This is a genomic window from Azospirillum sp. FG154 (assembly GCF_057809575.1).
Genome location: NZ_JBMDKF010000010.1, coordinates 1 through 56726, shown reverse-complemented (window position 1 = coordinate 56726; position 56726 = coordinate 1). Strand labels below are relative to the sequence as shown.

Below are 56726 nucleotides of genomic sequence, written 5' to 3'. Positions count from 1 at the left end.
GGCGCGGTGGTGCCGATCCAGGCGATCAGCAAGCTGGCCAACACCGAACGCATCGCCATCCTGGTCGACAAGAATCCCAGCATGCTGGCGGCGTCCTTCGACCTGACGCCCGAGACGATCCCGGAGGTCACGGCGCGCATCAAGATGGGCCAGACCTCCAACGTCGTCGTTCTGGTCAAGGCGGACGGCAAATTCTACGCCGCATCCAAGGAAATCAAGGTGACGCTCGGCGGCTGCGGCGGCTGAACGAACCGGAAAAGGAGCATCAGCATGGGCAGCCCGATGAAGATCCGCGCCTCCGTCAAGGATGGCGTCACCGAGATCAAGGTCCTGATGGGCCATGAGATGGAAACCGGCCAGCGCAAGGACGCCAACGGCGCGGTCATCCCCGCCTGGTTCATCAACGAAGTGACCGCCAAGCTCGACGGCAAGACGGTGATGCAAGCGCAATGGGGGCCGTCGATCTCCAAGAATCCCTACCTCGCCTTCAAGGTGAAGGGCGGCAAGGCGGGCGACAAGGTGTCGATCACCTGGGTGGACAACAAGGGCGACACCCGCACCGACGAAGCCGCCGTGACCTGACGGAGTCTCGAACCGGAGGCGGGGGCGCGTCCGGCAGGCAAGAACAAGGACGGGAGGGAACAGGGATGGACCGCGCAAGCGTTGGAATCATGGCGTTCCTTGTGGCGTCGGCGGCGGCCGTGACGGTGGCCTACGCCCAGAAGGACAGGGCGCAGGACAGCATCGACGCCTATCGCGAGGCCTTGCAGGACGGCAACCCCGCCGAACTGTACGAAGCCAGCGGGGAAGAGCTGTGGAAGACGCCCGCCGGGCCAAAGGCGGCGTCGCTGGAGCGCTGCGACCTTGGCCTCGGCCCCGGCGTGGTCAAGGGGGCCTACGCCCAGCTTCCCCGCCATTTCGCGGACACCGACCGGGTTCAGGATCTGGAATCGCGCCTGCTGACCTGCATGCAGACCCTCCAGGGCAAGGATCCCAAGCCTTATATTGAAGCGTCCTTCACCGCCCCGCCGAAGGAGGAGATGAACGCGCTGGCCGCCTACATCTCCGGCCAATCCAAGGACGCGCCCATCGTGGTGACGCTCGCGCATCCCAAGGAACAGGCGATGTACGAGCTGGGCAAGCGGATGTTCAATTATCAGGGCGGCCCGTATGATTTCGCCTGCGCCACCTGCCATGGCCAGGAGGGCGCGCGCATCCGTCTTCAGGAACTGCCCTACATCCCCGGCGCCAAAGGGGCGGCGGCGGGGTGGGGCGGTTGGCCAGCCTACCGCGTCAGCGCCGGACAGATGTGGTCGATGCAATGGCGGCTGAACGACTGCTTCCGCCAGCAGCGTTTCCCCGAACCCGTCTACACCTCCGACGCGACCATCGCGCTGTCGATGTACATGGCGGCCACCGCCAAGGGGGCGACGATGAAGACGCCCGGAATCAAGCGCTGAGAGGGAGGCCGCCATGAAACATTTCGCGCTGCTCGCCGCCGCCCTGCTGGCGCTGGCTGGCCCGGCCCTGTCCCAAACGACGGGTTGGGGGCCGGGGGCCGACGACGCCGCCTTTTCCCGCATGCTGGCCGCCAGCTTCAAGGGCAAGGGCGTCGCCACGATCGACCGTTTGACCCAGGACGAGACGCAAGCCTTTTGCTCCAACCCCGAGGTCGCCGCCAGCCCCGCCGCCGCCGCCCAGCGCCAGCGGATCGAGGCCGCCAACATGGCGACGGTCAAATGGCCGTCCGATGGCCAATGGCTGGGCGACTGGAAACAGGGGGAGGCGCTGGCCCAGAGCGGGCGCGGCAACACCTGGTCCGACAAGCCGGACACCCCCAACGGCGGCAATTGCTACAACTGCCACCAGATCAGCCCGACCGAGATTTCCTATGGCACCATCGGCCCCAGCCTGACCCAGTACGGAACGCTGCGCGGGCAGGGGGAGGAGACGCTGAAGGCGGCCTGGGCCAAGATCTACAACGCCAAGGCCAGCAACGCCTGCTCCAACATGCCGCGCGCCGGTCACATGGGGATTCTGGGCGAGACGCAGATCAAGCATCTGATGGCTTTGCTGTTCGATCCCAAATCACCCGTCAACGCGCCGTCGGGGCCGACCCAATGAACCGCCGCGAGTTCCTCAACGTCTTGGCCGCCGCCAACGCCGCCGGTCTGCTGCTGCCCGCCGGGTTGGCGCGCGCCCAAACGGCGGCTGAGGCCGTCTACGACGCGCCAGCCTTCGGCAACGTCTCGCTGCTGCACATCACCGACTGCCACGCCCAGCTCAAACCGATTCATTTCCGGGAGCCGAGCGTCAATCTCGGGATCGCGGGCATGGCCGGACGGGCGCCGCATCTGGTGGGAACCTCGCTGCTGGAGCATTTCCACATCGCCCCCGGCAGCCGCGCGGCGCACGCCTTCGCCTTCCTTGATTTCGAGCGGCTGGCCGGTTTGTACGGCAAGGTCGGCGGCTTCGCCCATCTGGCGACGCTGGTCAAGCGGGTGCGGGCCAACCGTCCGGGCGCGCTGCTGCTGGACGGCGGCGACACCTGGCAGGGGTCGGGCACCGCGCTGTGGACGCAGGGACAGGACATGGTGGAGGCCGCCAAGCTGCTGGGCGTCGACGTCATGACCCTGCATTGGGAATGCACCTACGGCCAGGACCGGGTGCGCGAGGTCGCGGAAAAGGACTTCGCCGGTCACATCGAGATCGTCGCCCAGAACATCAAGAGCGCCGATTTCGGCGACGACGTGTTCAAGCCCTACACGATGCGCGCGGTGAACGGGGTCAAGGTGGCGGTGATCGGCCAAGCCTTCCCCTACACGCCGATCGCCAACCCGCGCTACATGGTGGCCGACTGGACCTTTGGCATCCGCGAAGAGGACATGCAAAAGACGGTTGACGCCGCCCGCGCCGCCGGGGCGGCGGTGGTCGTCGTGCTGTCGCACAACGGCATGGACGTGGATCTGAAGATGGCCTCGCGGGTCAGCGGCGTTGACGCGATCCTGGGCGGCCACACCCATGACGGCATGCCGGCGCCCAGCGTCGTCGCCAACCCCGGCGGCAAGACGCTGGTCACAAACGCCGGGTCCAACGGCAAGTTCCTTGGCGTGCTCGATCTGGAGGTCAGCGGCGGACGGGTCGCCGATTTCCGCTACCGCTTGATGCCGGTCTTCGCCGACCTGCTGCCCGCCGACCCGGAGATGGACGCGCTCATCACCCGCGTGCGCGCGCCCTACGAGGCGACATTGGGCGAGGTTTTGGCGGTGACGGACGCCACGCTGTACCGGCGCGGCAACTTCAACGGCAGCTTCGACCAGGTGATCCTCGACGCGCTGATGGCGGAGAAGGACGCGGAGATCGCTTTTTCGCCGGGTTTCCGCTGGGGAACGAGCCTGCTGCCCGGTCAACCAATCACCATGGAATCCCTGCTGGACCAGACCGCCATCACCTACCCCTATGTGACGCTCAGCAGCCTGTCCGGCGCGCAGATCAAGACGGTGCTGGAGGATGTCTGCGACAACCTGTTCAACCCCGACCCCTATTACCAGCAGGGCGGCGACATGGTGCGCGTCGGCGGCCTGTCCTACGCCTGCGATCCCACGGCGGCGGCGGGGCAACGCATTCAGGACATGACGCTGAACGGCAAAGCGCTGGAAGCGTCGAAAACCTACAAGGTCGCGGGCTGGGCGCCCGTCGCCGAAGAGGCCAAGACGGTGGGCGGCGAACCGATTTGGGATCTGGTCGCCCGCAACCTGCGCGCCCGCAAGATCATCGCGCCGCCCCGTCTCAATCTGCCGACGTTGAAGGGGGTGGACGGCAACCCCGGCCTTGCCGCCTGACGCGCGTCATCGCCAAACGCAGCCCCGAAAAACGCCGCCTGAACCAATGGAAAGACCGCCGCCATGAGCATCCGCCGCCGCCTCATCCCCCTGCTGTTGCCCGCGCTGTTGCTGTTCGGCGTGGCGGCGTCGGTCCCGGCGCTGGCCCAGGACAAGGTGGTCTACCACATCGATAACGCGGCGGAGCAGGGAACCAAAGCCCTGCGCAACATCCGCAACCATTTGGACGTCGCGCCGAAGACCGAGATCCACGTCGTCACCCACGCCGAAGGGGTGGATCTGTTGATGGAAGGCGCGCGCGACCAGAAGAACAACATCGATTACGGCCCGTTGATCTCCGACCTCAAGGGGCGCGGCGTCCGTTTCGAGGTGTGCGAGATCACCATGAAGCGGCGCAACCTGACCAAGGACCAGTTCGTGATGGAGGCGGAATTCACCCTGTCCGGCGTGGTCCGCATCACCGAACTGCAAACGCGCGAACATTACGCCTACATCAAACCCTGAAAAGGCTGACGCCATGGGCTTCGCCATCACCATCGACGGCCTGATGGAAGCGTTGGGCGAAGACCGCTTTCTGGCGCTGGGCGGTCTGTTGATCGGCGCGCTGTTCGGGGTTTTCGCCCAACGCTCCGGCTTTTGCCTGCGCGCCTCGACGTTGGAGGTCGCGCATGGTCGGCTGGGCGAACGGCTGGCGGTGTGGCTGCTCGCCTTCTCCACCGCCTTGATCGCCACGCAGGGGTTGATTCTGCTTGGCCTGTTCGACACCGGCGCCGTCCGCCAGCTCAACAACCCCGGCAGCCTGTCGGGCGCGGTGATCGGCGGCCTGATGTTCGGCTGCGGCATGACGTTGACCCGCGCCTGCGCCAGCCGCATGCTGGTTCTCGCGGCCACCGGCAATTTGCGGGCGCTGCTGTCGGGGCTGGTGTTCGCGGTGATGGCGCAAGCGGCGTTGCGCGGCGTCCTGTCGCCAGCGCGCGAGGCGGTCAATGGTTGGTGGACGGTCAGCGGCGCGCGGCGTGACCTGTTGGCGTTGGCGGGCGTCGGGCATGACGGGGCGTTGCTGTTCGCGTTGGTCTGGCTGGCCGCCGGCGCCGTGATCGCCCGGCGCAACCGCCTGTCGGGTTGGTTCTGGCTGGGGGCGGTGGGCGTCGGGCTGACCGTCGCCGCCGCGTGGTGGTTCACCTGGCGCAGCGCCGCCGCCGCCTTCGACCCTGTGCCGATCCATTCCCTGAGCTTCACCGCGCCGTCCGCCGATTTCCTGATGCTGGTGCTGTCGCCGCCGGGCGCGCGTTGGGGGTTCGACGCCGGGCTGATCCCCGGCGTGGCGCTGGGCGCCTTCCTGGCCGGGCTGGTCGGGCGCGGGCTGAAGCTGGAGGGCTTCAACGACGGCTCCACCATGCGGCGCCACATCATCGGCGGTTGCCTGATGGGGTTCGGCAGCGTCCTGGCGGGCGGTTGCGCGATTGGCGCGGGCGTGTCCGGGGCCTCGATCTTCGTGCTGACCGCGTGGCTCGTGCTGTGGTCGATGTGGATCGGCGCCGTGCTGACCGACCGGGTGATCGACCGACCGGCGCGCGTCCGTTCCGTTCCTGCCCCCGCCACCCCGCCGGTCGCGGCGCGATGATTGTCCGGGAGACTCGCATGTTTCATCCGTCACGCCGCCGCTTGCTCGCCGGTGGAGCCGCTCTTCTGGCCGCTTTGCCGGGATCGGAGGCGGTCCGCGCCTTCGCCGCCGGGGTCGAGGCCTTCGTCAAGGGGCCGCCGGTGGCGGATCGGCCGTTGGTTCAGGTCAGCCCGCATGTCTGGATCATACAGGCGCCGGACGGCTTTCCGACGCCCGAAAACCAAGGGATGATGGCGAACATCACCTTCGTCATCGGGCGCGAGGGCGTGATCGTCGTTGATTCCGGCGCCTCGCTCCAGATCGGCGAGATGGCCATCCGCATGCTGCGCGCCGTTACGAAAAAGCCGGTGGTCGGCGTCGTCAACACGCATTACCACGGCGATCATTGGCTGGGGAACCACGCCTTCGCCGAGGCGTTCGGCGAGGATTTGCCGCGCTACGCCTTGCCCGCGACGCGCGCGGCGATTTTGGGGGTGGAAGGCGGCGCTTGGCGGAGCGCCATGGTGAAATGGACGGCCCAGGCCTCCGTCGGCACCCGGATCGTCGCCCCCAACCGCGACGCCGCCCATGGCGACGAGCTGTCGCTTGGCGACGTCCGGCTGCGGTTGCACCATTACGGGCGCGCCCACACGCCATCCGATCTGTCGGTCGCGGTGGTCGAGGATGGGGTCATGTGCGTCGGCGACGTGATGATGGACCGGCGCATCGCCAACATGGACGACGGCTCTTACCTTGGAACCTTCGAGACCATGGACCGGCTGCGCACCGACAGCGACACCCGCATCTGGCTGCCAGCCCATGGCGAACCCGGCCCCGGCGTGCCCGCTTGGCAGCGCGCCCTGTTTGAAGGCATTTATGAACCCTGCGCCGCCGCCGTGAAGGCCGGACGTTCCATCGAGGAGGCGAAGGCGGTGGCGCTCGCCGATCCGCGCGTCGCGTCCCGCGCCGCCGAGACCAAGGGGTGGGACAACAACATCGGCAAATACATCAGCCTCGCCTATCTGGAGGCTGAACAGGCCGATTTCTGAGGCGAACAGGCCTCCTTGCGGTTGGATTTTCCTCCGCTCCGCGTCAATTCCGCCGTCCGGAAGTCATCCGGAAGCCGTCCGCGCGACGGGTCGTCAGGCGTCGAAATCCGGCGCTTCGGCTTTCAGCATGCGCTTCAACGCCTCGAAATGAGCGGAACCATAGAGGCGCGCGTCCTGGTCGAACTGGACGCGGGTCCGCTTGGCCACATCCTCTGGGATCGCCCGCAGGGGACGCCCCGTGGACAGGGCGAGCAGATGAACCTGACAGGCGCGCTCCAGATAATAGAGGGCGTCAAAGGCCTCGGCGACCGACGGTCCGGTGACGATCACCCCATGGTTCGCCATGAACAGGATGCGCGCCTCCCCCATGGCGGCGGCCAGCCGGTCGCCTTCGCCCGCGTCCAGGGCCAGCCCGTTGTAATGATCGTCATAGGCGATCGCCCCGTAAAAACGCAGCGCGCTCTGATGCGACGGCTCCAACCGGCCGCCGTCGATCATGGTCAACGCCGTGGCGTGGGGCATGTGCGTGTGCAGCACCGCCACCGCGTCCGGTCGGTGGCGGTGCAGGCGGGAATGAATGTGGAAGGCGGTCGCTTCAACCTCCCCCGTTCCGTCGATCACGGCGCCGCCGTCGTCCAACAACAGAAGGTCGCCGGGGCGCATTTCCGCCCAATGGCGACCGAACGGGTTGATGAGGCAATGACCGCCGCCGCCCGGCGGCATGACGCTGAAATGATTGCAAATGCCCTCGCCAAACCCAAAACGGAACGCCCATCGCAGGGCTGCGGCCAGATCGACGCGGGCGTTCAACAGCGTGTCGGTTCGAGATTCGGCTGCTTGTGGGACCACGGACATCCTCCCCGGCGGTGTGACTCCCAAATCCATAGAGGTCGCACAAAGATGAAGTCAACAAAATATAGATTGCACACGATAGAAATCACAATATATAACTTACGACGTAAGTCTAATTTACGTCATACACCTTATAAATAGAGGTCATAATCCGGAACCATTGAATTGCGCTCTATTGTATTCTTTGTTTTCGTTGATGAATAAATTTTCAAATTCGCATGATTTAAATATTCGATCAACTGCAAGGGTCTTCAGGTGCGCCGACCATCCGTTTTGCTGAAAGTGCGTCACCGCATCGAATGGCGGCCTTGAAACCGGATGGACCGGCAGGGCGTCGGCGGTGCGGCAACCGCATTTCTGGGAGACATCGTGATGAATGCCGTGTCGGCGCAGCGCCCCGTCGAGGAAACCAACCTGGTTGCTCACGAACTGACCACCGAAACCTTGTTGCAACTCGCCAGCCGGGAAATCGGCGCGATTCATGTCCGGAATTTCTATCCCGAGGACATTTCGGCCCGCTTTTCTGAAAAGGCGATGAATCACCCGGCTCTGGGCCACTATCACAAGAAATACACCAGCAGCGTCGGCCGGGTGTACATGCCGCACATCGACACGAAATGGAAGGCGGAGGAGATCGACAAGTATCACAACGCCGCTCTCCCCTCGATCAACGACGTCCGCGCCATGTATTTTCCGCTTCTGTCGCCTGTGGATTATGTGCGGCTGCTGCTGCAAGAGCTGTGGCCGACGGGGGCCAACCTGCTGCGCCTGCATGGCCGCACTTGCTTCGTCGGCGCGTTCCGCGTCTTTCAGCCGACGACGTCGGAGTTCTACCCCCACAACGACCAGATCGACCAAGAAACCGACGCGCCCGAAATCGCCGCGTTCATCAATCAATTGGTCGCCAACATCTATTTGAAGGTTCCCGAGGTCGGCGGCGATCTTCAGCTTTGGCTGCGCGAGCCGACGGCGTCGGAAAAGCAGACCATCCTTGACGTCGAGGGCCTTGACCCCGCGTCGATTGAACCGCCGCGCGTCGTTCTGCATCCCGAGGTGGGCGACCTCATCATCTTCAGTTCGCGGATGCTGCACGGCGTCACCTCTTGCAAGGACACGCACCGCGTCGGCATGGCCGCCTTCATCGGTTGCCCGACGCCGGACAAGCCGCTCGCGTTCTGGAGCTGACCGCCACGGTCACGCCGCCTGCGCCCGGTCGGACGACCCCCGACGGCGCAGGCGGGTTCTCCCCCCTGCGATCCGGGCTGGCCTCCCAACCGCCCTGAATCCCGTGAAGCCGTCAGCGCGTCCCGCCCCTCTCCCACGCTGGGGATGGCGGGACGCGCGCCGCCGATCTCAAGAGGACTGGAATGCTGCTTGATCGAATCGGTCATTTCGCGCACGAAACGCCCGACCGCGTCGCGATTGTGGCGGGCGACGAACATGTCTCCTACCGTGATCTGTGGTTCCGCGCCGGTCTTTTGACCGAAGGCCTGCGCCGCAGCGGAATCGCTCGCGGCGACCTGGTGGCCGTGCATCTTCCCCGTTCGGCCAATCTGCTGATCGCCCTGGTCGGGGTGATGCGCTGCGGCGGCGCCTACACCGTCGTGGAGGAGGACGGCAACCCCGACGAACATCGGCGTCGGCTTGGCGCCATTGGGGCCGCCCAGGTGATCGCGAACGGCCCCACCGCGCGCCGACTGCGCGAGGCGGGGATCGCCGCCGTCGCCTTCGAGCCTCTGGAAAGCGGCCCCGCGACCGAGGCGGAGCGGTTGGAGCCGCTTGACCCATCCGATCCGGCCTATGTGCTGTTCACCTCCGGCTCGACCGGCGCGCCGAAGGGGGTGCTGGTCAACCATGGCAACATCGCCCATTACGCCACGTCGCTGATCGCGCGTCTGGAGATCGCCGACGCGCTGCGCTACGCCCATGTCAGCACGCTGGCCGCCGATCTTGGCAACACCTGCCTGTTTTTGTCCTTGTGGACCGGCGGAACGCTGCATCTGCTGGATTCGGATCTGCGCCGCGACCCGGCGGGGATGCTCGGCTATCTGGTCGATCATCAGATCGAATTTCTGAAAATCACGCCGTCGCACTGGAAGGCGATGTTCCAGCTTGCCGACCGCAAACGTCCGGCCCTGCGCTTTCTCGTGCTGGGCGGCGAATTGTTGACCATTCCCTTCGCCACGCACATCTGGCGGGCCGCCGTCACGCAAGTTCTCGTCAATCATTACGGCCCGACCGAAACGACGGTTGGCGTCACCTGCCACGTCATCCGCAGCGAACAGGATCTGTTGCGTCTGACCGCCGCGTCGGTTCCCATCGGCGCGCCCTTTGGCCAGACCCGCCTGTTGGCGCGCGACGAGGACGGCGCGTTTTGGGACCGCGACGTCGTGGGGGAGCTGTTCATCGGCGGCCCGTCTGTCGGCCCCGGTTATTTTCGCGACGCGGCGTCCACCGCCGCCAGCTTTGTGTCCGACGTCGAAGGGGACATGCGCTTTTACCGGACCGGCGATTTCGTGCGGATCGACGCGGCGGGAATTGTCGAGTTTCGTGGCCGGATCGACCGTCAAGTCAAGGTCAACGGCTACCGCGTGGAGCTTGAGCATGTGGAAACCGCGATGCGCGGCGTCGCGGGCATCGAGGAAGCCGCCGCTTATTTCCTGATCGTCGATGGTCGCGGGCAATTGATCGCGGCGGCGCGAACCGCCGATGGGCGGGTCGGAACGCTCGACTCGTTGAAACCGGCGCTCGCCGCCGTCATGCCCGCCCACATGATCCCATCCCGGCTGTTCGGCTTCGACGCCTTTCCGCTGAACGCCAACGGCAAGACCGACCGCAAGGCGCTTCAGCCGAAGGTGGAGGCGGCGTTGGCCGCGCTTTGCGGCGCTGACGGGGATGAGGAGGGCGACGGAAATCTCGACGATCCGCAGGACGCGGAATTGCGGGCGATCTGGCGCAAGCATCTGGGCCATGGACGCTTTGGCCGAACCGACAGCTTCTTTGACGTTGGCGGCGATTCCGTCAGCGCGATCCAAGTGATTTCGGATCTCCAGATCACAGGCCGCGCGATTTCCGCCGCCGCCTTTCTGGCGAACCCGACCTTGGCCGGGTTGGCCAACGCGCTCAGCGCCCCCGCCGCGTTGGACGAGCCGAACGCCCGACCCTCCCGCCAGGGCGGCGACCGTTTTTCCCCGGCGCAACGGGATTTCCTGTCGGCGGGCCTCACCGATCCAGATTATTGGAATCAGGCGATCTTGCTGGCGACCGACCGTCCGGCGCAGGCCGACCGGCTGAAACAGGCGCTGGCCCGGCTGGTGGAGATTCATCCGCTGCTGCGCACCGCCTACCGACGGGCCGACGATGGCGGCTGGAGCGCGCATCTGGCGACGATCACCGGCGACCGCATCCTGTCCCACTCCCGCATCGATCCCGGCATGGATGAGGCGGCGGAAATCAGCCGGGTGGCGCATGGGCTGCATCGCGCCATCGATTTGGCCAGCGGCGCGGTGTTTCGCGCCCATCTGTTTGAAGGGGAGCAAGGGCGAAGCCACCTGCTGCTGGTCTGCCATCATATGTCGATCGACGCGGTGTCGTGGCGCATTGTGCTGGACGATCTCGACCGCATCCACGCCGCGCTGGCGAACGGGCAAGAGCCGACGATTCCCCTTGGCCGTCACGGCTTCTGGGACTGGGTGGACCATATGGCGGAGTCGGTCGAGCAACTGCGCCCCGACCTGTCCGCCTGGGACGCGGTCGCCAAGAACAGGGCGGAGGAGGATCGGCCCGAAAATGTGGAGGGCGCCGCCCGCACGGTCTGGCTCGCCTTCACCCGCGCGGAAACCGCCCGCCTGCACGACGCCGCCGGGTCGCGGCTGCACGCCGCCCTGCTCGCGGCCTTCGCCCAAGCCTACGGCCCCCAAGCCCACAGCCCCCAAACTTACAGTCCAATGGCGGACGATGGAGCGGGGCGCGACGTCGATCACCTGACCGTCGATGTGGAAAGCCACGGTCGGCTGTCCTTCGACGAACGGCTCGACCCCTCGCGCATGGTTGGCTGGTTCACCTCGACCTTTCCGGTCTCGTTGCCGGTCCATCGGCGCGATCCGGCGGCCACGCGGCAGGCGGTGGAGGCGGTCTTCGCCAACACGCCGCATCTCGGCGTGGCCTATGGGCTGGCCGGGGCGGATCGATCGCGACGGTCGCGCGTCTGCTACAATTATCTGGGCGACTTCCGTTTCGCCGGGGAATCCCTGGGCCTGACGCCGTCCCGTTATGCGCCCGGACCGGCGCGCGGCGGAGCCAACAACCGCCTTTACGACCTGAAGCTGACCGCCCGCACGATCGATGGGCATCTGGTCGCCGACCTGTCTTTCTCGCCAACGCGCGAGAACGAGGGGGAGATGATCGCCCTGATGCGCGCCATCCGCCAAAACCTGCTGGCTCAGGTCGGGGTGGCGGACGAGCCGCCGGGCGCTGGGCGGCTTCTGGTCGAACCAGGGTCCAGCACCGGGCTGTTGACCTACGTGCCGACGGCGCTGGCGCTGGAGCCGCCCGTTCCGACGCGACGGACCTACCACGACATCCTTCTGACCGGCGCCACCGGCTTCGTTGGGTGCCATGTCCTGCACGCGCTGTTGGCGCGGACCGACGCGCGGATCCATTGCCTTGTGCGCGCCAGCGGCGGCGAGTCTCCGCGCCACCGTTTGGAAAGCGTCTATGACGGCTATTTCCCCGACGCGCCGCTCGCCGACCATCGCGACCGGGTGATTGTGCTGCAAGGAGACGTCAGCGCCCCGAGGCTTGGCCTGACGGAGACCGAGTTCGCGACGCTGGAAAGCGGGCTGGACGCCATTTACCATTTCGCCGCCGACACCCGCCTGTTCGGCGACGCCGCCCTGTTCGAGGCGCAAAACATCCGCCCGGTGCGCAGCTTGATCGCGCTCGCCAGCAGCGGACGGCCCAAGCATCTGCACTGTATGTCAACGTTGGCGGTGGCCGGCGTGAACGAAGGAGCGGAGCCGGTCACGTTCACCGAAGACGCGCTGGACATCGGACAGCGCTTCCAGAACGAATATGAGCGGACCAAATTCCAAGCCGAGCGGTTGGTCCGCTCCTTCATGCTCAAGGGCGGCGTCGGCTTTGTTTACCGATCCGGCAACGTGTCGGGCCATTCCCGCACCGGCGCGTTTCAGCGCAACCCCGGCGACAACCGTTTCGTTCAATTCCTGTCGGCGGTGGCGCGGCTGGGGGCCTTGCCGACGCGGGTGGACGAGCGCATCGCTCTCAGCCCGGTCGATGTCGTCGCCGCCGGAATCGTCGATGTGTCGCTCAACCCCGACCTGCCCGGCGGCGTCTTCCACGTCGACAGCGAGCATGAGATCGCCTACGCCGACATCTTCGCGGCGTTGCGCGGCTTGGGCTTCCCGTTGGAGCCGACCGACGCGCCGGACTTCGCCAGCCTGTTCGAGCGGGCGGCGCGGCATCGCGATCCCGCTTTGGCCATCGCCCTGTTTTGGGCGCGTCGTCAACCCCGGAACATCCGCTACGACCACCGCCGGACGCTTGACCGGCTGGCGCGCGCCAACATCCGATTCGATCCGCCGACCACCGATTGGTTGGTCCGTTTCCTGCGCCGTCTGGTCGCCGCGAACGCGCTGCCGCCCGTTCCCATCGGGCGCAAGGACGCCGCGTTCCGGCGCGAACACGCCGATTTGCGGGCCTGACCCGCCGTGCGGACAACATCCCTTTACGATTGCGAGAACGACATGGGACACAGCGAACACGCCGCCGCCAATCAGGCCGCCGCCAACCGCAAGGCCGCCAACCGGATTGGCGTCGTGACCGGGGCCACGTCCGGCATCGGGGCCGCCGTGACCCGTCGGCTGGTGGAGGACGGCGCCCGCGTCGTCGCCAATGGCCGCCGCCAGCCGAGACTGACCGTGCTGGAGGCCCTCTGGCCCGGCCCGCAACGTCCGGTGCTGGGGGTCGTCGGCGACGCGACCGACGCCGGACTGATCGACCGTTTGTTCGACGCGGCGCGCGGCGCCTGGGACCGACAGCCCGACCTGTTCGTGCTGTGCGCCGGTCACGGGTTGCCGGGAACCCTGCTGCGCTCCGACCCCGCGAAATGGGCGGAGTTGTTCGAGGTCAATTGCCTTGCCGCCCTGCGGCAGTTGCGCGCCTGCGCCGAGCGCTTCGTCGCCGCCGCGCAAGACGGCGAGCGTGAGGGCGGGCGGGAGGACGCGAGAGTCCGCGACATCGTGGTGATCGGATCGACCATTGGCCGACAGGTTTCGGCGTTCAACCCGGTCTACGGCGCCACCAAATTCGCCCTGCATTCCGTGGTGGAGGCTCTGCGACAGGAGATCTGCCAGCACGGCGTCCGCGTGACCTTGATCGAACCGGGATTCGTGAAATCGGAGTTCCAGGCGGTCGCCGGGTATGATCCCGACTGGTTTCGCGGGCTTGAGGCCGACCAGGGACCCTTTCTCGATCCGGCGGACGTCGCCGCCGCCATCGGCTTTGTGGTGGGGCAACCGGCCCATGTTCATCTGGACGACATCCGCATACGCCCCACGCGCCAGAAGGTTTGATGACCGAACGGACGACTTGACTCTCCCTTTGGCTGCGCCATCATCCTGGAAAAACAGTCACCGGATGCATATGCCGCCACTCAGCATCCAGAAAATCGTGGGCAATCGGCTGTGAAACCGCAGCCGTTGGAAATCATGGGGGATGTCCAAGATCATGCGTTGGTTCATTTTGGCCATTTTGTTCGTCGCGCGAACCTGCATGGCGCTGGAGTTTCAAATCCTGGGGGCGCTGATTCCCTACGCCAGAGCGGATCTCGGGGTCGATTACGCGGCGTTGGGGCAGTTGATGGGGCTGTTCATGCTGCCGGGCATCCTGTTGGCGCTGCCCGCCGGGGTGCTCGCCAGCCGCTTTGGGCTGAAAGGGTTGGCGGTGTTCAGCCTGCTGTTGCTGGCGGCTGGCAGCCTTGTCTTTTCGCTCAGCCACGATCACACGACCGCCATGATCGGCCGCTTGGTCGGCGGGGCGGGCAACGCCTTGTTGAGCGTTCTGGTGTCCGCCATGGTGGCCGAATGGTTTCGCGACAAGGAGCTGTCCACCGCGCTGGCCATCGTCTTCATCAGTTGGCAATTCGGGCTGGCGACCGCCCTGGCCCTGTTCCCGGCCATCGCCGAAGCGGCGTCCTGGCGTTGGTCCTTCCACCTGACCACCTTCATCTGTCTGGTGGTCGCCATGCTGGTGGCGATGACCTATCGCTCCCCCGTCGGCGCCTTGGCGCCCCGCCGGGAGATGCCGAACCTGCGGCGGATCCTGCAACGTCAGAGCATCCTTCCCACCATCGCCGGGGTGATCTGGGCCTCTTACAACGTCGGGCAGGTCATTTTCCTGACCTACGCGCCCGGCCTGCTGGTTTCGACCGGGGGGCTGTCGACCGGCGAGGCGTCGCGCACCGTCAGCGTCGCCATGTGGGTCGCCATGCTCAGCATGCCGCTGGGCGGCATCGTCACGGATCGGAGCGGACGGCCGATGCTGCCGGTCATCGTCGGTTCGTTGGGGGCTGCGGCTTCGGGGTTGGCCTTCGCCATGGGGGCGAACCCGGTGGCGAGCTGCATCCTCACCGGCCTTTTCCTTGGCCTGCCTGCGGGCGGCATCCTGGCCATGCCCGCCCGCGCCGCCGCGCCGTCGGACGTCGCTTGGTCGCTTGGTTGGTTTATGACCGTCTTCTACATCCTGGTGACGCTGTTCCAGATGCTGGCGGGTTTTGTCCGCGACGCGACGGGCAGCGATTTCACCACGGTGGCGATGGGCTGCGGTTTGCTGGCCGTCGCCGCCATCGGGCTTGTTCCTTATGAACTGACCCGCCGCGCCTTGCTGCGCGCGCCCTCCCCCCTCGCCCAAGCGGCGGCAAGCCGCTGAGCGACCTTCCAGGAGATCCCACGCCATGAGCGTTTTGCAAGCCGCCCCCAAACGCGCGGTGATCGTCACCGGGGCCGGTCGCGGCATCGGCGCGGCCACCGCCCGCGCTCTGGCGGCGGATGGCTGGCCGGTGGTCGTCAACGACGTGACGGAGGAGGACGCCGAGGTCGTCGCCGCCGACATCCGCGCCGCCAACGGCGCCGCCGCCGCCGTCGTCGCCGATCTGGCGGAGGAGGCCGACATCCTGCGCCTGTTCGACGACGCGACCCGTCAGATGGGTCCACTCGGCGGGCTGGTCAACAACGCCGGAATCACCGGCGGCTTCCGGCGGCTTCAGGATCTGGACGGCGACACCTTGTCCCGCGTGCTGCGGATCAACGTCTGGAGCGCCATGCTGTGCGCCCGCGAAGCCGTCCTTCGCCTGTCCCAGCGGCGGGGCGGGGCGGGCGGCGTGATCGTCAATCTGTCCTCCATCGCCGCGACGCTGGGCGGCGGCGGGGAATGGATCCATTACGCCGTCACCAAGGGCGCCATCAACAGTCTGACGGTCGGGCTGGCCCGCGAAACGGCGCGGGAAGGCGTCCGGGTCAACGCGGTCGCCCCCGGCCTGATCGACACGCCGCTGCACGCGGCGGCGGGCGATCCCGGACGGGTGGAGCGGTTGGCGGACGGCGTCCCGATGGGGCGCCCCGGCACGGCGGAGGAGGTCGCGGCGGGCGTCGTCTGGCTGTTCTCCCCCGCCGCCGCCTATGTGACGGGGGCGGTTCTGCCCATTGGCGGCGGTCGCTGAGCGGCGGCGGCATTGATCGTTCAACCGGCGGAAATCGCCCAGATCACCGCGATTTTGGCGGGGGTTCCAGCCTCGTTCTGACCGATGGCGCGGCGGGTTGGTCAAGGCGGATCTCCCGCTCCAACAGGTCGTCCGGAAAGCGGGCGGCGTGACCGTTCAGAAGCGCTTTTCCGATGGCTTGGCTGCGGTTGCGGCAGTCCATCTTTCGCAGAATGTTCCCGACGTGAAAGTCCGTCGTTCTTTCGGTGATCCCGAGAATCTTGCCGATTTCCCATGATGTTTTTCCCTGGATCATCCATGTCAGACACTCGCGTTCCCGCTCTGACAGAAGGCGGGTCGCGTCCGCCGCCGGAGCGGTCAGGCAGGTGTAGACGTAGGGCGACATGACCTGAAGCAGACACAGAATCCGCTCGATGTCCCGATCATGCAGACGTCCATGGCGGACTGTGAAGCACAGCACGGCCTTGCCGCCGTCTCCGCCATGAATCCCCAGCATGCCCCCGTCGGACAGGAGAATGTCGCCGCCGCCCGCCAGGGGAAGATTCGTCGCCGGAACCGGTAGGACCAGATCCGGCATGGCGCTCCACACCAGCGGGCGAGCATCCTCCAACGCGCGGTGAAGCAGGCCGACGCCCTTGCAATGACCGCGTGAAGCTTGCGGTTCGTCGTCACGGACGTTCGACAGAATATAATTGGCGAAGCGATTGGACGCCTGTGGCACGCAGGCCAGATGGATGAAATGGTCCAAGCCCAGCTCGCGGCACAGGTCGGTTGAGAGTTGATGGACGTCCTGGAGCGTCCGAACCGCCCGGAACTTTAAAATCCATTTGCCCGGCATGCCATTCCTTTTAAAATAATTTTTCATTCAAACCATTGCGACGGGAAAGCGCCATCGATTATTCTCAAATAGATCTAAGTTAATATTCAGTCAACAAATAGAATTTCATATTACAATTGTTATAAAATACATACTGGTGAAATCAAAAAAGAATTTCATATGAAATTATATCCACGAATGTTGAGATATTAACTGATATATCAAATAAATTTGCAAATTCGTCAGCGGCGTGGTGTTGGATGATTTGGTAAATCCGGTGGCGACAAGCTATGAATCGGCATGAGGACGTGTCCGCCGATGGGGTGTGATGGCGTGCTTGGGGCCGGGGCGGCGCTGAAAAAAGCAGGGCGGCGCGCCACGGACCATGGTGATGGAGCATGGTGACGGACCGGTTGAATGGCCGCGCCATTGTCAAGCGCGCCGTCATGCCGGAGATGGAGCGCCATCCAGGCGAAGGGGCGACGGTCGGACTGAAAATTCCCGCCAGCCGACTCGGTGGCTGAGCCTACTTCGCGTAAGCGCCGACGTAACGCCCGTCGCGGATGCTGGCGAGGATCTCCGCCTCACGCTGTTCCTGCGCTTTGACCGCCTGCAACAGATCGGCGGCGATGGTCGGCGGAAAGGCGACCACGCCGTCATCGTCGCCGACGACGATGTCGCCCGGCTGCACCACCATTCCGCCCACCGTGACCGGCACGTTGATCGCGCCGGGGCCGTCCTTGTAGGGGCCGAGATGGTTGACGCCACGGGCGAAGCAGGGGAAATCCCCGGCGCGGATCGTCGCGACGTCGCGGATGGCGCCGTCGATGACGACGCCCGCCGCGCCGCGCGACTGGGCGATGGCGCAAATGATCTCGCCGATCAGCGCGCGCGACAGGTCGCCGCCGCCGTCCACCACCAACACATGCCCCGGCTGCGCCAGATCCAACGCCTTGTGGATCGCCAGATTGTCGCCCGGTCGGGTCTTGATCGTCAGCGCCGTGCCGATCATCCCCCCGCCTTTGTGCTGGGGCAGCAGGCCGCCCGCGCCCGGCAGGCGGTGCAGATTGTCGCTGATGATCGCCGCCGCCGCGCCGCGAAAGGCGTCGATGATGGCGGGATCCGCCAGCGGCGGGCAGGGATGGACAAGGGTGGTCGGCATTCCTGGCTCCTCACGACGCGCCTGGGGATGCCGCCAGCCTAGCGCGGCGGGCGCGTCGCGGAAAACGATTATTTTTCCCCTCGCCGCAATCGCATTGAGGGCGGATCAGGTGTGGCTGGCGGACGCCATCACGCCGCCGATGCCGACGAACATGCCGCCGGTGATCCGGTTGAACACACGCCCGTGGCGGGTCAGCCAGGGGGCGACGCGCTGGGCCATTCCGGCCAACACCAGCTCATAGCAAAATTCCGTGAAGGCGAAGGTGCCGCCGAGAACGGCGAATTGCAGCCAGAAGGACGCGCCGGGAATCATGAATTGCGGCAGAAAGGCGGCGAAGAAGATCAGCGCCTTCGGGTTCGACACCGCGACCATAAAGCCTTCGGTGAACAGACGCGCCGGGCCGTGGCGCGGGCCGCTTTCGGCCTCCCCGTCGGCGTTGACGGCGGCGGCGGGGGTCCGCCACAGACGGACGCCGAGATAGACGAGATAGGCCGCGCCGATCCATTTGGCGATGGTGAAGGCGGTTTCCGACGCCGCCAGCAGCGCCCCCATTCCGGCCAGCGACGCGGCGACCAGAACCAGAAATCCGACGACCCCGCCCAACACCGTCGCGATGGTGCGGTTGAAGCCGTAGCGCACGCCGTGGGTCAGCGACAGCAAGCCGTTCGGCCCCGGCGTCAGGGACAGGCCGATGGCGGCCAGCGCGTAGAGGATCCAGAGGTCAAGCGTCACGGCGGCGGCTCCTGCGTCAAGGATTGAGGCCGCAGTATGGCGCCAGCGGTCGCGCGCCGCCATCCGTGCGATGAAAAAACAGGCGCGTCCCTCAGTACGCCCCCATCGCGGCGAAATGGGCGCGGATGCGCTCCGGGTCCGGCTCCACCCCGGTGAACAGACGGAAGGCGTCGCTGGCCTGAAACACCGCCATGCCGCCGCCGTCCAGCGTGCGGCAGCCGCGCGCGCGGGCCTCGCGCAGCAATTCGGTTTCCAACGGGAAATAGACGATCTCGGCGACCCACAGGCGGCTGCGCAGCAGCTCGGCGGGCAGCGGCAGGCCGGGGAATTTCGCCATGCCGGTGGGAGTGGCGTGGATCAGCCCATCGGCCTGCGCCATCGCCGCTTCCAATTCGCTGATGGCGTCGGCCCGGCCCGCGCCGAAACGGGCGTTGAGCTGGTCTGCCAGCGCGACCGCGCGCGCCGGATCGGCGTCGAACAGGCTGAGGCGGCCAACGCCCAACTGCAAAGCGGCGTGGGCCACGGCGGCCCCGGCGCCACCCGCCCCCAACTGGACGACGCGGGCGCGCGGCACGTCGCCCAAGCCGCGCCGGAAACCTTCGGCGAAGCCCGAACAATCGGTGTTGTGGCCGACGCGCCGCCCGCCCGACAGCACCACCGTGTTGACCGCGCCGATGGCCCGCGCGTCGTCCGACAACTCGTCCAACAGCGGGATGATCGCCTGTTTGCAGGGGTAGGTGATGTTCAGGCCGGTGAAGCCCAGCCGCTCCGCCCCCTCCAGCAGTTCCGGCAGCGCGTCCACCCCGACCTGAAGCTGGTCAAGGTCGATCAGACGGTAGATGTAGCGCAGGCCGAGCGCGTCGGCCTCCTGCTCGTGCATCGGCGGGGTGCGCGAGGCTTGGATCCCCGCGCCGATCAGGCCGACGATGATGGAGGGCGCGCGAGCGGGGGCCTGAACTGGGGCGGGGGCGGCGTGCGGTGCGTTGGTCATGATGCGTCTTTCCGAAGGAACGGAATGGTCGGGTCAGTCGAGGTAGCGTTCGGGCCAGCGGTCTTCGCGAAGCTGGGCCTGCACCGCCATGCGGACGGAGGCGTTGACCGCGCCGAACTGGCGGTAGCCGCCGCGCCGCTCCACCACCTCAAAGAAAAAGCGGTCGCTGAAACTGTCGGTGTAGGCGTGCAGGAACTCGCCCTCCTCGTCGCGGTCGTAGAGCAGCTCGCGACGCTTCAGCGCCGCCAGCGCGTCATCGTCCAGCGGGTGCTTGACCGCGAGATCGTCGTAGTAATTGGCGGGGATCGGCAGGAACGGCACGCCCGCCGCCAACCCGGCTTCGACCAGCGGGCCGATGTCCGGGCTGGAAAAGGCGATGTGGTGCACCCCCGCCCCGGCGGTGGCCCCGACGAAACGCCCGGTCGCCGTGCGGCGGCTTTCCGAAATGTTCAGCGGCAGCCGCACCCCGCGCCCCGCCGTCGCGCCGGGGCTGACCAGCGCCCGGCTGCGGATCAACCCGTAGGGATCGGGCAGCTCCCACAGGCTGTCGGGCAGGAAGCCGAAGACGGCGCGGTAAAACAGCACGAAGCTGTCGAGCCGTCCGAAGGGCAGGGCTTGGGCCACATGGTCGATGCCGGTCAACGCGCCGGAGGCGTCGTCCTCATCCTCGCCGCCCGGCAACATGTGGAAGTCATCCTCCCACAGACTGCGCCCGGCGGGATCGTCCCCGGCGGGATCGTCGTTGACCAGATAAATCAGGGTGCCGTCGGGCGCGCGCAGCGCCGGGATGCGGCGTTCGCCCGCGCCGACGCGCTCGCGCCAGGACAGGCATTTCAGCGCCTCGGCGCGGGCCATCGCCCGTTGCGCGTCGTCCACGCGAAAGGCCATGGCGCAGACCGAGGGGCCGTGCATCTGGAAATGCTCCGACGCCGCCGAATCCTCCTCGCTGTTCAGCACCAGATTGACCCCGCCCCGGCGGTAGAGATCGACCGCCTTGGAGCGGTGATGACCGGCGTGGCGGAAGCCCAATTGAACGAGCAGCGCCGCGAGCGACGCGCGCGCCGCGTCGTCCACGGCGAATTCCAGAAACTCCACCCCGTCACAGACCGGCGGTTCGGGCAGGCCGGGGCCGTATCCGGCCTCCGCCTCCGCGTGGATCAGGGAGCGCAGACCGTCCAGCGCGGTCAGCCGGGCCGGGGCGGCGCGGAACTCGTCGTTGAAGATCTCCAGCGACAGCGGGCCGCTGTAGCCCGAATCCAGCACCGCTTTCAAAAAGGGCGTCACCGGCAACTGGCCCTGGCCGGGAAAGTTGCGGAAATGGCGGCTCCAGGACAACACGTCCATCGACAGCTTCGGCGCGTCGGCCAACTGGACGAAGAAGATCTTCTCGCCCGGCAATTCGGCGATGCCGGAAAACTCATCGTCGAGCGCCAGCGTGTGGAAACTGTCGACGATCAACCCCAAGGCCGGGTGGTCGGCGCGCTGAACGATGTCCCAGGCCTGCCGCCAGCGTTTGACGTGGCGGCCCCAGGCCAGCGCCTCATACCCCACGCGCAGACCCCGGCGCTGGGCGCGGTCGGCCATCTCGGCCAGATCGGCGGCGGCGCGGGCCGGATCGTCGATGGCGTGCGGCTGCACGTTGGAGCAGACCAACACCAGATCGGTTCCCAGCGCCTCCATCACGTCGAATTTGCGTTCGGCGCGGTCAAGGTTGCGGGCGCGGATCGGGTCGGGCATCGCCTCGAAATCGCGGAAGGGCTGGAACAGGGTGATGGCCAGCCCCAGCCCCTCGGCGATGCGCCGCACATCGGCGGGGGAGCCGTCGAAGGTCAACAGGTCGCTTTCAAAAATCTCCACCCCATCGAATCCGATGGTGGCGGCGGCCTCCAGCTTTTCCGGCAGGGTGCCGCTCAGCGAGACGGTGGCGATGGATTTTGCAAAGGCGGGGGTGGACATCGGACGGCTCCTGTCGCTGGGGGCGGCGGAAAGGGGGCGAGGAAAGGTCGTCAGGCCCGCCCGGCCCGCTCGTCGATCAAGCGGGCGACGCGCCGCAGCGCCAGCCCGTAACCCTGCGTGCCGAATCCGGCGATCACCCCATCGGCCCGCGCCGAGATGAAGGAGTGGTGGCGGAACGGCTCGCGCTTGTGGACGTTGGAGATGTGGATTTCGATCACCGGGGCGTCGAAGGCGTTCAGCGCGTCGAGGATCGCCACCGAGGTGTGGGTGAAGGCCGCCGGGTTGATGACGATGCCGCCCGCGTCGTTCCGCGCCTCATGAATCCAGTCGATCAGCTCATACTCGCGGTTGCTCTGGTGGAAGCGGACGGCGAGGTCAAGTTCGTCCGCCAGCGCGCGGCATTCGGCCTCCACGTCGGCCAGGGTGACGTGGCCGTAAATCTCGGGCTGGCGCTTTCCCAGCAGATTCAGGTTCGGCCCGTTCAGAATGTAGACAAGACGGCTCATGCGATCTCCTGCCGGGGCTGGATCGGTGACGGAAGGCGCGGAACGGAATGGGGGAAAACGCGGCGCGGATCGCGCCCGCCCGGTCAGTGATGGGCGAGGATTTCGCCCAGGAAGCTGCGGGCGCGCGGGTGTTTGGGCGCGCGGAAGAAGCTTTCCGGGTCGGCCTCTTCCAAAATCTGGCCTTCGGCCATGAAGATCACACGGTCGGCGACCTGCCGGGCGAAGCCCATTTCGTGGGTGACGCACACCATCGTCATGCCGTCGCGGGCCAGACCGACCATGGTGTCCAACACCTCTTTCACCATTTCGGGATCAAGGGCGGAGGTCGGCTCGTCGAACAGCATCACTTTGGGTTCCATGCACAGCGCGCGGGCGATGGCGACGCGCTGCTGCTGGCCGCCCGACAGTTGGGCCGGGTATTTGTGGGCGTGTTCGGCGATGCGCACCCGCTCCAGATAGCGTTTCGCCGTGGCCTCCGCCGCCGCCGCCGTGACGCCGCGCACCCGCATCGGGGCCAGCGTGCAGTTTTGCAGCACCGTCATGTGGGGGAACAGGTTGAAGTTCTGGAACACCATCCCGACTTCGCTGCGCACCGCGTCCACGCTGCGCGTGCTGTCGTCCAACCGCAAGCCGTCCACGGCGATCCGCCCGGTCTTGATGGTTTCCAGATGGTTTATGCAGCGGATCAGCGTGCTTTTCCCCGACCCGGAGGGGCCGCACAGCACGATCTTTTCCCCCCGGCGAACCGACAGGTTGACGTCGCGCAGGGCGTGATAGGCCCCGTACCATTTGTTCACGTCCTCCATCACGATGAGAGGATCGTCACCCGGGGGCGACGCGGCGGCGGCGGTTGACGGCATGGCGCGGATGTCCTCGCACGGGAAGAGGGGGCGCCGCCGTTGAACCAGGGACGGCGGCGCAAGGGGTGGCGCTGGGCGGCGGTCAGCCGACGGTGAAGGGGACGCCCTCCAGCGTGGTCGGGAATTCGGGCGGGGCGAAGCCCATCCAGGTCTGGTAAATCTTGGCCAGTTCGCCGTTGGCCTTGATCGTGTCGATGAAGGCGTTGACCGTCTCGTTCCATTCCTTTTGGCCCAGACGGGTTCCGGCCCCGTTGTATTGGCGGACGAAATCAAGCTTCCGCTCATAGGCGCCGGGCTGGGATTTGTTGAGGCGCAGCGGGTAGAACTGGTTGGCCCCCACCGCCTGGACCTGGCCCGACAGCAGCGCCTGGATGGTCGCCGCGTCGTCGTCGAAACGGCGGATCGTGGTGCCTTCCGGGGCGACCTTGGTCACGGCGGTGTCCTGCGCGCTCGACCGGGCGACGCCGATGGTGAAGTTCTTCATGTCGGCGGGGGTGGCGATGGCCGTTCCCTTGGCCGCCACCAGAATGATGTCGTTGGCGGCGTAGGGCTTGGAGAATTGGATCGCCTTGGCGCGGTCGGGGTACATGCCCATGGTGGCGAACAGGATGTCCACCCGGCCCGTCAGCAGGGCCGGAATGCGGTTGGCCACCGCCGTCGGCACGAACTCCACCGGCACCCCCAACTGCTTGCCGAACAGCTTGGCGACGTCGGCGTCAAAGCCCTCCTGCACGCCTTGGGAGTTGACGAAACCCCAGGGCGCGTTGTCGCCCTGGATGCCGACGACCAGCTTGCCCTTGCTTTTGATCTCGGACACGGTTTGCGCGGCGGCGTCGCGCGGCAGGGTCAACAGAGCCGGAGCGGCGAGCGCGGCGAGGCCGGCCCCCAGAACGCTGCGGCGGGACGGGCGGAACATCGGCGTGTCGGTCATGGTGGCGCTTCCTCTGTTTTTTGAGTTGAGAGCGGGTTGGACGATCAACGGGCGGCGGCTCGGGCGATCCGGCTTTCGACGCGCATGCCGTAGAGCGACAGCGGCCAGCACAGGGCGAAATAGATCGCGCCGACGACGGAGAAGACGAGCAGCGGCTCGTAGGTCTGGTTCGACACGATCTGACCGGCGCGGGCCAACTCGATGAAGCCGACGATGGCGGCCAGCGAGGTTCCCTTGATGAGTTGGACCAGGAAACCGATGGTGGCGGGCAGGGCGATGCGCAGCGCTTGCGGCAGGATGACGTCGCGCATCCGGGGAACGTAATGCAGCCCCAGCGCCTTCGCCGCCTCGAACTGGCCCTTGGGCAGCGCCTCGATGGAGCCGCGCCAAATCTCGCCGAGGAAGGCGCTGGCGTGCAGGGTGAAAGCGATGGCGACGGCGACCCAGGCGGGCAGCGTCAAACCGATCAGCCCCAGCCCATAATAGATGACGAACAGTTGCATCAGCAGCGGCGTGCCTTGAAACACGGCGATGTAGCCGCCGGTGATCCGCCGCAAGGCGCGCGAGGCGGAGGTCCGCGCCAGCGCCACCCCCAGCCCGCCGATTCCGCCGCCGACGAAGGCGATGGCCGCCAGCAGCACCGTCCATTTCAGGCCCTGGATCAGAAAGCCCAGCTCGCCCAGACCGAATGTGGTTCCCATGTCAGCCGCTCCTATCGGGTCGGATAGTCGAAGTAGCGGCGGGAGAAGACCGAGAAGCTGGTCATCAACAGCCAGGAAATCGCCAGATACATCAGCGTGATGGTGAAATAGACCTCGAAACTGCGGAAGGTTTCGGATTCGATCCGTTGCGCCACGGAGGTCAATTCATAGGCCGAGATGGCCGAACAGATGCTGGACGTCAGGGTCAGCATGATGAACTGGCCGGTCAGCGACGGGTAAATGGCGCGCAGGGCCGGTTTCAGCACGATCATGCGGAACACCTGCCCCTTGTGCAGGCCCAACGCCAAACCGGCTTCGATCTGGCCCTTGTCGATGCTCTGCACCCCGCCCCGGATGATCTCGATGGCGTAGGCGCCGCCGTTCAGGCCAAGGGCGAGGATCGCCGTCACCGTCGGGTTCAGCGTCAAACCAATGTTCGGCAGGGCGAAGAACAGGAAGAAGATTTGCACCAGAAAGGGCGTGTTGCGCACCAGCTCGACAAAGGCGATGACGATGGAGCGCAGCCAGCGGTGATGCGACCCGCGCGCGACGACCCCGCCCACCCCGACCGCCAAGGCCAGCGTCATCCCGGACAGCGCCAAGCCGATGGTGCCCAGACAGCCCCACAGCAGGGATGGCAGCGCGTCGAGCACGACGTTGAAGTCAAGTGTGTAGCCCAAAGGCGCGTCCTCCCCTGCGGATCATGGTCGGTGGTGCGTGGGTGGCGGCTTGGTCGCCGCTTTTGCGTCGCCGCGCGCGGCGACGGATCAGACTAAGCCGGTTGAGGTCCGTTCGCCTTGTCGGGGGCGACCGTCGCCGTCGGAAGGGTCGGGGCCGGTCGGCCCGTCGTGCGGCCTCGATAAAGAACGTACTGGTTCGTACATTTTGACGCAACTGATTTCTGCCACGAACAATCCGATTTTTGATTGTCCTTACACTGATTGAGTGTATGGGCGGCTATCGCCCGAAGATGGGGTAGGCCCACGCGTGGGATATGGCGCGCAGGGGCAAGGATCGGCGCGACCGTTAAGGACGGGCCGAAAAGGGACGCAGCCTCAGTGACGGTTGGTCAGTAATGGAACCGACACGCTGCGATCACCAGGGTCTGGCCGTCGCCCTCCCCCATGACCGTGTAGACGAGGCGGTGTTCCCCGGTGATGCGGCGGGACCACCAGCCCTTCAGGCTGTGCTTCAGCGGTTCGGGCTTGCCAATCCCTTTGAAGGGGGTTCGCTTGACGTCGCGAATCAGGTCATTGATCCGGCGCAGCACGTCGCGATCCGCGTCAATCCAATGCTGGTAATCATTCCAGCCGATGTCCGTGAAGGCCGTTCTCATTCCTCGACGAGGTCGCGCTCGACAAGGCGTCCCTCTTCGGCCTGTTGGATCGAGGCCAGCAGGCGGGCGGCGTTGGCCGGGCTGCGGAGGAGATGAAGGGTTTCCTCCATGCCCTCAAACTCTTCCAGGGACATCATGACCACCGACCGACCGCCTTGGCGGGTGACGACCAGAGGCGCGCGGCTGTCGCACACCTCGTCCATCAATCCGGCGAGATTTTGGCGGAGTTCGGTGTAGCTGACATGGGCCATGGCGGAGTCCTGTCTGGTTGTTCAGGCCAGCGTCGTTGGGACGGCGATCTGAAGCTGTAGACCGATCATGTACAAACTTCTGTACGCCTTGCACTGTGCCTATGGACAAGGCCGGAGTCAATGGCCTGGAGCGACGCAAGGCACAGCGAAAGCACTACCATAAGCCATTGATTTGTATAATATTTGACATTTTGGTCCAATTGGTTCATGACACCAGCATCTGGGGCGCTTGGCGCCGACCGCGCACGGATGATGGCATGACCGCTGACGACCCGACGACGACCCCAAAGCCCGGCCGCAAGAACAACCCGGAAGCGACCAAACAGAACATCCTGGACGTCGCGCGGGAGGAGTTCGCCAATCTGGGCTTCAGCGGCGGGCGGGTGGACGCCATCGCCGAGCGGACGCGCACGACCAAACGGATGATCTATTATTATTTCGGCAGCAAGGAAGGGCTGTATCTGGCCGTGCTGGAAAAGGCCTACAGCGACATCCGCAGCATCGAGAACACGCTGAATCTGGAGGATCTGGAGCCGGAAACGGCGATCCGCACCCTGATCGACTTCACCTTCGACTATCAGGAGCAGCACGAGGATTTCATCCGGCTGGTGAGCATCGAAAACATTCACCGGGCCGAGCATATGAAGGCTTCCACCGTCATCGGCAATCTGAACGTCACGGTCATCGACACGATCCGCAAGATCCTGGACGCGGGCCGGGCCGCCGGAGTTTTCAAGAACGCGATCTCGCCGACCGACCTGCATCTGATGATCAGCGCCTTTTGTTTTTTCCGGGTGTCGAACCGTCACACCTTCACCCTGATCTTTCACCAGGATCTGGCGGCCCCCGACACCCGCGCCCGCCACAAAAGGATGGTCGGCGACGCGATCATCAGCCTGCTGAAATCCGAGGGAAGCGCCGCGTGATCCCCCAACGAAAAGCCCCTCCTCCACGGGGGAAGAGGGGCTTTTCCGAACAAGGCGCAGGCCTCAGCGACCAACCCACTGTTGCAGATGGGCCGGGTAGCGGTCCCCCTGCACGGTGATCGACGCCAAAGCGTCGGCGATGGCGGCCAAATCGGCGCCGGTCAGTTGGACGCTCGCCGCGCCGATGTTTTCATCCAGGCGATGCCGTTTGGTGGTGCCGGGAATGGGGACGATCCAGGGCTTTTGCGCGAGCAGCCAGGCCAAGGCGATTTGGGCGGAGGTCGCCTGCTTCTCCGTCGCGATCACGCCCAACCGATCCACCAGGATCTGGTTTGCCCGTCGCGCTTCCTCCGTGAAGCGGGGAACGGTGTTGCGGACATCATCGCCACTGAACACCGTGTCAGCGGTGATCGAGCCGGTGAGGAAACCCCTGCCCAGCGGGCTGAAGGGGACGAAACCGATCCCAAGCTCCTCCAGCGTCGGCAGCAATTCGGCCTCCGGCTGCCGCCACCACAGCGAATATTCGCTTTGCAGGGCCGTCACCGGCTGGACCGCGTGCGCGCGGCGGATGGTCGAAACCCCCGCTTCGGACAGGCCGAAATGCTTCACCTTGCCTTCCGCGATCAAATCCCGCACCACGCCTGCGACTTCTTCGATCGGCACGTTCGGATCGACGCGGTGTTGATAGAACAGGTCGATGACGTCGGTCTTCAACCGCAAGAGCGCCGCCTCGGCGACCGCGCGGACGCGTTCGGGGCGGCTGTCCAGACCGCGTTGCGCGTCGCCGTCGGCAAAGCCGAATTTGGTGGCGATCACGACCTGATCACGCACCGGGCGCAGGGCCTCGCCGACCAATTCCTCGTTGGTGAAGGGGCCATAGGCTTCGGCGGTGTCGAACAAGGTGACGCCGCGTTCGACGGCGGTTCGGATCAGCGCGACGGCTTCGGACGTCTCCGTGGCCGGTCCATAGCCGAAGCTCAATCCCATGCAGCCAAGCCCGATGGCTGAAACTTCCAGGCCGCTGCGTCCAAGCGCGCGTTTTTGCATGATGTCGCTCTCCGTGACCGCCGGTGTGTGGCGTGGCGGCACTTTAAGGCGTGCGGCGATCAGCGATTAGCCGGTAAAATGGGCATAAGCCTATGCTGGAGATTCATCAATGCGACGGGAGGACCTGGGGGATCTGATGGCCTTTCTGGCGGTGGCCGAGGCGCGCAGCTTCACCCGCGCGGCGGCCAAGTTGGGAACCTCCCAATCCGCTCTGAGCCACACCATCCGCCGCCTGGAAGCCGATCTTGGTGTTCGGCTGTTGGCCCGAACCACGCGGACCGTCGCGCCGACGGAGGCCGGGGAACGGCTGATCGCATCCCTGCGCCCAGCCTTTCAAGAGATCGACGGCGCGCTGGCCACGCTGGGCGGCCTGCGGGACAAGCCCGCCGGAACGGTGCGGATCACCACCAGCCGCCACGCCGCCGACACCATCCTGTGGCCGACGCTGGCGCGGCTGTTGCCGGACTATCCCGACGTCAAGGTGGAGCTGTCCATCGATTCGGCCCTGACCGACATTGTGGCCGAACGCTTTGACGCGGGCGTCCGTCCGGGCGAGCAGGTGGCCAAGGATATGGTCGCCGTGCGGATCGGGCCGGATTTGCGGATGGCGGTGGTGGGCGCGCCGTCCTACTTCGCCGATCACCCGCCGCCGCAGACGCCACACGACCTGACGCGCCACACATGTGTGAATCTGCGCCTGCCAACCTTGGGTGGCCTGTATGCCTGGGAGTTTGAAAAGGACGGGCGGACGCTGAACGTCCGGGTCGATGGGCGGTTGGCTTTCAACGACACCACTCTGATTCTGCGGGCGGCGGTCGCGGGTTTCGGTTTGGCCTTCGTGATGGAGGATCAGGCGGCGGACCTGATCGCCGATGGGCGGTTGGTCCGCGCGCTGGCCGACTGGTGCCCGCCCTTTCCCGGCCACCACCTCTATTACCCCAGCCGCCGCCAACCAACCCCCGCCTTCACCCTGCTGGTGGAGGCCCTGCGCCACCGGCTGGCGGGCTTATAGGAAGCCGATGGAAATCCAGGGAATCAGCACGATCAGCAACAGGGCGACCAGCAACGCCCCCATGTGCGGCCACACCCGGCGGATCGCCACGTCCGGCGACACCCGACCGATGGCGCAGGCCAGATAGAAGCCGACGCCAAACGGCGGCATGAACAGGCCAAAGCCCATGGCGAAGACGGCGACGATGGCGTAATGCACCTCGTTCACCCCCATCATGCGGGCGATGGGGAACAGCAGCGGGCCGAACAGGACGATGGCGGGAACCCCCTCCAGCACGCTGCCCAGAATGATGAAGGCCAGGGCGGAGACCAGCAGGAAGCCCAGCTTGCCGCCGGGAACCAGCGTCATCACCTCGACCAACTGGCGCGAGAAGCCTGATTGCGTCAGCGCCCAGGCCATCGCCGTCGCCGCGCCGACCACCAGCAGGATCGCGCCCGACAGCGACGCGGTTTCGACCAGGATCGGATACACCCGCTTCCAATCGAATTGGCGGTAGACCAGCAGCCCGACGACGACGGTGTAAAGAATGCCGATGGTGGAGACCTCGGTCGCCGTCGCCACGCCCTCGACCACGGCGGTACGGATGACCACGGGCAGGCCCAGGCCGGGAATGGCGATGACGAACAGCCGCAGCTTGTCCCGCCCGGTGAAACGCTGGACCTGCGACATGTCCTCGTTGCGCGTCTGGAACCAGACCACGACGGACAACACCGCCATGCCGACCACGGCGGGCAGCAGGCCGCCGGTGAACAGCGCGGCGATCGACACGCCGGTGACGGATCCCACGGTGATGAGGACGATGCTGGGCGGAATGGTTTCCGACATCACCGCCGAGGCCGACAGCAGCGAGGTCAAATCCCCCTCCTGGTTGCCGCGCTTCTTCATCTCCGGGAACAGGGCCGGGGCGACCGCCGCCATGTCGGCGGCCTTGGCCCCGGAAATGCCCGAGACCAGATACATCGCCCCCAACAGCACATATTGCAGACCGCCGCGCAGATGGCCGAGCAGCGCGACGAGAAAGGCGATCATGGCGCGGGCCAGCCCGGCCACCTCGATCAAGGCGCCCAGCAGGATGAACATCGGCACGGCCAGCAGGATCAGATGGGACATCCCCTCATCCATGCGGCTGGGCACGATGGTCAGCGGGATCTGGGTGGAAAAGGCCAGATAGCTGACGGTGCCCAAACAGAAGGCGAAGGCGATGGGCGCGCCGATCACCATGCAGAAGCTGACGATGCCCAGAAAGAAAATCAGCAGATTGGCGTTGCCCATCGCCTCGAAGGTCGGGGCCAGCGACCAGAACAGCCCGGCGGCGGCGGCGATTCCGCCCGCGACCACGGCGATCTGAAACAGGCTGGCCCGTTTCAGCATCGTGTCCACCGCCGTCAGCAGCATCAAACCGAAGCCGACCAGAACGGCGGCGACGCGGAACCCTTCGCTGATTTCCAGGACGGGCGTCGTGCTGATGGACAGATCCTCGAAATGCTCCAGCGCGGCGGGCAGCAGGGTCAGCAGCAAGGCCACCACCAGCCCCATGCCCAGCGTGTCGAGCCACGACCGCGCCCCGTCCGACAGGTTGCGGACGAAGGCGGTCAGGCGCATGTGCTCCCCCCGCCGCAGGGCGACGACCGCCCCCAGCATCGCCAGCCACAAAAAGACCAGCGAGGCCAACTCGTCCGACCAGACGAGCGGGGTGTGGAAGACGTAGCGCGCCACCGTGCTGCTGGCCAGCAGCGCCGCTTCGACGGCGACCAGCAAGGCCGCCGCCCCTTCGGTGACGAGGGTCAGGGCGGCGTCGAACCCCCGCAGCAGCGGGCTGCGGTGGGTGGTCGCCGCGTGGGGCGGCGTCATCGCGGTGCTCATGTCCGTTCAAGCCTTGTCGAGTCACGCATGCGTCGGGCGGGGCGGGCGGCGGTTACAACGGGCCGGAGTATTTTTCCAGGATGGTCCACACCGCTTCGCCGTATTTGGCCTTGTACTCCTCGTAGAAACCGGCGGCCTTCAGGGCGTCGCGGAAGGGCTTCTTGTCGGGATCGGTGAAAACCACGCCGGTCGCCTGCATCGCGTCCACCGCCTTTTCGTTCAGGATGGCGACGTCCTCGCGCTCCTTCACGGCGGCGGTGGCGAAATGCTTGGAAATGCTGGCCTGAACGTCGGCGGGCAGGGTCGCCCATTTCTTGTTGCCCATGAAGATGTAATGGCCGTCCCAGATGTGGCCGGTGCGGGCGACGTATTTCTGCACCTCGTACAGCTTGGCGCTCTGGATCAGGGCCAGCGGGTTTTCCTGGCCGTCGACCACGCGGGTTTGCAGGGCGGCGTACAATTCGCCGAACTGGATCGGCGTCGGCGCGGCGCCCAGACCCTTGAACACCGACACCCACAGCGGGTTGCCCGGCACGCGGATCTTCAGGCCCTTCAAATCCTCGGGCGTGTTCACCGGCTTGGCGCTGGTGGTGATGTTGCGATAGCCGTTGTCGAGCATTTTTTCAAAGGCGTGCAGCCCGGCCTTGTCGAAGGCGGCGCGGACATAGGCCCCGAGATCGCCGTCCATCGCCGCCCAGACCTGGCTGTAATCGGCGAAGGCGAAGGCCACGGCGTTGATGCTGGCGACCGGCACGATGGTCTGGTTGACGCCCGAGGTGGACATGAAATCCAGCGCGCCGGAGCGCACCTGGCTGAACATCTCCGGCTCGCTGCCCATCTGGCTGTTGGGGAAGAGTTGGATGTCCACCTGCCCGCCGGTCTCGGCCTTGATCGCCTCGGCGGCTTCGCTGATGCGCAGCACGGCGGGATGATCGGCGGGGAAGGCGGTGCCGTAGCGCAGACGGTATTTCGCCTGCGCCGACGCCTCGAACGGCAGGGCGGTCAGCAGGGCGGCGGCGGCGCACAGGGTGGTGAGGGCGCCGGTGACGCGGCGGCGGGTGACGAGGCTGCTCATAGGGAAAATCCTCCCAGGATTTTGGCGTTTGCTTTGATTGAAAGGGTGGTTTTAGAGGCTGAAGTCCAACTGGACCTTCACCGTGCTGCCGGGGTCGCGCTCGATCAGGGCGAAGGCGTCGGCGGCGTCAGCGGCGGGGAACACTTGGGTGATGAGCTTTTCCGGCTTCAGCCGCCCGGATTCGATCCAGTCGATCACCTGCGGCAGCAGGCGGCGGTTCAGGCGGGAACCGACCAGAGTCAGCTCCTTCTTGACGATTTCCTGCTGGCTGATGTTGCAGGGCGCGGGCGAGAAGCCGAGCAGGCCGATGCGGCCCGCCGGGCTGGCCAGACGGCAGGCCTCTTCCAGCAGGGCCGGAACGCCCGCCCCGTCGATGACCACGGTCGGCCCCAACCCGTCATTCTCGTCGCGCACGGCGTCGGGAACCGACACACGGGTCGAGTTCAAAATCACGTCGGCCCCGAACTCCTTGGCGCGGGCCAGCCGGGCGTCGTCGAGGTCGGCGATGACGCAGCGCGCGCCGTACAGCTTGGCGACCTGCACCACCGTCAGCCCGACCGTTCCGGCGCCGTAGATCAGCACGACGTCCTCAGGGCCGATGCCGGTGCGCGACAGGACGTTCGCGGCGATGGACAGCGGTTCCGCCAGGGCGGCGATGGAAAAGGGCAGATCGTCGCGCACCTTGATGGCGTTGGCGGCGGGCACGGAGACGCGGTTGCGGAACCCGCCGTCGCGGTGGACGCCGAACACCTCCAGATGGGCGCAGACGTTGGTGCGTCCGGCCCGGCAGGCGTAGCAGCGCCCGCAGGACACCACCGGATCGACCACGACATGGTCGCCGACCGCCACCGTCTCGACACCGGCGCCGACGGCCTCGACGATTCCGCTGAACTCGTGGCCGATGACGCGCGGGTAGACGGCGAAGGGGTTGGCGCCGTGGTAGATGTGCATGTCGGAGCCGCAGATTCCGGCGCGCTGGACGCGGACCAGAACCTCGCCAGCGGCGACGGCGGGATCACGTTCGGGCGCGAGCGTCAGGACGTGGGGTTTTTCGACGATCAGGGCAACCATGGGATCAATCCCTCAGTCAGAAACGGAATGAACACGGGTCAGGGCGCGGCGATGACGGCGCGGGCGCCCTCGGCGCAGAGGCGGCGCAGGGCGGCGCGCACTGGGTCGGTGAAACGCGGGTCGGCGGGCAGGTCGGTTCCGAACACGGCGGTCAGGCTCAGAAAGCCGTCGGCCAGCCGGTCGGGGGCCAGCCGGTCGGGGTCGCCCGCCACCCCGGCGGCGATCTCGGCCAGCGTCGCCGCCAGCGGATCGCGAACGTCGATGGGCTGCCCCTGTTCGTCCACACCGGCGGCGTAGCGCATCCAGGCCGCCACCCCCAGCGCCAACCGGGCGATGGGCGCACCCGCCGCCAGCCGGTCGCGCACGGTCCCGAGCAGCCGTTGCGGCAGCTTCTGCGTGCCGTCCATGGCGATCTGCCAGGTGCGGTGCCGCAGGGCGGGGTTGCGGAAGCGCGCGATCAACGCCGCCTTGTACCGCTCCAGATCGGCGCCCGGCGGCAGGCGGAGCGTCGGCCCGGCCTCCTCGTCCATCAGGCCCCGGATCAGTCGGACCATGCCCGGATCGGCGATGGCCTCGGCCACCGTCTCGTAACCCGCCAGATAGCCCAGATAGGCGAGCGTCGAATGGCTGCCGTTGAGAAGCCGCAGCTTCATGGTTTCATAGGGGTGGACGTCGGCGACCATCTCCACCCCGACCAGCTCCCAAGCGGGGCGTCCGGCGGGGAAACGGTCTTCCACCACCCATTGGGTGAAGCCTTCGGTCGTCACCGGCCACGCGTCGGCGACGCCCAGCGCGGCGGCGGCCTGCGCCCGGTCGGCGTCGGTGGTCGCGGGAACGATGCGGTCCACCATGCTGTTGGGGCAGGCGACCTGTTCGGCCACCCACGCGCCAAGGGACGGATCACGCAGGCTGGCGAAGCGGCGCAGCAGACCCGCCACCGTGTCGCCGTTGCTCGGCAGATTGTCGCAGCTCAACACGGTGAAGGGCGCGGTTCCGGCGGCGCGGCGACGGGCCAGCGCCTCGACCAGAAAGCCCAGCGCCGTCCGGGGGCGCGACGGCTCAGCCCGATCATGAACGATGTCGGGGTGCGTCTCGTTCAGCGCGCCGGTCGCCGGATCGTGGCAATAGCCCTTTTCGGTCACGGTCAGGGTGACGACGCGCGTCGAGGGGCGGGTCAACCGCTCCAACACCGCCGCCGGATCCTCCGGCGCGACGAGGCATTCGCGCAGGCAACCGACGACGCGCAGCGCCTCGCCGTCGGCGTGGTGGATGGCGACGCTGTACAACCCATCCTGCGGGGCCAGCGCGTCGCGGGTGTCGGGGTTGCGCAGGCTGACGCCGATGATCCCCCAGGGACCAAAGGCGCGGTCCAGCGCCGCGTCGGTGTAAATCGCCTGATGGGCGCGGTGAAAGGCGCCAAGGCCAAGATGGACGATTCCCGGCTCCAGCGCCGTCCGGTCATAGGCCGGGCGCTGAACGGCGGCGGGCAGGCCGGGCAGAGCTGTCGAGGAGAGGCGCGCGGAGGGCAGGCTCATGGCGCTCACCAGTTCCACAGGGTGCCGTCGGCCAGCCGGGCGACGGGCAGATAGGCGGGCGAATAGGGGTATTTGGCGGCCAGTTCCTCGTCGATCTCCACGCCATGGCCGGGGGTTTCGCCCGGATGCATATAGCCGTCCGTCAGCGTGTAGCTGTGCGGGAACACGGCGTCGGTCTCGGGATTGTGCTCCATATGCTCCTGCACCCCCAAATTGGGGATGGCGAGGCCGAGATGGAGCGCCGCGCCCATGCAGACCGGCGACAGGTCGGTCGCGCCGTGGCAGCCGGTGCGCACCTGATGCAAGGCGGCGAAATCGGCGATGCGCCGCAAATGGGTGACGCCGCCCGCATGGACGACGGAGGCGCGGATGTAGTCGATCAACTGGTTCTGGATCAGATCCTTGCAGTCCCAGATGGTGTTGAACACTTCGCCCACCGCGATGGGGGTCACGGTGTGCTGGCGGATCAGGCGGAAGGCGTCCTGATTTTCCGCCGGGGTCGGATCCTCCATCCAGAACAGTCGGTAAGGTTCCAGGCTCTTGCCCAACCGCGCCGCCTCGATCGGCGTCAGCCGGTGGTGGACGTCGTGCAGCAGATGCGGCCCCATGCCGTGCTTGACGCGCAGCGCCTCGAACAGGGTCGGGGCGAAATCCAGATAGGCTTCGGTGGACCAGACCGATTCCTCCGGCAAACCCTTGGTCGCCGGTTCGTAGAATTTGCCTTTGGCGATTCCGTAGACGCCGGACAGGCCGGGAACGCCCGATTGGGCGCGGATCGCCTTGTAACCCTTTTCGATGTACTCGCCGACGCGGTCCAGCGTTTCCGGGATGTCGCGACCGTTGGCGTGGGCGTAAACCATCACGCCGTCGCGGCTCTGTCCGCCCAGCAATTGATAGAGCGGCAGCCCGGCGATCTTCGCCTTGATGTCCCACAGCGCGGTGTCCACGGCGGCGATGGCCGCCATGGTGACGGGGCCGCGCCGCCAATAGGCCCCCCGGTAGAGATACTGCCAAATATCCTCGATCCGCTGCGGGTCGCGTCCGATCAGGCAGGGAATCACATGGTCGGTCAGATAGGAGGCGACCGCGAGTTCGCGGCCGTTCAGCGTCGCGTCGCCCAGGCCGGTCACGCCCTCGTCGGTTTCGATCTTCAGGGTGACGAAGTTGCGGCCAGGGCAGGTGACGATGATGCGGGCGTTGGTGATCTTCATCGCAAGCGTTCCAGGATGGAGGGCGAGCGTCCGCGTCGCCGGACTCGCGGGAATCCGGTTGGGCGGGGCGGCTGTGGCGTCAAACGGGCGCGCGTCAGGGTTCCGCCAAAGCGGCGGTCGCGGACGAACGGTGAAAGCTGCGTGTGGATGGCGGCGTCAGGCCGTCGCGGGTCAGCGCGGCGGCTGTGGGGGAGAATCCTCGAAATATTCGCGGTTGGTGGCGGCGATTCGTTCGACGGCGTCGAAGACGGTGCGCAGATGGGCGCGCATCGCCTCCTCCGCCCCGTCGGCGTCATGGGCGCGGGCGCGGTCGATGATGCTGCGGTGCTGCTCGAAAATCATCGCCAGCCAGTCGGCGCTTTGCAGCGACAGGCAGCGCACGCGGTCGAGCTGCGCCTTGACGTCCAGGATCAGGTTCCACACCGCCGGACGCCCGGCGATGCGGATGAGGTCGGCGTGCATCGCCTCGTCGGCGGCGAAAAAGGCGTCGGCGTCGTTGGCGGCGACGGCGCGCTCCTGCGCCGCCAGATGGCGGTCCAGCGTGGCGGCCTGCGCCGGGTCAAGCCGTTCCGCCGCCAGGCGGATGGTGCGGCATTCCAAGGTTTCGCGGACGAACTGGCTGTCGGCCACCGCCGCCAACTGGATCGGCGCGACGTAGGTGCCGACCTGCGGGACGACGCGGAGAAAGCCGTCGTCGGACAGCCGCCGGATGGCGTCGCGCACCGGCGTGCGGCTGACCCCGAATTGCGCCGCCGTCTTGGTTTCCGACAAGGCTTCGCCGGGGCGCAACTCACCGTTCAGGATCGCGCGCCGCAGAACGTCGTACACGTCGTGCAGGCGGGGGCCGCGCGCGGCGGCGTGGGGAAGAGGCATGGCGGATAAGCACCGTTTGGGCAACCAACTTGTATACTAGCGTACAAGCATTCTTGGCGCCGCGCAACAGCCAATCGTCGGGTGGAGTTACAGCCGCTTCAAATCGTCGATCTCCAGAACCGATTCCGGCAGGGTGAGGATCAATTCATCGAAGCTTTTCAATAGGGTGCGCGGATTCCGATCCGCGCCGCAGACCCGATAGTCCAACCGGACCGCTTCGATCCGCCGGGGCAGGGTGCGGACATGGTCGCTGAGAAGCTGCCAAGCCAGCACGCAGGTGTTGGCGGCGTCTTGCGCGACCGCGTAATCATAATCGCCATAGCGGTTGCGGCGGGCGATGTCGGCGACTTTGGCCGTCATGCCGGGAAACTCCCGCGCCAGCGTCGCGGTCAACGTCTCGGTTGAATAGAGCGGGACCGGAAAGGGGCGCGGTGGTTGGACCAGCGCGCCGAACAGGCTGTCGGGCAGGGTGTGGACGTCCATCGTCAGGCGGTTTTCGCCGGGCAAGGTCGTCGGATTTCCCAAAACCACCGTGTAAGAGGTGTAGATCGCTCCGACGTCGCGCGTGCGTCCGGCGACGATGGGGAATTGCGGGTTGTCGGGCAGGGTGATCGGCAGATCGGCGGGCTGCATCCGCCGCCAGGGCGTCGCCGACTGGGTCAGATTGTTCTCAACCCATCCGGCGCAACCGGCCATGACCAAGGCGGCGGTCAGGATGGTCGCCCGCAAGAGCCATGAAGAAGCCGACATGTCTGTCCCTTTGTCAGTAACGGTATATGGCTTGGGTCGTGACGCTGACGCCTTCGCGCGTCTCCTCGGTGCTCAGGCGGTCGTCGAGCGACTTGAACAGCGCGGCGGCCTGATCCAGCCGACGCAGATTGTACAAGGCCCAACCGCGCAGAACGCCCAGATTGCGCGGTTCCGGCTCCAGCTCCTTGCGGGCGTCGAGCAGGCGCAGCACGTCCTGATAGCGTTTGTCCTCCAAGGCCCGCCCGGCTTCGGTCGCCAACAGGCTGGCGCGGATTTTCGCCTTTTGGGCCGAGGTCAGATTGGCGCGCGGCAGGTCGCGCGTCAGACCGACGACGTCGCCGGTCGTCAGCCGGGCCACCGCCCGCCCATAGGCGCTTTCCTGCGCGGGGGTGGGCTTTTCTTCCAGCCCATGGGCCTCGTCGGTTCGCCGGTCGCCGCCCTTGGCGAGTTTGGCCGGTTTGCCGTTCTTCGCCGGTTCGCGGGCGGCGAGCGCCTGGGCCTCGACAAAGGCGGCTTCGGCTTCGGTCGGGCGCTTCAGCTCCATCAGGCACCAGCCGCGTTGCTGGAGCAGGGCGGAAGTGGGGCCGCCGCGCGCGATCATCCGTTGAATGGCGTTGAGGCAGCCCGGAAAATCATTGCGGGCCAGCGCCAAATCCAATTCGCTCGGCCCCTGCGGCGCGCCTGATCCGCCGCCGCGCGGCGGGTCGGCGACGGCCTTCAACGCTTGATCGACGCGGCTGGATTTGCCGCGCCAGGGGGATCCGGCCTCGCGGGCTTCGGCCTTCTTGCCCATTCCGGCCAACGCCAGGATCAAGCCCTCCGCCGCCTTGTCGGACGGGGACCAGCCGTTGGCTTCGGCGAACCAGGATTGCGCCTCGGCGTGTTTTTTCTGGCGCTGGAAATACCAGCCAAGCGCGATGGCGGCGTCGGAATCCTGTTTGTCGCGGATCGTCTGTTCGACCCGCGCCAGATCGGCGGACGACAAGACGCCCGCCTTGGGGGCGCCCAGCCGGTCCAGCAGCCGCCCGGTTTCCAACTCTCCCTCCACCTTGCGGACGGTGGTGTAATCCTCCCCCGCCGCCGGGTTGGCGGTGGCCCCGATGGCGGTCAACTCGCGCAACTGGTCCGGGCTGAGATAGCGGGACGCCTTGAAGATGGTGTCGCGCCGCTCCTTGGCTTTGGGGCATTGGCTGACGATGGTCTTGTAGCGGTCAAAGGCGCGGTCGGTCTGCTTCAACTCGGCGTAGGCTTCGGCCAGCCGCCACGCGTTGTCCAGCCGGTTGCAGGCCACCGCTTCGGGCTGGGCGGCGGCGGCGTCGATGACGTCCTGCCAGCGTTTGGTGTCGCTCGCCCCGCGCAGGCGGTTGGCGCCCTCGGCGACGTCCAGCTCTTGCAGCAATTTGGCCGAGGGCTGCCAGGAGGGGCTTTGACGGCGTTGTTCGGCGATGGCCGCGCGCGCCTCGGCGAATTTCCCCGACGACAGCAGCGTCCAAAACGGGCTTTCATCAACGCCGGGCGTGGCCGCTTGCGGGGTGAACAGATCCTTCGGCGGTTCCCAGGTCGGATCAAGCGCGCGCAGCCGGGCGATTTCCGCCTCCAACCGCTCCCCGTCGCCGATGCGGGCGTAATAGCGCAACGCGGAATCGTCGAGCGCGCCGGGGGCGGCGGCGGGACCGCTGCCGGGGGCCGGGGCCATCTCGATCTTCACGCCGGGCGCGAGCGCCCGACCGCCGGGGGTGGACGCCGCCAGCGCCGCTGACGCGCCCACCGACAACCCGATCAAGGCGACGCCAAGCAGTGGACGGGAAAGACGGTTCATGGCGCGATCCCCAGACTTTGCGCGGCCAGCGCCGACAGATGGGCCAAGGTTGTTGAAAAGTAATCCTCGGTCGCGGCGAGCGGCGGCACGGTCACGCGGTCGCCGGTCCCCGCCAACTCGCAGGCCAACCGATAGACCGCCAGCATGCCGACCGAGGCCGGAACCTGCGTCGTCGTGCCGCCGGGCAGCGAGACGGTGGCCGGGATGGCGCCGCCGCCGGATTTGGCCGCCAACGTGGCGAAAGGTCGGAAATAATAGGGATCGCGATGCCCGTCCAAGGCCAGATACAGCGGAACCCGCACCGCGTCATAGCCATATTGCTTGCGAAAGCCTTCGGCCACCGTGACGCCGCCCGTGGCGTCCAGCGTCAGCCAGTCGGGCGGCAACTGATAGGCGCCAAAGCGCGCCTTGGCCAGCAGCACCAACCCGCTGTCGGCGACCTTGCGCCACAGGGCGGGGTTGGGCAGCAGCGACGCGGGCAGGGCGGCGAAGGCGCGCAGCGCCGGAAACACCCAATAGCTGAGATTGAGGGTCAGCGCGTCGCCCTTGCGGAAGCCGTCGCGTCCGGGCAGCAGCACGGTCAGCCCGGCCTGTTCGACGACCACGGCGGCGGCCAGCGCCTTGACGATGGCGGCGGCGGCGGCGCGGTGGGCCTCGACCTTCCACAACTCGGCGGCGCGCAGCAGCCCCCAGGCGATCAGGATGTCGCCGTCCGACGCGTTGTTGCGGTCGGTCACGCCGCCCTCGGGTTGCCAGCGCCACGCGGCCAACCCGTCCTCGCGCACCATCAGATGGCGTTGGGTCCAGCCCCACAGCCGATCAAAGGCCGCCCGGTCGCCCGCCGCGACGGCCAGCAGCATGCCGTAACCCTGCCCTTCGGAATGGCTGACGTCCTTGTTGCCGGTGTCCACGATCCGCCCCTCGGGCCGCAGGAAACGGTCGGCGTAATCGCGCCACGCGGCGGCGTCGAACGGCTTGGCCCACAGCGGCGGCGCGCCGCCCGCCGCCGTGGCCAGCAGCGCGGCGGTTCCCCCGATCAGCAGGTCGCGCCGGGTCGGCGTCATGATCCGTCCTGTTCCTTGTGGTTCCGTTCGGCGTGGCCGCCGCGCAGCAGCATCCGCATGCTGACCGTCAGGATCACCGCCGTTCCCAGCAGCAGCCCGAACAGCAATTCCAACCGCTGCGAGAGGTTGCGCGCCAGAATGAGGATCACATTGCCAATGTCAAAGGGATTGAGAATGATCTGGTAGGGGCGCGACGCCTCCAGAACCGTCATCGTTGGGGCCGCGCTGCTCCACAGCCCGCCGCCGCCGCGCAGCTTGTCCCACAAGCCGCCGTCGCCCAGACTGCGCAGGGCGCGGTCCAACGACCGGGTGTCCGACGCGGTCAGCACCGTCCAGGTCAGCGCCTCCGATCCCGGCGCGTGGTATTGCAACAGGGCGGCTTCCGGCAGGGTTTCGGTGTTTTCGGTCAGGGCCACCACATCGACCGGCGTGTCCACCACGGTCCAGCGGTTGACGTAACGCGCCGCCATGGCCATGCCGCGCCGCGCCCAATCGGGCGCCCAACCGCTGGTTCCGCTCGTGGCGGTCTTGCCGTCGCCCGCCATGCGCTGCCAGCGGCTTTGCGCGCCGCCGCCGTCCACCGGGGCGCTGAGGGGGGCTTGGCGGGGGACGGAACGGCTGTTGGCGCCGACGCCCGACCAGGCGCCGCGCAACCGGTCCACCAGGGCGCGGCGGTCAGCGGCGGCCATCGGTTCGCCGCGCGCGCTGGCCTGGGCGATCAACGCGCCCGCCTCCAGCAGGCCGGCCAGCCGGTCGGCGGGCAGCGGCGCGCTGGCGAAGGCGGCTTGCGGCAGCGCGGCGACCGGGCCGACGATCAGGGCGTTGTCGTCGGGCGGGCCGTCCCAACCGACGGCGGGGACCAGACGCAGCAGATCGCCTGCGCGTTGGGCCAGCCGGGCCGCCATCGTCCAGGCCGCGCCGAACCAGGGCGCCTCTTTCCCCACCACCACCAAATCAAAGGGCGGCGCCGGATCGCGCCCGGCCATCCCGCCATAGGGGTAGGCGGTCTGCGCCGTGGTGGCGAGGTTGGGCAGCGTCACCAGCCGGGCGAAACCGGGGATTTCCAGGCTGGAATTGTCCTGCAAGGTGAAGCGGGGCCGCCGCACGGCGAACACGCAATCGGCGCCGCTGGCCGGGGGCAGTTCGGCTTCGATGTCGATGATGTTCGGGCCGGGCCGGAACAGCGTCATCGGCAATTGCATCTCGCCGTTTTCAATGACGCCGCTGGATCGTTTGTCGATTTCCATGGCGGACGCGGCGCGCCCGTTGACCCGCAGGTTCAAAATCGCGCCGGGGCCGAGATTGCCCTCGAACGCGCCGTTGACGTGGAACAGCACGGCGCGGTCGCTGACCGGGGCGTAGCCGGTCGGCAGAGTCAGCGTGACATGGCCGGTGTAGCGGTAGCCGTCATGCTGAACCGTGGAAAAGCCAAGCTCCGACAGGCGGTAACGCCCCTCTTCCTGCACCTCGCGGGGTGGGGCGGCGGACGCGCCGACGTCGGGGACGATGACCGCGCTTTGCGTCGGCAACGGACGGTTGACGTCGGCCAGCCGCGCCACCGCCTGATCGACCTCCGCCGGATTGCGGCCCGAGACGACGGCCAGGAAGGCGCCGGGCGCGGCGCTGGTTCCGGGGGCCGGGCTGGGGACCGGGTAGACGGCCAGAAACGGGCCGGTGATCGCCGCCGCCCGCGCCTCGCCCAGCAGCGGGGCGATCTGGTCGCGCGCGCCGATCAGGATGTTTTTGCTGCTGAGGCCGGGCAGGCTGTCGAGCGTTGGCGGGGCGCTTCCCGCTTTCCCGAGTGGGATCGGGCGGGCGACGACGCGCGGCGACTGGTCGCCCAGCAGCAAGCCGTAGGATTGCGCCGCCATCGCGCCCCACCCCAGATGGTCCGCGTCGATGTCGGCGCCCGCCGTCAGGATCGTCAACGGGTCGCGCGTCCGATCCGAAGCGACCAGCAATTGCCGCATCATCGCCAGATCGGGTTCAGGGGCCGTCCCTTCGGCCTCCAGAGTCAGCGACGAGGCGGCCAGATTGACCCGCGCCCACAAATCAAAGGCGCCGCGCACCGTGCAGATCGCCCGGTGCTGGGCGTTGCTCTCGAACAGGATTTGGTTTTCACCGGGCCGCATCAGGCTGGCGGGCAGCGAAATTGTGGCGTTGACCGGCCCCTTGAAGGCCGCCAACGGCAGCTCCGCCACCGCCGCTCCGTTGATGAAGACGGCCAGCGCGCCTTTTTCCGGCAGGATATCGATGCCGTTCTCATAGGACAGCGTCAGCAGCACCGACGACAGCGGCCCGGTCGGCGGAATGAAAACCCGCAAGGCCACGCTGTCGGTTTCGCCGTTCAGGACCGCTTCGGGCGGCCCGTCGCGCAGATTCGACAGCGGGATGACGCGGCGGTCCAGCGCCTGGGCCGCCGTCGCGCATAAGGACAACAGGACGGCGAACAGAGCCGCCCACAGGCGAAGTGGTGACGGTGGGGTCATGGCGCCCGGAACAACAGGATGCGGCCAACCGCGCCCGGCAAGGCCAGCAGCACATGGCCCAAGCGGGGCAGGACGCGCGTCAGGAAGAACAGCAGCCCGCCGAAGAAGGTTGGGGCCTGCACCCGCTTGCGGTCCAGGAAGCTGTCCCAGCCAACGCTGTTGCCAAAGACGAAACGGGCCATCTCCACAATGTCTTGCCGATTGCGCGGGGCGAAGCTGGCGCCGACGGACAGCACGCCGCCACGCATTTCCAACCGCGAAAGGCGAACGCCGGTGGTGGTCGCGGCCTCCGTCTCGGTCGCCGCGATGGTCAGGACCGGGGTGTCGGGTTGGGTCAGCCGTTCCCGCCACCGCGCCTCGACGTCCAACCCGACGCCGCCCGCCGACACGTCGGCGACGGTCACGTCGATCCGCGCGCCGTCGGCGAAGACCAGAACCGCCGGGCGCTCCATGGTGAAGCGTTCCTGCCGTCGCACCCGCTTGCGTTCATAGACCACCGCCAGACCGCCAAGCGACAGGATGAAGCTCAGGCCGTTCCACACCGCCACGGGGACGATGGCGGCGCGGTGCTCGGGGTACATGCCATAGCGCCAGGCGCACATCGTCAGCCCCAGGGCCAGCACCAGCGTGACCAGGATGAAGGGGGTGGCCAGCGGCGAAAAGCCGTCCTGGTCCACCGATTGCCCCTTGGCCGTCACCTTGAACACCGGGTTGCGCGGGCGCAGGAAGGTGGCCAGGGCGGCGCGCGAGACGTGGAAGCTTTGCAGATACTCGTACAATTCCGAAAACAACGGCCAGCGCATCCGCCCATGCAGGAATTGGGACAGGAAGGCGGCGGCGAAGACGTGCGGAATGACGAAACAGGCGAAATCGGGCAGGTTGATCCGGTAAATCTCCATGCCGAACAGCGCGTAGCACAGCGGCGACAGCAGGAAGATCGGGCGCCAGAACCAGAAGAACCAATAAAGCATGGTGCTGAGATAGCACAGCCGTTGCGGCACGGTCAGGCCGCGCTTGAAGATCGGATTCTTCAACAGGAAAAGCTGGATCATCCCTTGGGTCCAGCGCGACCGCTGCATGATGAAGCTGTCGAAGGTTTCCGGTTGCAGTCCGGCGATCAGCGGGCGCGGCAGATACACGCTGCGCCAGCCGCGCGCATGCAGCTCCAGCGCCGTTTCACAATCTTCGGTGATGGTGTCGCCGGAAAAACCGCCGACCTCCTCCAGCGCGGCGCGGCGCAGGACGGCGGCGGATCCGCAGAAGAAGGAGCTGTTCCAACGGTCCAGACCGGGCTGGATCGAGTAATAGAACATCTCATTCTCGCTCGGCATCCGCTCGAATGTGCCGAGATTGTACTCGATGGGGTCGGGGTTGACGAAGAAATGCGGGGTTTGAACCAGAAACAACTGGGCGTTCTGTTGGAAAAATCCGACCGTCGCCTGAAGAATGCCCGAGGTGGGGACGTGATCGGCGTCAAGGATCAGCATCAGATCGCCGTTGGTCTGATGAAAGGCGTGGTTGATGTTTCCGGCCTTGGCGTGTTCGTTGCGCGGGCGGGTCATGTAGGTGACGTGCAAGCGCTCGCACAGGGCCGTCAGCGTCGCGCGCCGTTCGCGCGCGGCGGCGGCCGCCTCCGGGTTGGGGTTGGCCAGCTTCTGATCGGTGCCGCCATCGTCCAGCAGATAGACGCGAAGCTTGTCGCGGGGATAGTCGATGGACACGGCGGCGGCGAGCGTCGTCTCCAACAACTCCGGCTCTTCGTTGTAGGACGGGATGTAGACGTCGACCGACGGCCAGAAGGCCGGGTCGCCGGTCGGCTCCACCGGCTCGCGCGTCAGCGGGTCGATGATGACGAAGAGGGAGGTGAGGAATAGGACGAAAGACAAGGCTTCGGCGGCGAACAGGGTGACGCCGGGGATGAAGTTCAACAGATCATCCGTCGGCGGCAAGGTGCCGGTCAGACGCCAGAAAAAATAACGGAATGTAACAAAGGCCAAGAGCAGAACGGTCAATGTGCGGGCGTGCCAGAATTTCTGCGCAAAGCGGCCCAAGACAAAGGCGGCGGCCACCACGCCGACCGAAATGGCGGCGCTGGCCACACGCCCAACCGGCAAGGCGGCAAGCGCAAGAAAGAAACCGGACGAAAGCAACAGGAGAACCCAGAGAAGCAGCGTTCGCACACTGAACCGGCGGCTGTGTGGGCTTGGACGCCGACTCGTCTGTTGCGTGGTATTGTTCAGAGGTCGAACGACCGTTTGAACGCTTGTGGAGAGTGTCATCCGGGACCACAAAATTATCAACGCACACCATAGACAGTTGCGCCGCCAAGGCTCAAGCGGCGTTACAATTCGCTACGATAATGAGATAAATATTACGCAACCGGCATGCCTGCTTTCGCGCTCTTGTCCGTATGCGGTTGTGAACTGTCCAATAGGTCAGCGGTCCGCCCAATCTCTGAGCGGTCCAGAGAAAGGGCATAGGCGAATCGGTTGATTGGCGAATCCGTTGGGTTGAGGGCGCCAATGATCGGTGGTCGCCGCGTTCCTGCCTTGCGTGAAAGCGGGGGCTGTCGAGGGTGACGGCGGCGGGATTTGCCATCATGGTGCGGAACCGATCCGCAAGCGTGATGGTTCCATGTCGATTTCCCTGTCATCGCTGGCTGTGTTGGCCGACGCCTTTGGCGTGATCGCGCCCGTGCTGGTGGTCGCGGCCATCGGGTTTGGTTGGCGTCGCGCCAAGCTGCCCTATGACAGCGCGTTCATCACCACCTTCGCCATCAACGTCTCCTCGCCCTGTCTGGTTTTTTCCTCCCTGACCCGTCTGCACATGAGCGGCGCGGTGATGGGGGACATGGCGCTGGCGGCGATGGCCTGCATGGGGCTGGCCGGGTTGGCGTCCGTTCCCATCCTGCTGGCGGCCCGGCTGCCGTTGCGGGTTTATCTTCCAGCGATGAGCTTTCCCAACGCGGGCAATCTCGGCCTGCCGGTCTGCCTGTTCGCCTTTGGCGAGGAGGGGTTGAGTTTGGCGGTGCTGTTCTTCGCCATGATGTCGGTGTCGCAATTCACCTTTGGACCGGCTTTGGCCGCTGGGCGCTTCAGTCTGGCCCAGGCGCTTCGCACCCCGGTGATCTACGCGGTGGCGCTGGCGATCGGCATGCAGATGACCAACGTCACGCCGCCGGTGTGGGTGTCCAACACCACGACCCTGCTGGGCAATTGCGCGGTGCCGCTGATGCTGCTGTCGCTGGGGGTGGCGCTGTCCGGGTTGCGGTTGACCGGGGCGTTGCGGGCGCTGTCGATGTCGGCGCTGCGGCTTGGTCTGGGCTTCGCCATCGGTTGGCTGGTGGTGTCGGCGATGGGGTTGACCGGAACGATGCGCGGCGTCGTGCTGGTGCAAAGCGCGATGCCGGTGGCGGTGTTCAATTATTTGTGGGCGCTGCGTTACGACAACGCGCCCGAAGAGGTCGCCGGAATGGTGCTCGGCTCGACCCTGATGGCCTTCCTCGGCCTGCCGGTCCTGCTGGCCCTGGTGATGTGAATGGGTTGATGTGAATGGGTTGACGCGATCAACAGTGGAAACGAAAGAGGGGAGGGGGTTGAGATGACCAACAAGCTTCATCGCTACCAAATTCGGCTCGACTGGACGGGCAATCAGGGAACCGGAACGTCATCCTACCGAGGCTACAGCCGCGATCACAGCCTGAGCGCGGGAGCGAAGGCGCCCATCGCCGCCTCCTCCGATCCTAGCTTTCGCGGCGATCCCGCCCGCTGGAATCCGGAGGATCTGCTGGTCGGCGCGCTGTCGTCCTGCCATCAGCTTTGGTATCTGCATCTGTGCGCCGTCGCCGGGGTGATCGTCACCGCTTATGAGGACGAGGCCGAAGGCGTGATGGAGGAACAGCCCGACGGCGCGGGCCAGTTCGTCAGCGCCGTCCTGCGCCCCCGCGTCACGCTGGCGCCGGGATCGGACGCGGACAAGGCCCTGCGTTTGCACCACACGGCGGCGGAGAAATGCTTCGTCGCCCGGTCGGTGAATTTCCCGGTGACGCACGAACCGACCATTGTGGTGGCGGACGCCTGACCGGCGTCACGTCCCATCAAAATACTGGGCGACCAGCCGCCGCAACTCCCCCTCCACGCCATCGTCGCCCAGCGCGCTCAGATGGGCGTGAAGGGGGGCGGCGATTCCGGTGAAGCGGGCAAGCGCCGCCGGGTCAAAATGCCGGCCCGCCCCCTCTTGCAAAATGCCCATCGCCTTGTCGAAGGGCATGGGATCTTTGTAAGGGCGGCGGGAGGTCAGGGCGTCGAAGACATCGGCGATGGCGAAAATGCGGGCGGCGATTGGAATGGCCTCACCCGTCAACCCGCGTGGATAGCCCGACCCGTCGAATTTCTCATGATGCCCGCCCACCACGTCGGCGGCGTCGGTCAGCCAATCGGACGCGCGCAGAATGTCCAGCCCGTGGACGACGTGGGTCTTCATCACCGTGAATTCGTCGGCGTCCAGCTTGCCGGGCTTCAACAGGATGCGGTCGGGGATGGCGATCTTGCCGACGTCGTGCAGGAAGGCGCCCTTCACCAGCCGCCGGATGGCGGCGGCGTCCAGCCCCATCGCCTCGGCCAAACGAATGGCCAGGATGGTGACGCGGTAATTGTGGGCGTGGGTGTCGCTGTCGCGCTTGGCGATGGCGCTGCCCAACACCGTCAGAATGTCGATGTTGGCGTTCAGCAATTGACGCGACAAGCCCATGACGCTTCGGTTGAAGGCGACGAAGATCGGCAGCAGCACCAACGCCGCCAGCAGAACCGACAGGGACGAGACGCCGACGACGGTGGCGGTGTCCTTGACGATTTCGCGGGAATGTTCCGGCGACAGTTGGAAAACACTCTCGAAATAGCCCAGGGGTTTTCCATCATGGTCTGACAGGGACTCGATGGTCTGGATGAAGAATTGTCCGTCGATGGTGAAGCGTTCGTATTGGGATTTTCCAGCGGCGGGGAAGGCGTGCCGGTTGCTTTTCAACCGCTCCTCCGCCCACTCCGCTCCGGGCGCGATGTATTCGGCGGTTTTGGTCTGCGTGGCGTCGTAGAGTTCGGCGACGATGAAAATTCCGCCGGTTCCGACCTGATTGGTCTTGATTCGGCTTTGCATGAAGCGGTTGAGAAGGGCGTCGGCTTTGTCGCGGTTCGCGTGATCCGCCGTGACGCCGGGCAACAGGTCGCGGGCTTCGGCCAGAAAGGCGCTGGATTCCCGTTTGGCCAGATCGGACACCAACTCGTCGGCGATTTCCATTTCGACCATAAAGGCGACGCTCCCGACCACGACGGCCACCGCCAGCGCGGCCACCGTCACGCGCGCCAGAATCGATCGGTAGGTTGGCAGGGCCATCGGAGCACGCTCGTCAATGGAAAGTTGAAAATCGGAGAATCAGCGAGAAAATACACAAAAAGGGTCATGCCGTCATGGCCACGGGATGGCTCCGCTCATCGGCGCTCGGCCTCTTTGCGCGTCGGCCCGCACTCAACCATTGTTTGGCTGAACCGGGGCTGAACAGAGCGCGCGCATCCGGCTCAGTTGGCTGTTTCAGCGGGCTGTTTCGCGGATGCGCCGTCGCGCCGTTCCGGTTTGGCGAGCGCCTCCTCCAGGCAAACCTGATCGCGCCCCTGGTTTTTGGCGAGATACATGGCCTTGTCGGCCCGGTGCAGGAGGCTGTCCAGGCTGTCGCCGTTCGCCAGGGCGGCGACGCCGACGCTGATCGTGTGCGTCCAACCGGTGGAAAAGGCGTGGGCGCGCACGGCGTCGCACAGACGCCGGGCGACGATCATCGCCGCTCCGGCGTCGGTTTCCGGACAGATGACCAGGAATTCCTCGCCACCCCAACGTCCGACGGTGTCGATGGCGCGGGTGTTGGCCTTGGCGACGACCGCGAACTCCTGAAGCGTCTTGTCGCCCGCCAAATGACCAAGCAGATCGTTGATCGCCTTGAAATGGTCAAGGTCGATCATGATGATCGACAGCGGGCGACCGTACCGGATCGACCGTTCGATCTCTTTGGTGAAGCGCTCGTTCAGGCTGGCCCGGTTGGCCAAGCCGGTCAGGCTGTCGGTTTGCGACTGGATCTTCAGCTTTCGGTTCAGCCTGGTGAGCTTGAGGATCCAGAACAGGCTGGTCAACGTGACCATGGCGAAGGTGAAGGCGATCTTTCCGATCAGATCGTAATCAAGGGCGGTTTGAACGTTGATGGCGACGTGCGTGTTGGCGATCATCGCGCGTTCTTGCGGGGTGATGGTGGCGATGGCCTTGCTCAGAATGCTCCGCAGAACGGGGTGATCCTTCACGACGCCAACGCGCAGATGGTTGTCATAGCCGGGAAGCTGGCCCGCGATTTTCAGATTGAACCAGCCTTCCTTCTTGATGGTGTAGACGGACACGGTCATCGACCGGATGGTCATGTCCGCTTTCTTTTCCGCCACCATGGCGAAGGAATCGGCGTCGCTGGCGCTCAGCAGGATGCGCAGGTTGGGGAAATCCCGCCGCACCCGCTCCTCGATCGAGGTTCCTTTCGGCAGCGTCAGGGTTTCGTTCGACAGACCGGCGAGATCGGCGACGAAAGGATGGCCTTCGCGGGTGATGATGACGTTGGGGTCGATGAAGAGCGGTTCGGTGAAATCCAGCCAGAGGTCGCGCTTGGGCGTCTGATTCAGGAAATTCAGCAGCGTGCAGCTTCCCGCCTTGGATTGGGCGAGGCTGTCCTCCCAATCCTTCGTCACCACCAGACGCAGGGATAGACCGGCGCGCGACGCCGCCAGACGCAGCAGATCGGCGCCGATGCCGACATGCGCGCCGCGTTCGGTGACGGTTTCATAGGGCGCCCAGTCGGGATCGACGCAATAAGAAATGGGACCGGAGGCGTCAAGATATTGCCGCTCTTCCGGCGTCAGATCGAGACAGAAGGCCAAGGATGGCGGCAAGACGGCAACGCAAAGCACAGCGGCGGCGGTAATGAATCGGCTGGAAAAAAGCTTCATGTTTTGCAACTTGCACGGCTGTGTCGAGCGAAATTCCCGCCCCTGCTTGCGGTTATGATGCCTGATGCTGACGGATGACGCCATTCATCCAACGGCGACAAGTTGCGACAAAAGACGTTTGATTTGTGGATTCCGCCAACCGCTTTCACTCCAGCGTGGATTTGCCCTGGAAGCGGCGCAGACAGGCGTCGACCACCTGCGGATCCAGGCGGTCGCCCCGTTGGCGGGTGATTTCGTCCAGCGCGGCTTTCAGCCCCAGCGCCGGGCGGTAGGGGCGGGGGGCCGACATGGATTCGACGATGTCGGCGACGGTCAGGATGCGGGCCTCCAAAATGATGGCGTCGCCCTGGATGCCGCGCGGATAACCGCTGCCGTCGAGATACTCGTGATGCTGGTGCACCGCTTCGGCCAAAGGCCAGGGCAGGTCAAGCCCCTTCAGAATCTCGTACCCGGCGGTCGTGTGGGTCTTGATGAGTTCAAATTCGATGGTGGACAGCTTGCCGGGCTTGGACAGGATTTGCAGCGGGATTTGGATCTTGCCGACGTCATGGACCATGGCGGCCAGACGAAGCCCTTGGATGAAGAAGGAGTCCAACCCCATTTCGGCGGCGATGGCGGTGGCGATGTCGCCGACCCGGCGCTGGTGCCCCGCCGTGTAGGGATCGCGCGATTCGACGGTGGAGGAGATCGCCTCGATGGTCAGTTCCATGCCCCGGCGAAAACGCTCGATCTCGATCTCGCGTTCGGCTTGCGCCGCGTCGAGGGCGTGGCGGGTGCGGCGGGCGTCGATGCCGAATCCCAAATTGTCGGCGAAGCGTTCCAACAGCGCGACCTCTTCCGGGCCAAAGGCGTTCGGTTCCGCCGCGTAGACCCCCATGACGGCGATGGTCGACCGCCCGGCGCGCACGGGAACGGCGATGGACGAGAGGATCCCGGCGGCGACGGCCCGCTCCGCCCAGGCGGAAAAACGCGGGTCGCTTTGGATGTCGTTGATGATGGCGGGCCTGCCGGTGCGCACGGCCATTCCCGATGGCCCGCGCCCGTGCGGGGTGTCGGCCCAGGACAGGGTGATGCCGTCGATGTAGGCGACCGCCTGCCCGGCGGCGGCGCGGATGACGATGGATTTGTCGGCGTCGTCCAGCGGTTCGGCGATGGCGGCCAGAACGAAGATGTCGTCAGACGTCAGCGCTTCGCACACCGTGCTCATCAGTTCAAGTTCGGAGGAGCTGCGGATCAAGGCGGCGCCGGACTCGGTGACGGCGCGCAGCGTCCAGTTCACCCGTTGCAGGTCAAGTTCCCGTGTTTTCAGTTCGGTGACGTCCTGGACGGCGCCGATGGCCTGCGCGGGCTTTCCGTTTCGGTGGATCGAACGACCGCGAATGACCACATGCCGAACGTCGCCGTTCGCCAAACGTATGCGGGCGTTCCGCTGCCAGGATCCATCCTGTTCGTGGATGTGGCGGAAGACCGAGTCGATGGCGGCGCGGTCTTCGTCGTGAACATGGGTGGTGAAGTCGGCCAGAGTCCCATGCGTTTGATCGGGCGGCAGCCCGACGATTTGGAGCAGCTCGTCAGACCATTCAAAATGGTCGTTGGCGCTGTGGTAGCGCCAGCTTCCCAAATGGGCCAGCCGTTCCCCCTCGCTCAACATCCAACGATGCTGTTCGGCCCGCTGTTCGGCCTCCATCTGTTTGGTGATGTCGATGAGGACGCCCAGCACGCCGATGGGGCGCCCGTCGCCGTCCAGAATGGGGGCTTTGGTCGTCCGCACCATCCGTTGCGCGCCGTCGGACGGATAAGGCTCCTCGACGCTGAGCGGTTGGGCGGAGGCCAGAACCCGCAGGTCGTCGTGCCGGTACCGGGCCACCAGCTCTTCGGGGTAGAACATGCGGTCGGTGCGGCCGATCATGTCGGCGGGCGTCAACCCCTGGTCGGCGGCGAACGCGGCGTTGACGTGCAGATAGACGCCGTTGGCGTCCTTGACGAACAACCGGGGATGGATTCCGTCGGTCGGGCATTGGGCGGCGAGAATGGTGGAAAAGGCGTTGAAAAAGGCGTTCCGCTCCAGCGGAGGAGCGGGTGCGGGAGGCTCTGCGACCACCGTGTTTTCCAAGGATGAGGACGTCATGACGGGCGGTTTCATCACAGCGGCACGGCGGCGGACAGGCCGCTGATCGTCGGTGGGAAGCGATAGCCCCCCTGAGACACCAGAGCGACGCAGTGATCGACGATTTGCGGGTCGAGCGCGGTTCCCCGCGCGTCTTTCAGGGTTTCCATGGCGTCGTTCAGCGACAGGGCGGAGCGGAAAGGGCGGTGGGAGCACAGGGCTTCCAGCATGTCGGCGACGCGCAGAATCCGGGCCTCGATCAAAATTTCCTCTCCCTTCAGGCCTTGGGGATAGCCGGTGCCGTCAAAATTTTCGTGATGCTGGCGAACGATGTCGGCGACCGGCCAGGGAAAATCAATGGACCGCAGGATTTCCCAACCAACGTCGGGGTGTTTCTTGACGAACTCGAACTCCAGCGGGGTCAGGCGGCGGGGGCGCAGCAGGATTTCCGAAGGAATTTGCATAAGGCCGATGTCGTGGGTCTTGGCCGCCAACTCCATCCCACGCAGCCGCTCTTCGTCAAAGCCGATCCGACGGGCCAGAGCCACGCACAAATCCGTGACCCGCGCCTCGTGCCCGGCGGTGTAGGGGTCGGTGTGGATGGTGAATTTGGTGAAGGCGTCGATCGTTTGCCGCAACACCGCGTCCAACCTGTCCAGCCGGTTCTGGAGCATGCCGTCCAACGCCCGGCGCTCGTCGGCCAGATCGATCATGGCGCCGAACAGCAGGACGCCAAGCGCTTGGATGGCGAACAGGCTGCCGCCGAACGTCGCGAAGGCGGTGGTCGCGGCGGCGGCCCCCGGCGTCAGCAGCAAGGACGTCGCCTCGGCGGCCCCGACGGCGACGCCCAACAGGGAAAGCCGGACAATCCGGCTGACGCCCGGCCGCCACAGCCAAAGCACGACCAGGAGCGAGACCAACCAATCAACGCCGACGCCGATCATCCCGGCGACGGCGCCGTGCCCGCCATACCACCAGCGGGTCGCCGCGCAGACCGCTGCGGTCAGCGCGCCGCCGAACGGCCCGGAATAGGCGGTGGCCAACCCAATGACGGCGCCGCGCGGGTCGAGCCGCAAACCAGCGTCCGGTTGAAGGCTGAGCCAGAGGGTCAGCCAGCCGACCAGAGCGAAGGCGCCGACGCGCAGAATCCGCTGTTGCCCGGCGCTGAGACGGAATCCGACGATGGCCTGCGACAAGGCCCACAGCCCAAACAGCGACAGGCTGAACGCGCCATGGATGACAAGGTCGGGAAAGATCATTCCGGGCATGCTGCACCTTGAACGCGCGCGTCGTTTCGTCAGGGCCGGTCTTGGGCCGGATTCTCCGACGCAGGCGGTCCATCAACCATAAGATGGACAGTGTGCAGGACTTTGTGCAGGTGCGGTATTGATGATTGTCCTGATGTTCGGCGGCCTTGGCCCCCCGCGACGCGCTGGAACGTCAGCGTTGGAACGTCAGCGATGGAACAGGGCCGCCGGACAGAGGGTTCAGATCAACTCGACCCGCTGGGCTACCGGCGCGTCTTCCGCCCCATAGGCGACATAGCGGACGTCTTCGCCGTCGGCGACGATTTCCAGGCCGGACTGGCGCAGGGTGGCCCGGTCAAAGAAGACGTCGGCGCCGTCTTCCCACGGCTCGATCAGGCCGGACTGGCTGTCCAGATTGTACCAGCGCACGGTGCCATAGGCCATGACCGCCGGGCCGACCGGCTCGACCGGGCGTTCGCGGCGCTCGCGCGGCGGCTTGGGCGCGCGGGGCGGGGCGGCGGCGACGTCGCCATAGTCGGGCTGCGGCTGTTGGCCGACGGGCGGCGCGCCGCGCTGGGGGCGGGCCGGACGGGCGCGCGGGGCGGGGGGATTTTCCGGCGGAGTCACCGAATGAATGGCGACGACCTGCGGCCCCTTGGCCCCTTGGGCCATGTCGCAGACCAGCGTCGTGCCTTCCACCGGGTTGGCCAGAGAGGCGGCGGCCAGAACCGACGCGTGGAGGAACGCCTCGCCCGTGCCGTCGGCCAGACGGACAAAACCAAACCCTTTTTCCGGCTTGAACCATTTCACCGTCGCCGTGACGTTCTTAAACTCGTCGCTCAATGCAATTCCCTTTCGCGTCCCGAAAGCCGGGCAGGCGGCGGCTATCCCTTGATTTGGGCGCAACGCCGCGCGTCGCGACCGTAGAACGGCCCCGGCTGTGCGCACCCTATCATAAAACGACCGGAGAAAAGCGACATCACCGTTGCGGTCCGCGCCGGACTGAGACGAAAAATTCGCAATTCGCCGTCAGACAGAGCCAAACTTACCCCCCGGCGACCCAGGCGTGGCGTTTGGCCAGCGCCACGAAGCTGCGCAGGGCGGGGGAGTGGCGGCGGCCCGACACCATCACCAGCCGGATTTCGCGGGCGATTTCCGGCTCCACGATCACCCGCGTGGCGATGCCCGGCAGAATCGGCAGGAATTCCGGCATGACGGCGCAGCCCATCCCGGCCAGAATCAGCGCCTGCACCCAATCCTCCCGCTCCGTCGCGTAGCAGACGCGGACGTCCACCGTGTCGGGAACCCCGAGCGCCGAGAAATGATCGGGGTATTCGCAGTTCAGGCGGGACAGATACTCTTCGCCGTGCAGCTCCTGGTACGGCACGCGGTCCATCGCCTCGAACCGATGGCCGGGGGCGAAGGCGACGGTGTAGCGTTCGCGGTACAAAAGCTCATGGTCGCAGCGGTCGGGCAGGTCGGGCAGGCCGACGAAGGCGACGTCGAGTTCCCCCTCCATCAACAATCGCACCACCTCGCGGCCCGGCGCGTCTTTCAGCGTGACCTCGACGTTGGGGATTTCGCGGCGGACCCGTTTGAGGAATTCGACCATCCGCCCTGGCCCGATGGTGCACATCAAGCCGACGCGCAGCGGCGCGCGGTCCAGCTTGCGCCAGCTTTCGGCCTGATGCCGGGCCATTTCGCTGGCGTTGAACACCGCCTCCAGATGCGGGCGCATCAGACGGCCCAGATCGGACAGATGGGTCAACCCGCGCTCCCGCCGGAACAACGGCCCGCCCATCTCGTCTTCCAGCTTCTTGATCGCCTTGGTCAAAGACGGCTGCGTCACCCCGCAGGCGTCGGCGGCGCGGGTGAAGTTCAAGGTCTGGCACAGCGCCATGAAATACTGAACCTGATGAATTTCCATCCCAACCGCCCGTTTTGTGATGACCCTGATCGCGAAGGGGCTTCCGTCCTGCTTGTACGCAAGCCATGGGGCGGAGGGTATGGAAAATGTCGGCGCTCACGCATTCGTTACGGGGGTGGGGCGGTGGGGGGGCCTTTGCCGGTCCAGACGCGGCCATCGGGGAGGATGGTGTTGCTAAAGATGGTCTCGGTGAGGTTGGCTCCGCTTAAGTCGGCTCCGGTCAGATTCGCCTTGCTCATGTCAGCTTTTGTTAGATTTGCATATTCTAGGCTAGACATGGTTAGATTTGATTTAGAAAGATTGGCATATTCAAGGTTTGCAAAATTAAATTTTGTCTTAGTTAGACTCGCGTTTTTTAAGTTGGATCCACTAAGATCGGTTCTGTGCAATTTTGATCCATCCAATTTTGCGCCAATTAATTGAGATCCGTTTAAATTCATGCCAATCATATTAGAGAAAATAAAATTAGCATTTTCTATTGTGATTTTGCCAATGTCTGCGCAAAAAAGATCAATCAATATTGCATTCTCTTTATCTTTGCATTTTAAACTACTGATAACATATATCATTAACTTAATATCTTCTGGTGGTGATATGTAAAAAGCTCCTTTCATGCCTTTATTTGCCGATTTGGTTGACGGCGTGGCTCGTGTTTCTCGAATATAGGCGCAAAGAATCTCAATGGTTTGGGACAGCAGGCGCGGGGTGGATTTTCCCAACGCCTCCAGGGCCAGAACCGCCCCCATGCGGATGGATGATTTGTCGTGGCCCAGTTGCTCCACCGCCTTGGCGAAGGCTTCCGCCGCTTTGGCGTAGGCTTCGGCGTCCAGTTTGCGGATCGCCGTCGTTCCGTCGCGGTGTTGGTTCCAGGTGCGCCAGACGGCCAGACCGACCCCGATCATGCCAATCGGCGCGGCGGCGAGCAGCCCGATGGTGGACACCAGCTTGCCATAGGCTTCGACTTTTTTGTCCGGTTCGCTGATCGCATCGAAAGCGTCGAGGGCAAGGCGGGTCTTATCGCCGATCAAGTCCCAGCCGCCCACAGCCCACAGAACCGGCCCCAACAGCAAAACGATCACTTCGAGCAGCAGTATGGCGACCCATGCGGTGGGCCGGTGGCCCTGCTCCGAATTCGCCGTCGCTTTCCTCCGGGCTTCCAGCCAACCCCGCACCCGAACCATCCGCCCACACCCTCGCCGCCTTGCGCCGGGCCTCACTACACGCGCAAACGCGCGTTCTGGCAAGATGTGCAATTTTTCGGCTGACGATGCCCCACCAACCCACGCGCCCCTCCCCCTCTCCCCCCCGGGGAGAGGGCCGGGGTGAGGGGGAGGCGTGGGGTGGTTTTGCGGGATA

51 protein-coding genes (1 of these 51 running past the window's edge) are annotated in these 56726 nt (G+C 66.0%); 18 read left to right on the top strand and 33 right to left on the bottom strand.

Annotation, left to right across the window (positions count from 1 at the left end):
* The 8 genes from soxY to ACODS4_RS13615 form a co-directional block, all read left to right on the top strand.
* On the top strand, positions 1-246 hold the 3' portion of the coding sequence (soxY, locus tag ACODS4_RS13650) for a thiosulfate oxidation carrier protein SoxY (protein ID WP_488864472.1). 213 nt of this gene lie to the left of the window's left edge; 246 of the gene's 459 nt are visible here — the last part of the coding sequence; the start codon falls outside the window, past its left edge; the stop codon is at positions 244-246.
* A 24-nt stretch (positions 247-270) separates the two neighbouring features.
* The gene (gene soxZ, locus ACODS4_RS13645; RefSeq protein WP_488864470.1) at positions 271-582 is read left to right on the top strand and encodes a thiosulfate oxidation carrier complex protein SoxZ; all 312 of its coding nucleotides are present in this window, start codon (positions 271-273) and stop codon (positions 580-582) included.
* A 65-nt stretch (positions 583-647) separates the two neighbouring features.
* Complete coding sequence (gene soxA / locus ACODS4_RS13640) at positions 648-1460, top strand: sulfur oxidation c-type cytochrome SoxA (protein ID WP_488864468.1); 813 nt, start codon at positions 648-650, stop codon at positions 1458-1460.
* A gap of 13 nt (positions 1461-1473) precedes the next feature.
* Positions 1474-2124 carry a sulfur oxidation c-type cytochrome SoxX gene (gene soxX, locus ACODS4_RS13635; protein ID WP_488864467.1) on the top strand — a complete coding sequence of 217 codons (651 nt, stop codon included), beginning with the start codon at positions 1474-1476 and terminating at the stop codon, positions 2122-2124.
* Positions 2121-3842 carry a thiosulfohydrolase SoxB gene (gene soxB, locus ACODS4_RS13630; RefSeq protein ID WP_488864465.1) on the top strand — a complete coding sequence of 574 codons (1722 nt, stop codon included), beginning with the start codon at positions 2121-2123 and terminating at the stop codon, positions 3840-3842. The genes soxX and soxB overlap by 4 nt, the downstream gene beginning before the upstream one ends.
* 63 nt (positions 3843-3905) lie before the next feature.
* Positions 3906-4346 carry a DsrE family protein gene (locus tag ACODS4_RS13625; RefSeq protein ID WP_488864463.1) on the top strand — a complete coding sequence of 147 codons (441 nt, stop codon included), beginning with the start codon at positions 3906-3908 and terminating at the stop codon, positions 4344-4346.
* 13 nt (positions 4347-4359) lie between these two features.
* Complete coding sequence (locus tag ACODS4_RS13620) at positions 4360-5466, top strand: YeeE/YedE family protein (protein ID WP_488864461.1); 1107 nt, start codon at positions 4360-4362, stop codon at positions 5464-5466.
* Between the two features lie 17 nt (positions 5467-5483).
* On the top strand, positions 5484-6494 hold the full coding sequence (locus tag ACODS4_RS13615; protein ID WP_488864459.1) for an MBL fold metallo-hydrolase: 1011 nt from the start codon (positions 5484-5486) through the stop codon (positions 6492-6494).
* Positions 6495-6587: 93 nt separating this feature from the next.
* Here ACODS4_RS13615 and ACODS4_RS13610 read toward each other — a convergent pair whose 3' ends face one another.
* Positions 6588-7343 (bottom strand): aldolase, encoded by a 756-nt coding sequence (locus ACODS4_RS13610; protein WP_488864458.1) that lies wholly within the window; start codon positions 7341-7343, stop codon positions 6588-6590.
* Between the two features lie 147 nt (positions 7344-7490).
* Positions 7491-7829, bottom strand: coding sequence for a hypothetical protein (locus ACODS4_RS13605; RefSeq protein WP_488864695.1), 339 nt, complete (start codon positions 7827-7829; stop codon positions 7491-7493).
* Between ACODS4_RS13605 and ACODS4_RS13600 the strand changes: the two genes are divergently transcribed.
* The 5 genes from ACODS4_RS13600 to ACODS4_RS13580 all read left to right on the top strand — a co-directional run bounded on the left by ACODS4_RS13600 (position 7719) and on the right by ACODS4_RS13580 (position 16083).
* Positions 7719-8531: a 2OG-Fe(II)-dependent halogenase WelO5 family protein gene (locus ACODS4_RS13600; RefSeq protein ID WP_488864456.1), complete on the top strand. Its 813-nt coding sequence runs from the start codon at positions 7719-7721 to the stop codon at positions 8529-8531. The genes ACODS4_RS13605 and ACODS4_RS13600 overlap by 111 nt on opposite strands.
* Positions 8532-8713: 182 nt before the next feature.
* The gene (locus ACODS4_RS13595; protein ID WP_488864455.1) at positions 8714-13069 is read left to right on the top strand and encodes an SDR family oxidoreductase; all 4356 of its coding nucleotides are present in this window, start codon (positions 8714-8716) and stop codon (positions 13067-13069) included.
* A gap of 42 nt (positions 13070-13111) precedes the next feature.
* The gene (locus ACODS4_RS13590; RefSeq protein WP_488864453.1) at positions 13112-13939 is read left to right on the top strand and encodes an SDR family oxidoreductase; all 828 of its coding nucleotides are present in this window, start codon (positions 13112-13114) and stop codon (positions 13937-13939) included.
* Positions 13940-14093: 154 nt separating this feature from the next.
* Positions 14094-15293, top strand: coding sequence for an MFS transporter (locus ACODS4_RS13585; protein ID WP_488864451.1), 1200 nt, complete (start codon positions 14094-14096; stop codon positions 15291-15293).
* Between the two features lie 25 nt (positions 15294-15318).
* Positions 15319-16083, top strand: a complete 765-nt coding sequence (locus tag ACODS4_RS13580; protein WP_488864449.1) for an SDR family oxidoreductase — start codon at positions 15319-15321, stop codon at positions 16081-16083.
* A gap of 43 nt (positions 16084-16126) precedes the next feature.
* Here the strand turns inward: ACODS4_RS13580 and ACODS4_RS13575 are convergent, their stop codons facing one another.
* On the bottom strand, positions 16127-16921 hold the full coding sequence (locus tag ACODS4_RS13575) for a helix-turn-helix transcriptional regulator (protein WP_488864447.1): 795 nt from the start codon (positions 16919-16921) through the stop codon (positions 16127-16129).
* A 377-nt stretch (positions 16922-17298) separates the two neighbouring features.
* Here ACODS4_RS13575 and ACODS4_RS13570 point away from each other — a divergent pair, with 377 nt between their 5' ends.
* Complete coding sequence (locus ACODS4_RS13570; protein ID WP_488864445.1) at positions 17299-17424, top strand: hypothetical protein; 126 nt, start codon at positions 17299-17301, stop codon at positions 17422-17424.
* Between the two features lie 2 nt (positions 17425-17426).
* Here the strand turns inward: ACODS4_RS13570 and ACODS4_RS13565 are convergent, their stop codons facing one another.
* The 11 genes from ACODS4_RS13565 to ACODS4_RS13515 form a co-directional block, all read right to left on the bottom strand.
* Positions 17427-18062, bottom strand: coding sequence for an RraA family protein (locus ACODS4_RS13565; protein ID WP_488864443.1), 636 nt, complete (start codon positions 18060-18062; stop codon positions 17427-17429).
* A 105-nt stretch (positions 18063-18167) separates the two neighbouring features.
* Positions 18168-18794 (bottom strand): LysE family translocator, encoded by a 627-nt coding sequence (locus ACODS4_RS13560; protein WP_488864442.1) that lies wholly within the window; start codon positions 18792-18794, stop codon positions 18168-18170.
* 91 nt (positions 18795-18885) lie between these two features.
* Entirely contained in the window at positions 18886-19785 is a 900-nt protein-coding gene (locus ACODS4_RS13555) for a shikimate dehydrogenase (RefSeq protein WP_488864440.1), read from the bottom strand.
* Positions 19786-19818: 33 nt separating this feature from the next.
* Positions 19819-21741: a bifunctional sugar phosphate isomerase/epimerase/4-hydroxyphenylpyruvate dioxygenase family protein gene (locus tag ACODS4_RS13550; RefSeq protein WP_488864438.1), complete on the bottom strand. Its 1923-nt coding sequence runs from the start codon at positions 21739-21741 to the stop codon at positions 19819-19821.
* Positions 21742-21791: 50 nt separating this feature from the next.
* The gene (gene aroQ / locus ACODS4_RS13545) at positions 21792-22247 is read right to left on the bottom strand and encodes a type II 3-dehydroquinate dehydratase (protein WP_488864436.1); all 456 of its coding nucleotides are present in this window, start codon (positions 22245-22247) and stop codon (positions 21792-21794) included.
* An 83-nt stretch (positions 22248-22330) separates the two neighbouring features.
* On the bottom strand, positions 22331-23107 hold the full coding sequence (locus ACODS4_RS13540; RefSeq protein WP_488864434.1) for an amino acid ABC transporter ATP-binding protein: 777 nt from the start codon (positions 23105-23107) through the stop codon (positions 22331-22333).
* 82 nt (positions 23108-23189) lie between these two features.
* A complete protein-coding gene (locus ACODS4_RS13535; RefSeq protein ID WP_488864432.1) occupies positions 23190-24038 on the bottom strand; it encodes a transporter substrate-binding domain-containing protein in 849 nt (282 codons plus the stop codon).
* A 44-nt stretch (positions 24039-24082) separates the two neighbouring features.
* Positions 24083-24739 (bottom strand): amino acid ABC transporter permease, encoded by a 657-nt coding sequence (locus ACODS4_RS13530; RefSeq protein ID WP_488864430.1) that lies wholly within the window; start codon positions 24737-24739, stop codon positions 24083-24085.
* An 11-nt stretch (positions 24740-24750) separates the two neighbouring features.
* Entirely contained in the window at positions 24751-25419 is a 669-nt protein-coding gene (locus ACODS4_RS13525; RefSeq protein WP_488864429.1) for an amino acid ABC transporter permease, read from the bottom strand.
* Between the two features lie 389 nt (positions 25420-25808).
* Positions 25809-26075, bottom strand: a complete 267-nt coding sequence (locus ACODS4_RS13520) for a Txe/YoeB family addiction module toxin (RefSeq protein WP_298379037.1) — start codon at positions 26073-26075, stop codon at positions 25809-25811.
* Complete coding sequence (locus ACODS4_RS13515; protein ID WP_298379040.1) at positions 26072-26326, bottom strand: type II toxin-antitoxin system Phd/YefM family antitoxin; 255 nt, start codon at positions 26324-26326, stop codon at positions 26072-26074. Before ACODS4_RS13515 ends, ACODS4_RS13520 begins: the two co-directional genes overlap by 4 nt.
* 257 nt (positions 26327-26583) lie before the next feature.
* On the opposite strand from ACODS4_RS13515, the gene ACODS4_RS13510 reads away from it, so the two are divergent.
* Positions 26584-27252 (top strand): TetR/AcrR family transcriptional regulator, encoded by a 669-nt coding sequence (locus tag ACODS4_RS13510; protein WP_488864427.1) that lies wholly within the window; start codon positions 26584-26586, stop codon positions 27250-27252.
* Positions 27253-27315: 63 nt separating this feature from the next.
* Here the strand turns inward: ACODS4_RS13510 and ACODS4_RS13505 are convergent, their stop codons facing one another.
* A complete protein-coding gene (locus tag ACODS4_RS13505; RefSeq protein ID WP_488864426.1) occupies positions 27316-28299 on the bottom strand; it encodes an aldo/keto reductase in 984 nt (327 codons plus the stop codon).
* A 109-nt stretch (positions 28300-28408) separates the two neighbouring features.
* Between ACODS4_RS13505 and ACODS4_RS13500 the strand changes: the two genes are divergently transcribed.
* Positions 28409-29311, top strand: coding sequence for a LysR family transcriptional regulator (locus tag ACODS4_RS13500; RefSeq protein WP_488864424.1), 903 nt, complete (start codon positions 28409-28411; stop codon positions 29309-29311).
* On the opposite strand, the gene ACODS4_RS13495 is transcribed toward ACODS4_RS13500, so the two are convergent.
* The 11 genes from ACODS4_RS13495 to bcsA form a co-directional block, all read right to left on the bottom strand.
* Positions 29306-31174 carry a TRAP transporter large permease gene (locus ACODS4_RS13495; protein WP_488864423.1) on the bottom strand — a complete coding sequence of 623 codons (1869 nt, stop codon included), beginning with the start codon at positions 31172-31174 and terminating at the stop codon, positions 29306-29308. The two genes, ACODS4_RS13500 and ACODS4_RS13495, sit on opposite strands and share 6 nt — an antisense overlap.
* Before the next feature lie 52 nt (positions 31175-31226).
* Complete coding sequence (locus ACODS4_RS13490; RefSeq protein ID WP_488864421.1) at positions 31227-32249, bottom strand: TRAP transporter substrate-binding protein; 1023 nt, start codon at positions 32247-32249, stop codon at positions 31227-31229.
* A 51-nt stretch (positions 32250-32300) separates the two neighbouring features.
* On the bottom strand, positions 32301-33320 hold the full coding sequence (locus ACODS4_RS13485; RefSeq protein ID WP_488864419.1) for a Zn-dependent oxidoreductase: 1020 nt from the start codon (positions 33318-33320) through the stop codon (positions 32301-32303).
* Positions 33321-33358: 38 nt separating this feature from the next.
* Positions 33359-34855, bottom strand: coding sequence for a mannitol dehydrogenase family protein (locus ACODS4_RS13480; protein WP_488864417.1), 1497 nt, complete (start codon positions 34853-34855; stop codon positions 33359-33361).
* Positions 34856-34860: 5 nt separating this feature from the next.
* On the bottom strand, positions 34861-36066 hold the full coding sequence (manD, locus tag ACODS4_RS13475) for a D-mannonate dehydratase ManD (RefSeq protein ID WP_488864416.1): 1206 nt from the start codon (positions 36064-36066) through the stop codon (positions 34861-34863).
* 171 nt (positions 36067-36237) lie between these two features.
* Complete coding sequence (locus tag ACODS4_RS13470; RefSeq protein WP_488864414.1) at positions 36238-36939, bottom strand: GntR family transcriptional regulator; 702 nt, start codon at positions 36937-36939, stop codon at positions 36238-36240.
* Between the two features lie 87 nt (positions 36940-37026).
* Entirely contained in the window at positions 37027-37689 is a 663-nt protein-coding gene (gene bcsN / locus ACODS4_RS13465; RefSeq protein ID WP_488864412.1) for a cellulose biosynthesis protein BcsN, read from the bottom strand.
* Positions 37690-37702: 13 nt separating this feature from the next.
* The gene (locus tag ACODS4_RS13460) at positions 37703-39508 is read right to left on the bottom strand and encodes a hypothetical protein (protein ID WP_488864410.1); all 1806 of its coding nucleotides are present in this window, start codon (positions 39506-39508) and stop codon (positions 37703-37705) included.
* Positions 39505-40572: a family 8 glycosyl hydrolase gene (locus ACODS4_RS13455; RefSeq protein ID WP_488864408.1), complete on the bottom strand. Its 1068-nt coding sequence runs from the start codon at positions 40570-40572 to the stop codon at positions 39505-39507. Before ACODS4_RS13455 ends, ACODS4_RS13460 begins: the two co-directional genes overlap by 4 nt.
* Entirely contained in the window at positions 40569-43061 is a 2493-nt protein-coding gene (locus ACODS4_RS13450; protein WP_488864406.1) for a cellulose biosynthesis cyclic di-GMP-binding regulatory protein BcsB, read from the bottom strand. Before ACODS4_RS13450 ends, ACODS4_RS13455 begins: the two co-directional genes overlap by 4 nt.
* Positions 43058-45340 (bottom strand): UDP-forming cellulose synthase catalytic subunit, encoded by a 2283-nt coding sequence (gene bcsA / locus ACODS4_RS13445; protein ID WP_488864404.1) that lies wholly within the window; start codon positions 45338-45340, stop codon positions 43058-43060. Before bcsA ends, ACODS4_RS13450 begins: the two co-directional genes overlap by 4 nt.
* 355 nt (positions 45341-45695) lie before the next feature.
* Here bcsA and ACODS4_RS13440 point away from each other — a divergent pair, with 355 nt between their 5' ends.
* Together ACODS4_RS13440 and ACODS4_RS13435 are read left to right on the top strand one after the other, a co-directional pair.
* A complete protein-coding gene (locus ACODS4_RS13440; RefSeq protein WP_488864402.1) occupies positions 45696-46598 on the top strand; it encodes an AEC family transporter in 903 nt (300 codons plus the stop codon).
* Positions 46599-46661: 63 nt separating this feature from the next.
* On the top strand, positions 46662-47141 hold the full coding sequence (locus ACODS4_RS13435; RefSeq protein WP_488864400.1) for an OsmC family protein: 480 nt from the start codon (positions 46662-46664) through the stop codon (positions 47139-47141).
* 6 nt (positions 47142-47147) lie between these two features.
* Here ACODS4_RS13435 and ACODS4_RS13430 read toward each other — a convergent pair whose 3' ends face one another.
* The 7 genes from ACODS4_RS13430 to ACODS4_RS13400 form a co-directional block, all read right to left on the bottom strand.
* Positions 47148-48449, bottom strand: coding sequence for an HD-GYP domain-containing protein (locus tag ACODS4_RS13430; RefSeq protein WP_488864398.1), 1302 nt, complete (start codon positions 48447-48449; stop codon positions 47148-47150).
* A gap of 182 nt (positions 48450-48631) precedes the next feature.
* Complete coding sequence (locus ACODS4_RS13425) at positions 48632-50089, bottom strand: diguanylate cyclase (RefSeq protein ID WP_488864396.1); 1458 nt, start codon at positions 50087-50089, stop codon at positions 48632-48634.
* A 145-nt stretch (positions 50090-50234) separates the two neighbouring features.
* Entirely contained in the window at positions 50235-52217 is a 1983-nt protein-coding gene (locus tag ACODS4_RS13420; protein ID WP_488864394.1) for an HD domain-containing phosphohydrolase, read from the bottom strand.
* A gap of 14 nt (positions 52218-52231) precedes the next feature.
* Positions 52232-53464 (bottom strand): HD-GYP domain-containing protein, encoded by a 1233-nt coding sequence (locus ACODS4_RS13415; protein WP_488864392.1) that lies wholly within the window; start codon positions 53462-53464, stop codon positions 52232-52234.
* A 219-nt stretch (positions 53465-53683) separates the two neighbouring features.
* Complete coding sequence (locus tag ACODS4_RS13410) at positions 53684-54286, bottom strand: cold-shock protein (protein WP_488864390.1); 603 nt, start codon at positions 54284-54286, stop codon at positions 53684-53686.
* A 202-nt stretch (positions 54287-54488) separates the two neighbouring features.
* A complete protein-coding gene (locus ACODS4_RS13405) occupies positions 54489-55370 on the bottom strand; it encodes a LysR family transcriptional regulator (protein ID WP_488864388.1) in 882 nt (293 codons plus the stop codon).
* A 107-nt stretch (positions 55371-55477) separates the two neighbouring features.
* On the bottom strand, positions 55478-56551 hold the full coding sequence (locus ACODS4_RS13400) for a pentapeptide repeat-containing protein (protein WP_488864386.1): 1074 nt from the start codon (positions 56549-56551) through the stop codon (positions 55478-55480).
* Positions 56552-56726 lie beyond the last annotated feature (175 nt).

Coding starts and splice junctions, on each gene's coding strand:
- ACODS4_RS13520 (WP_298379037.1), bottom strand. CDS start 26,075: ATGAGAACGGCCTTCACGGACATCGGCTGGAATGATTACCAGCATTGG.
- ACODS4_RS13615 (WP_488864459.1), top strand. CDS start 5,484: ATGTTTCATCCGTCACGCCGCCGCTTGCTCGCCGGTGGAGCCGCTCTT.
- ACODS4_RS13510 (WP_488864427.1), top strand. CDS start 26,584: ATGACCGCTGACGACCCGACGACGACCCCAAAGCCCGGCCGCAAGAAC.
- bcsN (WP_488864412.1), bottom strand. CDS start 37,689: ATGTCGGCTTCTTCATGGCTCTTGCGGGCGACCATCCTGACCGCCGCC.
- ACODS4_RS13455 (WP_488864408.1), bottom strand. CDS start 40,572: ATGACGCCGACCCGGCGCGACCTGCTGATCGGGGGAACCGCCGCGCTG.
- ACODS4_RS13485 (WP_488864419.1), bottom strand. CDS start 33,320: ATGGTTGCCCTGATCGTCGAAAAACCCCACGTCCTGACGCTCGCGCCC.
- ACODS4_RS13515 (WP_298379040.1), bottom strand. CDS start 26,326: ATGGCCCATGTCAGCTACACCGAACTCCGCCAAAATCTCGCCGGATTG.
- soxZ (WP_488864470.1), top strand. CDS start 271: ATGGGCAGCCCGATGAAGATCCGCGCCTCCGTCAAGGATGGCGTCACC.
- ACODS4_RS13565 (WP_488864443.1), bottom strand. CDS start 18,062: ATGCCGACCACCCTTGTCCATCCCTGCCCGCCGCTGGCGGATCCCGCC.
- ACODS4_RS13620 (WP_488864461.1), top strand. CDS start 4,360: ATGGGCTTCGCCATCACCATCGACGGCCTGATGGAAGCGTTGGGCGAA.
- ACODS4_RS13440 (WP_488864402.1), top strand. CDS start 45,696: ATGTCGATTTCCCTGTCATCGCTGGCTGTGTTGGCCGACGCCTTTGGC.
- ACODS4_RS13585 (WP_488864451.1), top strand. CDS start 14,094: ATGCGTTGGTTCATTTTGGCCATTTTGTTCGTCGCGCGAACCTGCATG.
- ACODS4_RS13600 (WP_488864456.1), top strand. CDS start 7,719: ATGAATGCCGTGTCGGCGCAGCGCCCCGTCGAGGAAACCAACCTGGTT.
- ACODS4_RS13625 (WP_488864463.1), top strand. CDS start 3,906: ATGAGCATCCGCCGCCGCCTCATCCCCCTGCTGTTGCCCGCGCTGTTG.
- aroQ (WP_488864436.1), bottom strand. CDS start 22,247: ATGAGCCGTCTTGTCTACATTCTGAACGGGCCGAACCTGAATCTGCTG.
- ACODS4_RS13420 (WP_488864394.1), bottom strand. CDS start 52,217: ATGACGTCCTCATCCTTGGAAAACACGGTGGTCGCAGAGCCTCCCGCA.
- ACODS4_RS13495 (WP_488864423.1), bottom strand. CDS start 31,174: ATGAGCACCGCGATGACGCCGCCCCACGCGGCGACCACCCACCGCAGC.
- manD (WP_488864416.1), bottom strand. CDS start 36,066: ATGAAGATCACCAACGCCCGCATCATCGTCACCTGCCCTGGCCGCAAC.
- ACODS4_RS13570 (WP_488864445.1), top strand. CDS start 17,299: ATGGTGACGGACCGGTTGAATGGCCGCGCCATTGTCAAGCGCGCCGTC.
- ACODS4_RS13580 (WP_488864449.1), top strand. CDS start 15,319: ATGAGCGTTTTGCAAGCCGCCCCCAAACGCGCGGTGATCGTCACCGGG.
- ACODS4_RS13550 (WP_488864438.1), bottom strand. CDS start 21,741: ATGTCCACCCCCGCCTTTGCAAAATCCATCGCCACCGTCTCGCTGAGC.
- ACODS4_RS13595 (WP_488864455.1), top strand. CDS start 8,714: ATGCTGCTTGATCGAATCGGTCATTTCGCGCACGAAACGCCCGACCGC.
- ACODS4_RS13535 (WP_488864432.1), bottom strand. CDS start 24,038: ATGACCGACACGCCGATGTTCCGCCCGTCCCGCCGCAGCGTTCTGGGG.
- ACODS4_RS13435 (WP_488864400.1), top strand. CDS start 46,662: ATGACCAACAAGCTTCATCGCTACCAAATTCGGCTCGACTGGACGGGC.
- ACODS4_RS13590 (WP_488864453.1), top strand. CDS start 13,112: ATGGGACACAGCGAACACGCCGCCGCCAATCAGGCCGCCGCCAACCGC.
- soxB (WP_488864465.1), top strand. CDS start 2,121: ATGAACCGCCGCGAGTTCCTCAACGTCTTGGCCGCCGCCAACGCCGCC.
- ACODS4_RS13460 (WP_488864410.1), bottom strand. CDS start 39,508: ATGAACCGTCTTTCCCGTCCACTGCTTGGCGTCGCCTTGATCGGGTTG.
- ACODS4_RS13500 (WP_488864424.1), top strand. CDS start 28,409: ATGCGACGGGAGGACCTGGGGGATCTGATGGCCTTTCTGGCGGTGGCC.
- ACODS4_RS13405 (WP_488864388.1), bottom strand. CDS start 55,370: ATGGAAATTCATCAGGTTCAGTATTTCATGGCGCTGTGCCAGACCTTG.
- ACODS4_RS13530 (WP_488864430.1), bottom strand. CDS start 24,739: ATGGGAACCACATTCGGTCTGGGCGAGCTGGGCTTTCTGATCCAGGGC.
- ACODS4_RS13490 (WP_488864421.1), bottom strand. CDS start 32,249: ATGAGCAGCCTCGTCACCCGCCGCCGCGTCACCGGCGCCCTCACCACC.
- ACODS4_RS13575 (WP_488864447.1), bottom strand. CDS start 16,921: ATGCCGGGCAAATGGATTTTAAAGTTCCGGGCGGTTCGGACGCTCCAG.
- ACODS4_RS13505 (WP_488864426.1), bottom strand. CDS start 28,299: ATGCAAAAACGCGCGCTTGGACGCAGCGGCCTGGAAGTTTCAGCCATC.
- ACODS4_RS13480 (WP_488864417.1), bottom strand. CDS start 34,855: ATGAGCCTGCCCTCCGCGCGCCTCTCCTCGACAGCTCTGCCCGGCCTG.
- ACODS4_RS13450 (WP_488864406.1), bottom strand. CDS start 43,061: ATGACCCCACCGTCACCACTTCGCCTGTGGGCGGCTCTGTTCGCCGTC.
- ACODS4_RS13400 (WP_488864386.1), bottom strand. CDS start 56,551: ATGGTTCGGGTGCGGGGTTGGCTGGAAGCCCGGAGGAAAGCGACGGCG.
- ACODS4_RS13425 (WP_488864396.1), bottom strand. CDS start 50,089: ATGAAGCTTTTTTCCAGCCGATTCATTACCGCCGCCGCTGTGCTTTGC.
- bcsA (WP_488864404.1), bottom strand. CDS start 45,340: ATGACACTCTCCACAAGCGTTCAAACGGTCGTTCGACCTCTGAACAAT.
- ACODS4_RS13415 (WP_488864392.1), bottom strand. CDS start 53,464: ATGCCCGGAATGATCTTTCCCGACCTTGTCATCCATGGCGCGTTCAGC.
- ACODS4_RS13470 (WP_488864414.1), bottom strand. CDS start 36,939: ATGCCTCTTCCCCACGCCGCCGCGCGCGGCCCCCGCCTGCACGACGTG.
- ACODS4_RS13555 (WP_488864440.1), bottom strand. CDS start 19,785: ATGACCAACGCACCGCACGCCGCCCCCGCCCCAGTTCAGGCCCCCGCT.
- ACODS4_RS13430 (WP_488864398.1), bottom strand. CDS start 48,449: ATGGCCCTGCCAACCTACCGATCGATTCTGGCGCGCGTGACGGTGGCC.
- ACODS4_RS13605 (WP_488864695.1), bottom strand. CDS start 7,829: ATGAATCGCGCCGATTTCCCGGCTGGCGAGTTGCAACAAGGTTTCGGT.
- soxX (WP_488864467.1), top strand. CDS start 1,474: ATGAAACATTTCGCGCTGCTCGCCGCCGCCCTGCTGGCGCTGGCTGGC.
- ACODS4_RS13540 (WP_488864434.1), bottom strand. CDS start 23,107: ATGCCGTCAACCGCCGCCGCCGCGTCGCCCCCGGGTGACGATCCTCTC.
- soxA (WP_488864468.1), top strand. CDS start 648: ATGGACCGCGCAAGCGTTGGAATCATGGCGTTCCTTGTGGCGTCGGCG.